The 57,225-nt window shown below is 39.4% G+C and carries 62 protein-coding genes and 1 pseudogene (1 of these 63 only partly in view); 25 read left to right on the top strand and 38 right to left on the bottom strand.

Annotated elements, in window-relative coordinates:
* Positions 1-1,008 carry the 3' portion of a DEAD/DEAH box helicase gene (locus L2735_RS14180; RefSeq protein ID WP_248985337.1) on the top strand. 426 nt of this gene lie to the left of the window's left edge, so only the last 1,008 of its 1,434 coding nucleotides appear in the window; the start codon falls outside the window, past its left edge; it ends in the stop codon at positions 1,006-1,008.
* A gap of 138 nt (positions 1,009-1,146) precedes the next feature.
* Here the strand turns inward: L2735_RS14180 and L2735_RS14175 are convergent, their stop codons facing one another.
* The 3 genes from L2735_RS14175 to L2735_RS14165 form a co-directional block, all read right to left on the bottom strand.
* Positions 1,147-1,569, bottom strand: coding sequence for a VOC family protein (locus tag L2735_RS14175; RefSeq protein WP_248985336.1), 423 nt, complete (start codon positions 1,567-1,569; stop codon positions 1,147-1,149).
* Positions 1,570-1,701: 132 nt separating this feature from the next.
* Positions 1,702-2,118: a VOC family protein gene (locus L2735_RS14170; RefSeq protein ID WP_248985335.1), complete on the bottom strand. Its 417-nt coding sequence runs from the start codon at positions 2,116-2,118 to the stop codon at positions 1,702-1,704.
* Between the two features lie 10 nt (positions 2,119-2,128).
* Positions 2,129-2,344, bottom strand: coding sequence for a hypothetical protein (locus L2735_RS14165; RefSeq protein WP_248985334.1), 216 nt, complete (start codon positions 2,342-2,344; stop codon positions 2,129-2,131).
* Positions 2,345-2,551: 207 nt separating this feature from the next.
* Here L2735_RS14165 and soxR point away from each other — a divergent pair, with 207 nt between their 5' ends.
* On the top strand, positions 2,552-3,004 hold the full coding sequence (gene soxR, locus L2735_RS14160; RefSeq protein WP_248985333.1) for a redox-sensitive transcriptional activator SoxR: 453 nt from the start codon (positions 2,552-2,554) through the stop codon (positions 3,002-3,004).
* Between the two features lie 257 nt (positions 3,005-3,261).
* Here soxR and L2735_RS14155 read toward each other — a convergent pair whose 3' ends face one another.
* The 8 genes from L2735_RS14155 to L2735_RS14120 form a co-directional block, all read right to left on the bottom strand.
* Positions 3,262-3,723 (bottom strand): Hsp20 family protein, encoded by a 462-nt coding sequence (locus tag L2735_RS14155; RefSeq protein ID WP_248985332.1) that lies wholly within the window; start codon positions 3,721-3,723, stop codon positions 3,262-3,264.
* Between the two features lie 302 nt (positions 3,724-4,025).
* Entirely contained in the window at positions 4,026-5,729 is a 1,704-nt protein-coding gene (ushA, locus tag L2735_RS14150) for a bifunctional UDP-sugar hydrolase/5'-nucleotidase UshA (protein ID WP_248985331.1), read from the bottom strand.
* Positions 5,730-6,078: 349 nt separating this feature from the next.
* Positions 6,079-6,759 (bottom strand): alpha/beta hydrolase, encoded by a 681-nt coding sequence (locus L2735_RS14145; protein ID WP_248985330.1) that lies wholly within the window; start codon positions 6,757-6,759, stop codon positions 6,079-6,081.
* Between the two features lie 152 nt (positions 6,760-6,911).
* A complete protein-coding gene (locus L2735_RS20120; RefSeq protein WP_248985329.1) occupies positions 6,912-8,138 on the bottom strand; it encodes a 5'-nucleotidase C-terminal domain-containing protein in 1,227 nt (408 codons plus the stop codon).
* Positions 8,139-8,176: 38 nt separating this feature from the next.
* Positions 8,177-8,344 (bottom strand): helix-turn-helix domain-containing protein, encoded by a 168-nt coding sequence (locus L2735_RS14135; RefSeq protein ID WP_248985328.1) that lies wholly within the window; start codon positions 8,342-8,344, stop codon positions 8,177-8,179.
* Positions 8,345-8,404: 60 nt separating this feature from the next.
* Positions 8,405-8,851 (bottom strand): hypothetical protein, encoded by a 447-nt coding sequence (locus L2735_RS14130; RefSeq protein WP_248985327.1) that lies wholly within the window; start codon positions 8,849-8,851, stop codon positions 8,405-8,407.
* A gap of 46 nt (positions 8,852-8,897) precedes the next feature.
* Positions 8,898-9,359, bottom strand: coding sequence for a hypothetical protein (locus tag L2735_RS14125; protein ID WP_248985326.1), 462 nt, complete (start codon positions 9,357-9,359; stop codon positions 8,898-8,900).
* A 49-nt stretch (positions 9,360-9,408) separates the two neighbouring features.
* Entirely contained in the window at positions 9,409-9,954 is a 546-nt protein-coding gene (locus L2735_RS14120; RefSeq protein WP_248985325.1) for a hypothetical protein, read from the bottom strand.
* 1,103 nt (positions 9,955-11,057) lie between these two features.
* Between L2735_RS14120 and L2735_RS14115 the strand changes: the two genes are divergently transcribed.
* From L2735_RS14115 to L2735_RS14105, 3 genes are all read left to right on the top strand, one after another.
* Entirely contained in the window at positions 11,058-11,234 is a 177-nt protein-coding gene (locus L2735_RS14115; RefSeq protein WP_248985324.1) for a hypothetical protein, read from the top strand.
* Between the two features lie 331 nt (positions 11,235-11,565).
* A complete protein-coding gene (locus tag L2735_RS14110) occupies positions 11,566-13,128 on the top strand; it encodes a hypothetical protein (protein ID WP_248985323.1) in 1,563 nt (520 codons plus the stop codon).
* A complete protein-coding gene (locus L2735_RS14105; RefSeq protein WP_248985322.1) occupies positions 13,121-15,361 on the top strand; it encodes a hypothetical protein in 2,241 nt (746 codons plus the stop codon). The genes L2735_RS14110 and L2735_RS14105 overlap by 8 nt, the downstream gene beginning before the upstream one ends.
* Before the next feature lie 54 nt (positions 15,362-15,415).
* Here the strand turns inward: L2735_RS14105 and L2735_RS14100 are convergent, their stop codons facing one another.
* The gene (locus tag L2735_RS14100; RefSeq protein ID WP_248985321.1) at positions 15,416-15,946 is read right to left on the bottom strand and encodes a hypothetical protein; all 531 of its coding nucleotides are present in this window, start codon (positions 15,944-15,946) and stop codon (positions 15,416-15,418) included.
* Between the two features lie 100 nt (positions 15,947-16,046).
* Here L2735_RS14100 and L2735_RS14095 point away from each other — a divergent pair, with 100 nt between their 5' ends.
* Positions 16,047-16,448, top strand: coding sequence for a hypothetical protein (locus L2735_RS14095; RefSeq protein ID WP_248985320.1), 402 nt, complete (start codon positions 16,047-16,049; stop codon positions 16,446-16,448).
* A 124-nt stretch (positions 16,449-16,572) separates the two neighbouring features.
* Here L2735_RS14095 and L2735_RS14090 read toward each other — a convergent pair whose 3' ends face one another.
* The 5 genes from L2735_RS14090 to L2735_RS14070 all read right to left on the bottom strand — a co-directional run bounded on the left by L2735_RS14090 (position 16,573) and on the right by L2735_RS14070 (position 18,170).
* Positions 16,573-16,785 carry a hypothetical protein gene (locus tag L2735_RS14090; RefSeq protein WP_248985319.1) on the bottom strand — a complete coding sequence of 71 codons (213 nt, stop codon included), beginning with the start codon at positions 16,783-16,785 and terminating at the stop codon, positions 16,573-16,575.
* On the bottom strand, positions 16,763-16,981 hold the full coding sequence (locus L2735_RS14085; protein ID WP_248985318.1) for a hypothetical protein: 219 nt from the start codon (positions 16,979-16,981) through the stop codon (positions 16,763-16,765). Before L2735_RS14085 ends, L2735_RS14090 begins: the two co-directional genes overlap by 23 nt.
* A 9-nt stretch (positions 16,982-16,990) precedes the next feature.
* Positions 16,991-17,398, bottom strand: a complete 408-nt coding sequence (locus L2735_RS14080) for a hypothetical protein (RefSeq protein WP_248985317.1) — start codon at positions 17,396-17,398, stop codon at positions 16,991-16,993.
* 50 nt (positions 17,399-17,448) lie between these two features.
* Positions 17,449-17,790 (bottom strand): hypothetical protein, encoded by a 342-nt coding sequence (locus L2735_RS14075; protein ID WP_248985316.1) that lies wholly within the window; start codon positions 17,788-17,790, stop codon positions 17,449-17,451.
* A gap of 128 nt (positions 17,791-17,918) precedes the next feature.
* Positions 17,919-18,170 (bottom strand): hypothetical protein, encoded by a 252-nt coding sequence (locus L2735_RS14070; protein ID WP_248985315.1) that lies wholly within the window; start codon positions 18,168-18,170, stop codon positions 17,919-17,921.
* A 1,143-nt stretch (positions 18,171-19,313) separates the two neighbouring features.
* Between L2735_RS14070 and L2735_RS14065 the strand changes: the two genes are divergently transcribed.
* The 4 genes from L2735_RS14065 to L2735_RS14050 all read left to right on the top strand — a co-directional run bounded on the left by L2735_RS14065 (position 19,314) and on the right by L2735_RS14050 (position 21,534).
* Positions 19,314-19,502 (top strand): BRO family protein, encoded by a 189-nt coding sequence (locus L2735_RS14065; RefSeq protein WP_248985314.1) that lies wholly within the window; start codon positions 19,314-19,316, stop codon positions 19,500-19,502.
* Between the two features lie 475 nt (positions 19,503-19,977).
* Positions 19,978-20,160, top strand: a complete 183-nt coding sequence (locus tag L2735_RS14060) for a hypothetical protein (RefSeq protein WP_248985313.1) — start codon at positions 19,978-19,980, stop codon at positions 20,158-20,160.
* 387 nt (positions 20,161-20,547) lie between these two features.
* Positions 20,548-21,261, top strand: coding sequence for a hypothetical protein (locus L2735_RS14055; RefSeq protein WP_248985312.1), 714 nt, complete (start codon positions 20,548-20,550; stop codon positions 21,259-21,261).
* Positions 21,262-21,270: 9 nt separating this feature from the next.
* A complete protein-coding gene (locus L2735_RS14050; RefSeq protein WP_248985311.1) occupies positions 21,271-21,534 on the top strand; it encodes a hypothetical protein in 264 nt (87 codons plus the stop codon).
* Between the two features lie 370 nt (positions 21,535-21,904).
* On the opposite strand, the gene L2735_RS14045 is transcribed toward L2735_RS14050, so the two are convergent.
* The 3 genes and pseudogenes from L2735_RS14045 to L2735_RS14035 form a co-directional block, all read right to left on the bottom strand.
* Positions 21,905-22,522 carry a hypothetical protein gene (locus L2735_RS14045; protein ID WP_248985310.1) on the bottom strand — a complete coding sequence of 206 codons (618 nt, stop codon included), beginning with the start codon at positions 22,520-22,522 and terminating at the stop codon, positions 21,905-21,907.
* A gap of 251 nt (positions 22,523-22,773) precedes the next feature.
* A complete protein-coding gene (locus tag L2735_RS14040) occupies positions 22,774-24,372 on the bottom strand; it encodes a recombinase family protein (RefSeq protein ID WP_248985309.1) in 1,599 nt (532 codons plus the stop codon).
* A gap of 70 nt (positions 24,373-24,442) precedes the next feature.
* A pseudogene (locus tag L2735_RS14035) lies at positions 24,443-25,000 on the bottom strand (metallophosphoesterase); the annotation flags it as partial.
* A 481-nt stretch (positions 25,001-25,481) separates the two neighbouring features.
* Between L2735_RS14035 and L2735_RS14030 the strand changes: the two are divergent.
* Positions 25,482-26,486 carry a glutathione S-transferase family protein gene (locus L2735_RS14030; protein WP_248985308.1) on the top strand — a complete coding sequence of 335 codons (1,005 nt, stop codon included), beginning with the start codon at positions 25,482-25,484 and terminating at the stop codon, positions 26,484-26,486.
* 50 nt (positions 26,487-26,536) lie between these two features.
* Here the strand turns inward: L2735_RS14030 and L2735_RS14025 are convergent, their stop codons facing one another.
* The 3 genes from L2735_RS14025 to L2735_RS14015 form a co-directional block, all read right to left on the bottom strand.
* Positions 26,537-26,764, bottom strand: coding sequence for a DUF3389 family protein (locus L2735_RS14025; protein WP_248985307.1), 228 nt, complete (start codon positions 26,762-26,764; stop codon positions 26,537-26,539).
* A gap of 98 nt (positions 26,765-26,862) precedes the next feature.
* Positions 26,863-27,345, bottom strand: coding sequence for an FKBP-type peptidyl-prolyl cis-trans isomerase (locus L2735_RS14020; RefSeq protein WP_248985306.1), 483 nt, complete (start codon positions 27,343-27,345; stop codon positions 26,863-26,865).
* 120 nt (positions 27,346-27,465) lie between these two features.
* Positions 27,466-28,680 carry a lytic murein transglycosylase gene (locus L2735_RS14015; RefSeq protein ID WP_248985305.1) on the bottom strand — a complete coding sequence of 405 codons (1,215 nt, stop codon included), beginning with the start codon at positions 28,678-28,680 and terminating at the stop codon, positions 27,466-27,468.
* Between the two features lie 218 nt (positions 28,681-28,898).
* Between L2735_RS14015 and L2735_RS14010 the strand changes: the two genes are divergently transcribed.
* Together L2735_RS14010 and L2735_RS14005 are read left to right on the top strand one after the other, a co-directional pair.
* Positions 28,899-29,258, top strand: coding sequence for a DUF2750 domain-containing protein (locus L2735_RS14010; protein ID WP_248985304.1), 360 nt, complete (start codon positions 28,899-28,901; stop codon positions 29,256-29,258).
* Positions 29,259-29,550: 292 nt separating this feature from the next.
* Positions 29,551-30,192, top strand: a complete 642-nt coding sequence (locus L2735_RS14005; RefSeq protein ID WP_248985303.1) for a hypothetical protein — start codon at positions 29,551-29,553, stop codon at positions 30,190-30,192.
* A 114-nt stretch (positions 30,193-30,306) separates the two neighbouring features.
* On the opposite strand, the gene L2735_RS14000 is transcribed toward L2735_RS14005, so the two are convergent.
* Positions 30,307-31,251: a chemotaxis protein CheV gene (locus L2735_RS14000; protein WP_248985302.1), complete on the bottom strand. Its 945-nt coding sequence runs from the start codon at positions 31,249-31,251 to the stop codon at positions 30,307-30,309.
* A gap of 247 nt (positions 31,252-31,498) precedes the next feature.
* On the opposite strand from L2735_RS14000, the gene L2735_RS13995 reads away from it, so the two are divergent.
* From L2735_RS13995 to L2735_RS13975, 5 genes are all read left to right on the top strand, one after another.
* Positions 31,499-32,035: a lipocalin family protein gene (locus tag L2735_RS13995; RefSeq protein WP_283104649.1), complete on the top strand. Its 537-nt coding sequence runs from the start codon at positions 31,499-31,501 to the stop codon at positions 32,033-32,035.
* A gap of 102 nt (positions 32,036-32,137) precedes the next feature.
* Complete coding sequence (locus L2735_RS13990) at positions 32,138-32,686, top strand: LON peptidase substrate-binding domain-containing protein (protein WP_248985301.1); 549 nt, start codon at positions 32,138-32,140, stop codon at positions 32,684-32,686.
* A 630-nt stretch (positions 32,687-33,316) separates the two neighbouring features.
* Positions 33,317-33,895, top strand: a complete 579-nt coding sequence (locus L2735_RS13985; protein WP_428848316.1) for a sigma-70 family RNA polymerase sigma factor — start codon at positions 33,317-33,319, stop codon at positions 33,893-33,895.
* Positions 33,888-34,589: a ChrR family anti-sigma-E factor gene (locus L2735_RS13980; RefSeq protein WP_248985299.1), complete on the top strand. Its 702-nt coding sequence runs from the start codon at positions 33,888-33,890 to the stop codon at positions 34,587-34,589. Before L2735_RS13985 ends, L2735_RS13980 begins: the two co-directional genes overlap by 8 nt.
* 517 nt (positions 34,590-35,106) lie before the next feature.
* A complete protein-coding gene (locus L2735_RS13975; protein WP_102527949.1) occupies positions 35,107-35,280 on the top strand; it encodes a hypothetical protein in 174 nt (57 codons plus the stop codon).
* 300 nt (positions 35,281-35,580) lie between these two features.
* Here the strand turns inward: L2735_RS13975 and L2735_RS13970 are convergent, their stop codons facing one another.
* A complete protein-coding gene (locus tag L2735_RS13970) occupies positions 35,581-36,654 on the bottom strand; it encodes a 1-aminocyclopropane-1-carboxylate deaminase/D-cysteine desulfhydrase (RefSeq protein WP_248985298.1) in 1,074 nt (357 codons plus the stop codon).
* A gap of 277 nt (positions 36,655-36,931) precedes the next feature.
* On the opposite strand from L2735_RS13970, the gene L2735_RS13965 reads away from it, so the two are divergent.
* Positions 36,932-37,345 carry a YccF domain-containing protein gene (locus L2735_RS13965; RefSeq protein ID WP_248985297.1) on the top strand — a complete coding sequence of 138 codons (414 nt, stop codon included), beginning with the start codon at positions 36,932-36,934 and terminating at the stop codon, positions 37,343-37,345.
* A 248-nt stretch (positions 37,346-37,593) separates the two neighbouring features.
* Here the strand turns inward: L2735_RS13965 and L2735_RS13960 are convergent, their stop codons facing one another.
* Positions 37,594-38,052 carry an EVE domain-containing protein gene (locus tag L2735_RS13960; RefSeq protein ID WP_248985296.1) on the bottom strand — a complete coding sequence of 153 codons (459 nt, stop codon included), beginning with the start codon at positions 38,050-38,052 and terminating at the stop codon, positions 37,594-37,596.
* 1 nt (position 38,053) lies between these two features.
* Positions 38,054-38,965, bottom strand: a complete 912-nt coding sequence (locus L2735_RS13955) for a LysR family transcriptional regulator (RefSeq protein WP_248985295.1) — start codon at positions 38,963-38,965, stop codon at positions 38,054-38,056.
* Between the two features lie 237 nt (positions 38,966-39,202).
* Between L2735_RS13955 and L2735_RS13950 the strand changes: the two genes are divergently transcribed.
* Both L2735_RS13950 and hppD read left to right on the top strand, forming a co-directional pair.
* Positions 39,203-40,363, top strand: coding sequence for a homogentisate 1,2-dioxygenase (locus L2735_RS13950; protein WP_248985294.1), 1,161 nt, complete (start codon positions 39,203-39,205; stop codon positions 40,361-40,363).
* Between the two features lie 82 nt (positions 40,364-40,445).
* Positions 40,446-41,486, top strand: coding sequence for a 4-hydroxyphenylpyruvate dioxygenase (gene hppD, locus L2735_RS13945; protein ID WP_248985293.1), 1,041 nt, complete (start codon positions 40,446-40,448; stop codon positions 41,484-41,486).
* 113 nt (positions 41,487-41,599) lie between these two features.
* Here the strand turns inward: hppD and L2735_RS13940 are convergent, their stop codons facing one another.
* From L2735_RS13940 to speE, 11 genes are all read right to left on the bottom strand, one after another.
* Positions 41,600-42,295, bottom strand: a complete 696-nt coding sequence (locus tag L2735_RS13940; protein ID WP_248985292.1) for an RluA family pseudouridine synthase — start codon at positions 42,293-42,295, stop codon at positions 41,600-41,602.
* A gap of 512 nt (positions 42,296-42,807) precedes the next feature.
* Positions 42,808-44,265, bottom strand: coding sequence for an oligosaccharide flippase family protein (locus L2735_RS13935; RefSeq protein ID WP_248985291.1), 1,458 nt, complete (start codon positions 44,263-44,265; stop codon positions 42,808-42,810).
* 315 nt (positions 44,266-44,580) lie between these two features.
* The gene (locus L2735_RS13930) at positions 44,581-45,459 is read right to left on the bottom strand and encodes a putative ATP-dependent zinc protease (protein WP_248985290.1); all 879 of its coding nucleotides are present in this window, start codon (positions 45,457-45,459) and stop codon (positions 44,581-44,583) included.
* Positions 45,460-45,505: 46 nt separating this feature from the next.
* A complete protein-coding gene (locus tag L2735_RS13925; protein ID WP_248985289.1) occupies positions 45,506-45,856 on the bottom strand; it encodes a DUF3802 family protein in 351 nt (116 codons plus the stop codon).
* A 76-nt stretch (positions 45,857-45,932) separates the two neighbouring features.
* Positions 45,933-46,523 carry a YceI family protein gene (locus L2735_RS13920; RefSeq protein ID WP_248985288.1) on the bottom strand — a complete coding sequence of 197 codons (591 nt, stop codon included), beginning with the start codon at positions 46,521-46,523 and terminating at the stop codon, positions 45,933-45,935.
* A gap of 91 nt (positions 46,524-46,614) precedes the next feature.
* The gene (locus L2735_RS13915) at positions 46,615-47,064 is read right to left on the bottom strand and encodes a YaiI/YqxD family protein (protein WP_248985287.1); all 450 of its coding nucleotides are present in this window, start codon (positions 47,062-47,064) and stop codon (positions 46,615-46,617) included.
* A gap of 192 nt (positions 47,065-47,256) precedes the next feature.
* Positions 47,257-47,895: a pyridoxamine 5'-phosphate oxidase gene (pdxH, locus tag L2735_RS13910; RefSeq protein ID WP_248985286.1), complete on the bottom strand. Its 639-nt coding sequence runs from the start codon at positions 47,893-47,895 to the stop codon at positions 47,257-47,259.
* 181 nt (positions 47,896-48,076) lie between these two features.
* Positions 48,077-49,009, bottom strand: a complete 933-nt coding sequence (gene speB / locus L2735_RS13905; RefSeq protein WP_248985285.1) for an agmatinase — start codon at positions 49,007-49,009, stop codon at positions 48,077-48,079.
* Between the two features lie 29 nt (positions 49,010-49,038).
* Positions 49,039-49,968 (bottom strand): S-adenosylmethionine decarboxylase proenzyme, encoded by a 930-nt coding sequence (locus tag L2735_RS13900; protein ID WP_248985284.1) that lies wholly within the window; start codon positions 49,966-49,968, stop codon positions 49,039-49,041.
* Between the two features lie 53 nt (positions 49,969-50,021).
* The gene (gene speA / locus L2735_RS13895) at positions 50,022-51,935 is read right to left on the bottom strand and encodes a biosynthetic arginine decarboxylase (protein WP_248985283.1); all 1,914 of its coding nucleotides are present in this window, start codon (positions 51,933-51,935) and stop codon (positions 50,022-50,024) included.
* Positions 51,936-51,949: 14 nt separating this feature from the next.
* On the bottom strand, positions 51,950-52,840 hold the full coding sequence (gene speE, locus L2735_RS13890; RefSeq protein ID WP_248985282.1) for a polyamine aminopropyltransferase: 891 nt from the start codon (positions 52,838-52,840) through the stop codon (positions 51,950-51,952).
* A 571-nt stretch (positions 52,841-53,411) separates the two neighbouring features.
* On the opposite strand from speE, the gene L2735_RS13885 reads away from it, so the two are divergent.
* From L2735_RS13885 to L2735_RS13870, 4 genes are all read left to right on the top strand, one after another.
* The gene (locus L2735_RS13885) at positions 53,412-54,245 is read left to right on the top strand and encodes a CvfB family protein (protein WP_248985281.1); all 834 of its coding nucleotides are present in this window, start codon (positions 53,412-53,414) and stop codon (positions 54,243-54,245) included.
* Positions 54,246-54,323: 78 nt separating this feature from the next.
* Positions 54,324-54,992: a YceH family protein gene (locus L2735_RS13880; protein WP_248985280.1), complete on the top strand. Its 669-nt coding sequence runs from the start codon at positions 54,324-54,326 to the stop codon at positions 54,990-54,992.
* A 109-nt stretch (positions 54,993-55,101) separates the two neighbouring features.
* Positions 55,102-55,935 (top strand): ABC transporter permease, encoded by an 834-nt coding sequence (locus L2735_RS13875; protein WP_248985279.1) that lies wholly within the window; start codon positions 55,102-55,104, stop codon positions 55,933-55,935.
* A complete protein-coding gene (locus L2735_RS13870; RefSeq protein WP_248985278.1) occupies positions 55,932-56,834 on the top strand; it encodes an ABC transporter ATP-binding protein in 903 nt (300 codons plus the stop codon). The genes L2735_RS13875 and L2735_RS13870 overlap by 4 nt, the downstream gene beginning before the upstream one ends.
* The last annotated feature ends 391 nt before the right edge of the window (positions 56,835-57,225 follow it).

Genomic DNA, 57,225 nt, shown 5'->3' with positions numbered 1-57,225 from the left:
GTTCATTTTGATGAGCTTGAAGTGTTAGTCCTTGATGAAGCTGACCGTATGCTTGATATGGGCTTTATCGAAGACATTAACCGTATTATCGAGCTATTGCCTGATGAACGTCAGAACATGCTATTTTCTGCGACGCTTTCAAATCAAGTACGTGCATTAGCTAAAACAGCGATGCAAAAACCGGTACAAATCTCAGTTATCGCTGATGCCGACGCTGCGCCCAAAATTGATCAATGGCTAGTCACTGCAGATAAAGATAAAAAATCTGCATTACTGAGTCACTTGATACAAGAAAACGATTGGAAGCAAGCGTTAATATTCATTGAAACAAAGCATGGTGCAGCTAAGCTTGTCACTCAGTTAGAAAAACGCGGCATTATTGCAGAGTCATTTCACAGTGGTCGAAGTCAGCCGATACGCGAGCAAATTTTGGCCGACTTTAAAGCTGGCAAAATTACCTACTTAATTGCCACTGGAGTCGCTGCTCGTGGTATCGATATTGATGATTTACCGTTAGTTATCAACTACGATCTGCCTTTCCCAGCCGATGATTATGTACACCGTATTGGTCGTACAGGTCGCGCTGGCGCGCAAGGTACTGCAGTTTCATTAGTGTCTAAAGATGACTTTAAAAACCTTTGCGCTATCGAGCGCCGTTTAGGTCATATTATTGAGCGTAAAGAAATAGAAGGCTTTAGCCCAAGAAAAGAAGTGCCGATTTCGATTTTAGACTTTGTGCCTAAAAACCCTAAAACGCCGAAACCTAAAACTGACCAAGACCAGCCTAAGATGTCACGAGGTAAGTCAGATAAACCCAAGAATAACCACTACAACAAAAATAAAGCACGTAAATTTAATCAAGAAGAAGCAAGTGGTAACTCGCGCTCAGCTTACCCTGCCAAAGATAAAAATAGCGCTTCTGAAGGACAGCGACCACAGCGTTCAACTGATGCTAAACCTGAAGCAGTACCTAATGGCAGCGGCAGCGTAAACCCTTGGAAGCAATGATTTCATTGAGGTTTATTTAATCGTTATTGATTAAAACTTTATTATTTCGAAATATACCAGCCCACTGTGATGATAAATTCAGTGGGCTTTTTAATGGGTAAAGCTCAAAGGTAACGACTTAAGTAAATCACCAATCAGTTAAAGAGCCGCTTTAATATCGACTCGCCACGGCGGGTTTAGTCGATTTTCGCCCGCCCAATACAATTTAATTTTGTTTCCAGACGGATCAAATAGAATCGCTTCTCGCCATAGATAGGACTCATCCACCGGAAGTTGGCTAAACTTTATCCCTTTGCCGACTAGCTTATTTACCCACTCATCTAACGCTCGATGCTCAAAATAAATGACGCTGGTATTAATATTTTCTACAATGTCATCAAAATTAGCGCTTGATTGGTTTAATGATAGCGAGAAGCTAGCCTCTCCTTCAGGGCATGCAAATCGCGCATAATGATTGCCGCTATTTACGGTACTCACAATTTGAGTGAAGCCTAAGCTAAGGTAAAAATCGCAAGCCTTAGTCATGTCACTCACCGTCAATGTCACTTGATTTAATCGCATTTCCTCTCCTTAATTCCCTTTGTTTCATCAGCGTTATTTTCATGCCTTATTTTTATTTACATGCTTTGGCTTCTACTTCAATCTTGAATGAACTAACTTGAATGTACTAGCTTGAAAGAAAAGTTAAATAGGTTAAGCATAGTGATTTCGGTCACTGGGAATATCAGTTAAGTATTCGACAAACTCTACTTCGTAACCATTTGGGTCGATGTAATAAACACTATTGTAATTAGCATCTTTACCGCCAAGGATATCAATTTCAAAACCTGCCGACGTTAACCTTTCAATTAGGCTTTCTAAATTGGTGACCACATATGCAAAATGAGCCAAGCCCAAATCGTATCCTTCAATCGGACGTATTTTGCCTTTTCCATTATCATTAAAGGATAGGTAATTATATTCATCACCGAAATGGATCCATTTACGCAGTACCCCATGCCACTCACCTTCGCCTCCACCTCTTACTTTCCAATGCGGGAATGCGGCTTGGTAAAACGCTAACGTAGTGTCTAGATCGTTTACGACTAAATTTAAGTGTTCTAAGCGCATAATATTGTCCTTATTTTGTATTCATCGTTTGGCAAAACAGTAATTGGCTCTTAGCAATTACATCGTCAATCGCTTTTTGGGTATCTTCATTCGTCATCAGTTTTTGCTTGATTCTCTCGCTTACTGAACCTGTCAGTTTTAATTGCTTACTTATGTGATTGTTTAAGTGATTGCTATTGCTCGCATTCTTGTTAACGCTAGTGGAATAAGTCATCGCTTTACTCATATCTGCCTCCTGCAAATGGCCATTAATTGCCTGAATAACTGTTAATTAAGTGGATTCCTGTCAATTTAGTGAATGGTTATATAAGATGAAGTCACTATAAAACCTCAACCTAAGTTGAGGTAAAGTACTTTTTATAAAAATATTAATTAATTTTTAATGTGCCAATCATTTGGAGTCGCAGCGGCTTAAAAAAGGAAAGGAAGTCATATGTTAAATGAAGCAGATTTAACTGTCGGTCAAGTTGCCAAACGTTGCGGTATCAAGGTTTCTAGCCTGCACTTTTACGAGACTAAAGGTTTGATTAGCAGTTTACGCAATCAAGGAAATCAACGTCGATATCGCCGTGATGTGATCAGACGTATCTCAGTAATTAAAGCGGCGCAGAAAATGGGCGTCAGTTTACAAGAAATAAAACACGCCTTGAGCTTTTTACCCAATGAAAGAACACCAACAAAGGAAGATTGGGCTAAATTATCTCAAGCGTGGCACGATAAACTGACTCAGCGGATTAATTATTTAACCGAACTACGCGATTCACTCAATGGTTGTATAGGGTGTGGGTGCCTTTCAATGAAGACTTGCCCAATTTATAACCCTGAAGATGAGCTTGGTATTGATGCTGTTGGCTCAGTAATATTAGATAAAGCCCTATCAGACTAACAAAGTGATGATTGAAGTGTGAAGTTTGAAGTTTGAAGTTTGAAAATCGAAGAGTCGCGAAACTAAAAAGCCCAACAAGGAAATTGATTCTCGTTGGGCAAAATAATCAGGGGAGATGTGAAACCTGTGCTATTGATGCGCATGATGAGTGCATAGGAAAATCAAATAACACAGTCAAACTAATGTCTTGCAAGGTTTTGCCATCTCTCACCATCAACAACCTCTAATGACAATGAGTAAGAGATAGCGTCGAAAGGTTAGCTTTCGATGGTATTGTTTACGTTAGCACTATTGATTTGAATCTTACGTGCTTTCATTGCTTCAGGAATTTCACGAACTAATTCAATATTTAATAGGCCATTTTCTAAGTCTGCTCCCACAACATTTACGTGATCAGCTAACTGGAAAGTTCGTTCGAATCCGCGTTCAGCAATACCTTGATGTAAGTATTTACGTTCATCGTTTACTGCAGCGACTTTACTGCCTTTGACGAGTAACTTGTCACCTTCGCTAGTGATATCAAGCTCATCCATGGTGAAACCTGCAACAGCCATTGTGATGCGATAACGATTTTCGCCAAGTAATTCGATGTTATAAGGAGGGTATCCTGTATTACCATTTTGTACTGCGGCGTGCTCAGCCATTTTTGCTAAGCGATCAAAACCAATCGCACTACGGTATAAAGGAGTTAAATCTGGAGTTAAGTTAAATTTGCGCATGTTCATATCCTTGTCTAAAGCAATATGTAAAAAATAATATGCCATTATTGGCGTTGGTCATTACCCTTGCGGCGTAATGTAAGTTAGACCCTCTATTGAGCGTGCCTAACTTATAACTAGATATGAGAACGATAATTTTATTTTCAAGTAAAAAGCGTAAATTAATTTGAATTATTTTAAGGGGTTTTTAATAAGCTATTGAAATTAATCAACTTAAATAATTATTTTTTCCCAAATAAAAAGGCAACCTTGCGATTGCCTTTCGTTTTTATCTGATTAAATTTGATAATTTCAAATCTAAATTAGTAGATACTGCAGCCCAAACTACTCTTAGATTGCTCAAACTTTAGCTCTCCGTTAGGCGCATAATCAGCAATATTAATTTGCTGTTTGTGTTTTATGTAGTCATACAACTCAATAGCATCAACATAGCCTGCTTCTAAAATATTAATCTTAGGATAGTTGTCACCACCAGCAGCACTAAAACTTGGAATAGAGAAAGTATATTGGGCATTAATATCAAAGGGTTGATTATTAATGCTGTGTATTTCAACATCTTGATCGCGGCACTTCACCGTCATATCAATCCCATAAAACTGTGCATATGCGCCACTGGTACGGGTATTTGTCGCCACTTTCGATAAATACTTAACTAATTTTTCACCTGACATTTCAGCTAAACCGATCGTATTTGAAAAAGGTTGCACTGTTAAAACATCACGATAAGCCACTTCACCAGCTTGAATAGATGCACGGACCCCACCTGAATTCATAATGCCGAAGTCGGCACGTACTTTCTCGCTGTGAACTTTAGCAATTAACCGACCTAGGTTAGTTTGCTGTGCACGTACCACTTTACGGTCACCTTGTAATAGGCCATCAACACGTCCAATAATCACGTCAAGCTCAGCACTGCCCTTTTCTTGATAAGGTAACAAAGCAGCCTCAACATCTGCATTTCGTTCTATCGGCTCACCTACTGGCCATGCTAACTTTTTACCAAAAGCCATTCGTTTCAAGTTAACTGGAATTAATTGATAATCAATTAAATACAGCTCGCCATTAATATACTCAAAATCAGCACGTCCTACATAACGTCCCCATTCGTGGGCCTGCATGATATAGGTACCATTTTGTTTATCTGGGCGGCAAGAATCACCCGGCTTAAAGTCCTTATCATATTCACTTTTACGACCGCTCATGCACACTGGATTTTGAGAATGGCCACCAATGATGGCATCTAAATCACCTTCATTCAAAGCTCTTGCCATCGTCACATCACCAGGCGCATTACTTCCAAACTCGCCATTTTGATAATGACCCATATGAGTTGCCGCAAATACCAGTTCAATACTGTCATCAGCGTTAAGCTCTGGTAATAGCTTTTTCATTTCATCAATGGGATTGGTAAATAACAAAGAATCAGTATGCAATGGGTTAGTCAATTTTGGGGTGTCATCCGTGGTTAAGCCCACGACTGCTATATTGATATTGCCTAACTTAAATACCTTGTAAGGGTCAAAGTATCTTTCATTAGTATCTTTTCGGTAGATATTAGCCGCAAGCATCGGAAAATTAGCTAACTCAGCCTGCTCATCTAAAACCGAGAGTGGATTATCGAACTCATGATTACCCACAGCCATTGCATCATAACCAATCATATTCATGCCAATAAAATCAGGTACTGCTTTTTGTAGATCTGACTCTGGTACACCTGTATTAATGTCACCACCTGACAATACCAAGGTATAACCACCTTGCTGCTCTACTTCTTTGCGAATGCCATCAATAACAGTAAAGCGAGCAGCCATACCCGCTTCACCCGCTTTGTTTTGCCAGAAACGACCATGATTGTCATTGGTATGCAGCACGGTAAATTTAGTGCAGTTATCGTCATCACAGGTTGGACGCTGTTCACAGCCACTGAGACTCATTAAGCTTACTGTCGCGACAACTAAACTTAAGCCCAGAGTTATCCGTGATTGCTTCGGAGTATTTCTTATCATTATTCTATCCGTATTCTATCCGTATTCTAACTGAGATCTGAGCCTCTACAATGTATCGCTCATATATTGGATTCACATAAATTGGCAAGGATCTTAACAAAATACCAGCAATATATGTCAATTTTTTGAAACCAAAGTCATAAATAACAATAGTTTACAGTTACATACTCAGGCTTGATTGTGCGGTAAGAAAAACAAGCAGGGTAAGCGGTTTAGCAAAGTAGAGGAAGAAATAAAGCTTAGCTTACAACGACTAAAAAACGCTCAAGCTAAGCTTATAATTATACGGCAATTATTTGAACTTAAATATAATGAAACTAGACAGCCAATTGTACTAACTGCCGAACAACTAGCGGGTTAATTTATTTGCTATCCATTGACCAATTTCATGTAATTGCTCTGGAATAACACTATGCGGCATTGGGTATGTTTTCCAGCTAGAGTTATAGCCTGCGGTAATTAACGCATCATAAGCCATTTTACCAGCAAATAATGGCACCACTTCGTCTTGCTCACCATGGTGTTGCAATATTGGAGTACTCGCATTAGCTGGGTGTAACTCCTCAGGTAAGCTTTCGCCTGCAGGTAAGTAACAAGATAACGCCATAATCCCTGCGAGTTTATGCTCAAAGCGTAATCCACTAAACAAGCTCATTACCCCGCCTTGGCTAAAGCCAGCCAATATAATGTTTTCAGCTGAAATACCTGCTGCTATCTGCTCATTGATCAGTGCTTTAACTGCTTGTTCAGAATCCAGAACCCCTTTGATATCCGCTCGGTCGTGAAGATCCATACTTTTGATGTCATACCAAGATCGCATGATATAACCACCGTTAATCGTCACAGCTTGCTCTGGTGCATGGGGGAAAATAAAACGAATAGAATGGTTTTGCGGTAAACCTAAAACAGGCACTACTGGCGCAAAACCTGCTCCTGAGTCTCCAAGACCATGAAGCCATATAACACAAGCTGTAGCTGAAGTGGTAGGTTCTATAGTGATACGTTCTAGTGCGGTTGTTGCAGACGGCATAGTTTAATCCTTTATTATTTCTTGCCGCTATCTTAACTGAAACAATTTAACTCGTTAACCCTTATATTTTGCAGGCATTTAAGCAATAAAAAAGGTAGCCTAAGCTACCTTTTGTTCAACCATTATCTAAACAATAGTTTTATTGTTATAGCTTATTCAGCACAACTTCCAACAAGAGTATTATTACGATAGAAGTTTAACTGTCCATCTACTGGCGCATAATCTTCAGCAGAGATTTCAGGATTAACCACAAAATACTCACGGAATACAGCAGCGTCAGTTAACTGAGTGTCAATGTAGTTAGGGTGTTGATTAATCACTGGGTAATCATCACCACCAGCAGCACTAAAGTGAATCATTGAGAAGGTGTAATTTTCATCTAAGTCAAATGCACGGCCGCCTAGGCTCGCGATATCTACAGTACCTGCATCACAATCAACATCCATGGCAACTTTATTTAATTGTGGATAACCGCCACCTGTCTTAACAGCGATATCAGCCAAATATGCTTCAACTTCGGTACCTGTCATCGTGACGTATGCAACAAAGTTTCCGAAAGGTTGAACTGTCAGTACGTCGCGGTAAGAAATGTCACCTTCAGCAATTGATGCGCGAACGCCACCTGAATTCATGACGCCAAAGTCAGCTGTAACATTGAAGTTTTGAGTCACAAACTCAGAATAAGCTGTAGTCAGTAAATTACCTAGGTTAGTTTGTTCTACACGAACAACTTCACGGTCTCCTTCTAACTTGCCATCAGTGTAAGAAATCACTACATCAAGTAGTTCTTGTCCACGCTCTTGGTAAGGCTTAAGCATGTCATAAACTGTTTGGTTCTTTTCGATCTCTTCAGTAATGAATACTAAATCGCCGTTATCATCTTCTTCTTTCAAGTTGATAGGGATTAAAGAGTAGTTCGCTAGTGTTAGCTCACCATCCATGTATTCAAAGTCAGCACGACCAACATACTTACCCCATTCATGAGCTTGCATGATGTAAGTACCATTTTGCTGATCTGGCTTACACTCTTCTCCAGGGTTAAAGTCAGCATAATCATCGCCTTCCATACAAACTGGATTTTGTGAATGACCACCAATAATTGCGTGTAACTGACCTTCTTCAACTGAACGCGCTAACATCACATCACCAGCGGCTTCAGTGCCATGGTTACCATCTGCGTAATGACCCATATGAGTCACAGCAAATACCATATCTACTTCTTCATTGGCTTCAATTTCAGCTAATACTTTCGGTAGTTCTTCTTGTGGGTCGGTAAACGCTAAGTTTTCAACATTCTCAGGGTTAACAATTTTTGGAGTTCCAAACGTATTAGATTGTTGAATGTGGATTAAATTAGGGGATATTTGGAAGTTATACACACAAAAAAACCCTCACTCATAAGAGCAAGGGCTATTATTTAATCAGATAGAAAGTCAGTCTTGATTTTATACACTCTACTTCTGTGTACTCCATACTTCTTAACTATTTCAGCAACAGACAATCCTTTTAATAAATCTCGGATAATATCAATCGTCTTAGCTGCTCCTTCAACATGGTCTAGGTAAATCTTTGTTGCTTCATCCATCTGGCTTAATCCTTAACTTCGCCTTATTCATTTATTACATATCAGAGACAAAAATAAGACTTAAACACAGAAATAAACATTCGAATCTTTTGTTAAAAACATGCTTAAAGAAATGTTAAGGTAAATATATTTAACCAATAATTCCTGTTCCTTAGGGTCAACCATCTGCACCGATGAGTAAATATCATAATCTTTATTTCTCTGCACTTTAGTAGATGTAAAAAATAGACCATCCTCTTTATTACGCTTCCTCACCTCTCCAGCACAACCTAGCTCACCAATAGCTCGAGTACCTGATTCTGCCAGACTTACCCCCCCCACCTTGTTGTTCAGTTCAGATTTTAACCAGTCAGGTAAGGTCAAGAATAATTTCATACCCTCGGTATAAAGTTTATATTGCTCACCAAATTCTGCAGATTCAATCTCTTTCTCCCATATCTTAAATTGCTCATTGTCAGCATTAACATGGAAGGCGAATGCCAGTAGGATGATAATTAAATGTTTCATAGTTCACTTTTCGGTTTAGGCGACTACTGCCGCCTATTTTAATGAATTATTTACAGGTGGTTCTTATACTGCCACCTACCACTTGGGAATTGCACACGGTTGCTGGTTGTGTGCGCTGCTTGTGGTCATCCATTAGTCCTTGAAGCGCATCACGTGTAGCCTGCTTATAGCGCTGCATGTCGCTCCACCCTTCCATAAATATAACAGCCGTTTCAGCACAGTATTCAAGAGTCAGTTCATCATCAATATACTGTTGCACATCTTCTTGAATGCTATCCATAAAATCCTTAGATTCTTGAGTAAATTCGTAATCCTCAGTGAGCCATCTGCGATACTCGCTAGACTTAAGGAATACATCCTCTGATGTAAACCCTCTAATATAGCACTGCTTAATTGTTGCGTCAGTGTACACATGAAGGCCTAATTCCTCCTGAGTCGATGGTGTATAAGTTGACTGACAACCTGTAGCTGTAAAGGCTAAAGCAAGGATGATTAATAAATGTTTCATGGTTTCTCTCTTTTATGAACAAGGGTGAAGCGTGCCACCCTATTTGGGCTTATTTAATTGTTACTGTTGCGTGCTTTATGGCTTCTTCATACTTGGCTTGATTCATTTCTATATCAGCGTATTTAAAGAAATCATCCCACTGCTCAGACCCTTCGGCATACCAAGTTGTGTATTCACTTAGTGGGTCGGTAACCGTTGCAGTTACACGGTCAGGCTCACTAATTAACCACTTTATTGAAACCACCACTTCCCACGAAGAGCTACCAGAGACATTGGTGGTGAACATTTGCTGAATTTCACCTGTTGACTTCGAATAGTTGTAACGATGCTGGTAACTATCTAAGTGAGTATATTCTGGTCTATCATCTGGATTGCTACTACTAATCACAAGCACCTTCCCTGCTGCTGCATGGTCGCCTGTGCTTACTTGGGCGTAATCAATTTCATTGCAGGTGTTTTCTGTGAACTCATAAGTGGTGCTAACGTTATCCACGGTTTCAGTTGCTTCGTTATTCCAAGAGCATCCGCTTTTGTCATCACCCCCTCCACATGCTGTAAGTAGTAATACCGATGCTGCTATAAATAATTTTCTCATTGATGCTGACTCTTTTATGAATTAAAGGGTGTAACGGTTAATAAATTATTAAGTTGGTTAAAGCTCAGTCTCTTTGTCTTTTGGTCGAGTATTTTCTTCAATCTGGATTAGGCAAGCACCCATTCAAATCTTTAAAGTAACTGTGACCCACAAACAGAAAGCTAGTAGCCCAAATGCTGCTATAACACCTATATTCAAGTTACTAACAGGTGCATGTAAATTTCAGCGCATTGTGCCTATTTGCATTTAAGCACTCTACAATTTATAGACATTAAAGTGAGTAACATGACCATGGTCACACGAGTCTAAGGACTTGTTAGTAAAGAGTTTGAAAGAGTTGCTCAATTCACTGCTGAATTGTTAACCATATATAGGTGGGGGGGGTACTTCGCTGCTCAGCGTCTATATGTATAAATAGTGAGGTGATACTTAGATTATGTATTTTTCCCTTAAGCAAAAATATTATAAAAAATTCTGCCTTTAGGTTTTGGATAGAAAAAAGCTCATACCCTTGCCAAAAAGGTATGAGCCTCAGAATAAGCCTAAGAAAGCGCCTCCTGCTAAATCCACCTAAAGTATTACCTAGTCACTGTTTTGGGGCAAGTGGTATGTAGGAGGTAGAGACAGGTTTTCATGCTTTTGAGGCTGGTTCATATGTAAGTATTGAATGAATTAGGACTTATCAGTATATAAGCAGAAGTATGGTTTTAGATGGTAGGCATTGTGTAGGTAGGGGGGCAAAAGTTGTTAGTGTGTAGTTTTTACCCAGAATACCCCAGAATATCCAAAACTACCTGAGATGACACCAAAATCACCAATTCTCTCTATAGGAAACTTGACTCATATAAGGGTAAAGATATCATAGCCCCTGTAATTGGTGCTCTGGCCGCACTTGTAAATAAAAGACCCTAGATACAGGTTTTCGTCGACCTTCAGCCTAGGGTTTTTTTATGCCTATAGTATGGCCTGATGAACAGGCATCATATATAGTTATTCTCAGATACACGGAGCATCCTTCAAGGCATTGAAGCGTTATGGTTCAGGTAATCTAGCCTACATTCTAGAAACTGTAGGTGATGGCAATAACATCAGAGGTAGTTGGATTGATTTGCACTCATGAAGATACCCAAGATGGAATACAGGTATTGTGTAGGTCGTTACAACCCTTAACGGGGCAATGGAACCATCCACACAATATGACAACACCAGAGCGTATTGATTACATCATGCAAAGATGCTCAATATTAACTGGCTCAGTCAGTATGACACTGCTGTTATAAAGCTATCTGGTTCAGGTATTTGCCTTGCAAGTAATTATCTAGCCATGGGTGTTCCTCCCCGCTAAGGAGGAGCATTCAGAAGCCTTTGGTGAAAGCCTATGCAATGGCCGAACCATGACAATAAAACCTCCTGTACGGGCTTAGATTTGCCCTCAGGAGTATCCACAATTAATGTAAGGTTATTACTCCCAAACCCTTTATTGATAAGGGTTATCAAGATACTATCACTTGGACATTACACGGTTCATCGGTGAAGTATCTCAGTGTAGCAATGCAATATTCTGGGTTCCTGAAATGTTATTAACGTTAATAACTAAGGAGCCTCAACGCTATGGCTAAATCCCCTATTACATGGCAAAACATAAATGCAGTGAACCATAATGCTGCTAACAATCTATTTGCCAACAGTGCCAATCAAGTTAATGAAGGTGTCGCATCTTTGCGGGCATTAGCTAACCAACAGGTTACTAATCAGCAACAGCAGCGAGCACAGACAGTTAATGATAATACTCAAGCTGCTATCGCTAACCTAAGACAGTACGCAAACCCTAACCAGATGAATCAGAACCTAGGCCAAGACTTAGCCCAATATGGTAATGATATTGATATGGCTCAGATTAATGAAGCTGCTAATGCTGCTCCTCAACGTATGATGCAAGAAGCTGAAGCTACTGAGTTCTTCAGACAACAAGACTTTATAGGCCAAGCAAAGACACAGTTATCAGACTTGAATGCAACCTTCACACCCGACATGACAGCTATGCAAAAGGTTGAGTCTTTAGAGAAGGCAATGATAGGTCAAACACCAGAAGTACAAGAACAACTACGCTTGCAGTATGCGAACCAACTACAAGTAGATGCAGGTTTAAAACCTCAGTTTAGTGAGCCAGAAACAGTAGAGTTAGGTGGTAGCAAAGTGATGCTACAGACTAATAATATTACTGGTCAAACTAAACAGATTGGTACAGCTACCGACCCAAGAATGAACATTGGTCAAGGTGGTGATGTGTTTGCTACTGACATCAAAGTTAAGGATGCAGACGGAAACATTAGCCAAGCATCTAAAGGTAAAGACGGTAGAGTTTATGACCGTAACGGTGAAGTAGTTGATATGACCAATAACACTGAGGTAGTTCCTGAAATCATGGACTATCACATGCAAGTGTTAAGTAATCCTCATGAATATACAGATGAACAGTTTACTGCTGCTCAAGAGTATATCGCAGAGGAATCAGTTAAAGAGAATAACCGTGGACAGTTTAGTGCTGACCAGTTTGTTACTCACGTTACTGACAAGAACAACTATGAAGCTGAGATTCAATACTTAGATGAAGGTTTAGAAATCATCTCATTGATGCAAGACCAGAATGCTTCTCGTATTGGTTCAGGTGTTAAGCAAAGCCTTAACGGTATCTTGGAGCCAATGGGAATGCAGTTAGGTGAGTCTGAACTTAATGACCTTTACGCTTTAAGTGAATCAAGAAAGCTTGAGATTGTTCGTAACATTGTTCGAGCATTCGCACCTGTATCTGATACCGCAATGAACCTAACCATTGAAGCATTAGAGGGTAAGTCTTTTGCTCAACAACTTATGGCAGTTAAGGCAACTAGAGATAGTATCGCCTCTGTTAGTAATGCCAACACCAAGACTGCTAAAGAGTTAGGTGTAGCTGAACAGTACCAAGGAACCACATACGACAATTGGACTAAGCCAGTTTACGAAAGTAAGCAAGAGATTGAGGCTAAGACCAATGCAGCTATTGGTAATCCTACTGAGATTATTCAAGCACCTAATGAAGCTATCCAAATGTTGATGAATGACCCTAGTCAGGAAATGCAGGACTACTTCATGAATACGTTCGGTTACTTACCTGAGGAGTTAACTAATGGCTAATCCATTTGAACAGTTTGTGAATGGTGGCAATCAACAACCTGCCACCACAAAACCACAAGATAGTAATCCATTTGCACAGTTTGTAACTCAAGAGGAGCCAAATACAACTGAGCCTATTAATGGCTTTATGGATGGTGCAAGACAGACAGCTAACTTCGTTGGTTCAGTAGCTGACAACGTTAGCTTACTTGGTTTTGCTAGGCGTAACTTTAATGAAAACCTGCCTGAATGGTTACAGCGTAGTGAAGAAGGTCAAGAGTATGACCAAGGCATTCGTGATTCATTACAGCAAGGTTTAACACTTGGCTTTAGTGATGAAATCAAAGGTGCTGCTAACGCTGGTGCTAAAGCCTTAATGGAATTTGAAGCGACCAACTTCAAAGAGAACTACGAGCAAGCTAGAGATGCTGAACGTTTAAGTATGCGTGAGTTTGCTGAGAAGTATCCTAATTCTGCTGTAGGTGCTGAGTTACTTGGTGGTTTAGCAGCTCCTGCTGCTGGTGCTAACTGGGTAGGCCAAGGCGCTAATGCTCTTAATCGTGCAGGTAGAACAGCTATGGTAGGTGGTGTTTATGGAGCTACTGAAGGTGCTGGTTCGAGTGAGGGTAAAACTGCTAGTGAAGTAGCTAGTGATGCTGCTGTAGGTGGTGGTATCGGTGCAGTCCTCTCCCCTGTTGTTGGTGGAGTTGCTGAAGGTGCAACAAGCTTGGCAAGTAGAGTGCCATGGTTCAGACGTATGCTAGAGGGTAGTCCTGAAGCGGATGCTCAAAACACCTTAACCAGATACCTAAATGAGGAAGTTAAAGCAGGTAGATTGAACGCTGACCAAGTAGCTGCTGATTTAGCTGAATTGTCTAGAGGTGGTAGAGGTGTTGATGCAACAGGTAATCCTCAAGCTGGTACTGGTTCATCTGTAATGCTTGCTGACGCTGATGCAATGCAAAGCCTGACAGCATCAATTAACCGTAATGCAGGTACGCCAAGAGTCGGAACTAGTGTTACTGGTGATAAAAACCCTACTGGAACGTTACTCGAAAGACAGGCAGCAAGACAGAACCAACAACAAGCAGATATCACGGAAGCTGTAAGCCCTACTGTTCAAGCTGGTGATGATTTAGGTGTTAGCCCTAATACTGCAACTAGAACGTTGAGCACTGGTGAAGTGTTAGATAGTGGTTCGGTCAACTTTGAACGCTTAAACCAGAATCAACGAGCAGAGTTAAACCAAGAAACAGCAAGCATGTACCAAGCTGCATACCAAACACCTGCTAGTGCTGTTCAATTACCTAAAGAGCTACAGCAGTCTAAGGCTATGAAAACTGCATTCAGTGAAGGTAGCCGTATTGCTAAGGAATTAGACCCTCAGGCTAGTAGATTTCAGATACTGGATGAAACAGCTAAGGCTTTATACCGTAATGGTAGTAGAGCATCTGGTTCAGAGCGTACAGCCATCATGAATCGTTGGGGTGAGCTAAACGATATCCTTACCAATGCCTCACCTGATTACCAAGACGCTAAAGCTATTCAATCTTGGTACAACGAAGGTGTATTGAAGCAAGCTGGTAAAGGTCGTGACTTCTTCGGATCCAATGAAGAACAAGCAGCTAACACGTTCCAAGCTATTAAAGATGGTAATTGGGACTTAGCCAGTGCTGGTATTGGCCAAGCTGCTAAAGAGCAGATTCAGAAGATAGCTAATAGCCCTCGAGATGCAAGAGAGGGAGCCACTAGACTTCTTACTGACCAACAGCTTAAGAATGTTGAAAAGGTATCTGACCTTTCACCACGCATGCAGACAGGCAACCTTAAGGAAATGCTCAACCTTGAGCAGCGACAAGAGAGAACCAGACGCTTAGCTGAGTTAACTACGGGCAAAACCATGGACGAAAGCCTTAAGAGTAGCCTTACCACTGTATTAGGTGGTGATGATTTGCTTGTAGGTACTGTTTTATCATCTGCCATGCACCCTACTGCTGCTGCATTACCTTGGATGATTAACCGTGGTATTGCATCAAGTAAGGCATCTGAGATTCAGCAAGAAACCTATCGTGAAATACAACGTATCTTGTATAGAGATATGACGGGTTCACCTCAGGAAGTTAAAGACTCAGTAGCCAAGATATTCTCTTTAGACTTTGAGAAAGTACCAGCAGACCACATCAGAGAGTTTGGTCACTTAATGGGACAAATGGCAGGTATCACCCTTGCAGGTGAAGCCGAACCAATACAATAACAGGCACTAAAAAGGGAACCATTGAGGTTCCCTTCTTTTTATCTATGGCTCAATCTATCGACCTGATAGGGCAAATCGAGAGGTAACATCAGTATTCATGCCATGAACTGTACCACCGAAGAACTCAGTCTCAGGGTAAACACGATTACCCAATTCATCAGTTACTTGTAAGGTGATAGTGTCACCCTTCTGACGTAATACCTTAGAGGCTAGGTTTAGTGCTCGGTCTAACCATAGTTGGTCTACATCATAACCTTCAAGCATTAACAGAACGTGCTCAGCAAATGTATGTACAGTCTGACGTTCAAACCCGTTGATACCTTTAACACGTTTATCAACCTCAATGTCTATAGAACTAAATGATAGGTCAATGCTGGTGGCTTTACTTGCATAGTTACCATTGTCGTACTTATCAAAACCAACATTAACATCATGAAGAAGGTTCTCAAGGAATGTTTGAACGTCTTGAGTATGACCATTCTCTAAGTGCCAATCCATATTAGCTAAGGTCTTGAGTGTTACTGTGGTTCTGCTTGATTTATCTTTAGCGATAACTGTATCTAATACTTCACCAATTGTTTTCATATCCAACCCCTTATAGTTTGTAGGGCTATTATTGTCTTTTGCTATGGCGTTGCAAATAACCCTACTGATATCATGGTTATTATTGTTATAGGGGGTGAAGATGGAAACAGGCGTAAACTTTAAGCACTTTGAGGCAGTGTTTAACCCTACTCAATTACTCGATGTGTTCGGAGAAGGTAACGTATTCACACTTTTGGATAAGTGCTTTGCTATTCAAGTGGTCAAAGGTGTTTATCAGTTTCACTTCTTCAAGCGAACCAAGCGTAAAAACTGGGAAGGTACAGACGATATAACAGATAACCTGATAGACATTGCGACCTATGAAGCTATGTGGATGCACTGCGATAGTTTAAATGAAGGTCATGCCATTGTTAGCCCTTTCATGGTAGTTGCACCACCACTAAACACCGTATATTCGACAACCTCCTCAAGCATTCCATTTCCTGTTGCACCCAAAAACTATGGCAAAGTTGATTACATCAGACCACCAATGGTCTGGTAAACCTGCAAATCGTGCATGCCGAATTGGCCTGCACCTGCTTGATTCTTCATGACTCCAAACTTGCGCGTACGATGAAATGCCAAGAGCGGTAAATCACCGCCCCTTCAGATAACAAAAAGGATGCCTAAGCATCCTCAAGATGAGCCAGTAACAGCTTAATAAGCTCATGGTCAGCAGGAAGCTTTTCAGTGCGAGGCTTAGGCTCCTCACCCTTCCTATGAGTTCTGACCCTGAGGTTGTATGGTTCCAGCATTTGGGCTAATGCAGCATTAAGCAACCTATCAGCAGTACCTAAAGAGATAGTTATGGTTTTCTTATGTTTGTACTTCTGGCTCATAAGCCTCAGCCCTCTTAAACGCTTCTGTAAGGGGAGAACTCCCATCAAGCAATTCAATGTATGCCCCAACAGCTAAACACCACAATTCATGTATGAGAGACTCTGGTACACCCAAATGAGCAGATACATCAGGAATGGTCATGCCGTGGATGGTCATTAAGTCTAATGCTTCTTTATGCTCATTTGATAAAGCCATAACCTACCCCTATCTGATTTGAATTAGTGTACTAATTGCTTTGTTCAGCGCCTTAACTCTCTCAGGAGAAAGGGAGCCATGAAGCTCTAAGTATCCGTGTATGGACTCAAGCGCTTTAGGTAGGTTATTTGATACATCAGGCTCATCAATAAACCTAAATGCCAAACCATAAGCTACAACAGTCAGGTTCTTGATATCGTCTACTGTGAGTGTTCGAGTGAGGTCAGTGGTCAGTTCATCTAACAAGGTATACCCTAACTCTCTTTGCTTAGAGCTCAAGGTCACTTCATCAATGATGGATTGTCTTTCAACGATGGTTTCAGTTAGATGCTGCTCAACAAAGGTATTAAGGTCTAACTCGGGGAATAAGTGAGTAAACATATTAGCTACTTCACTTGGGATATTAACTTGCTTCATGGTTTGTTTCCTTGAATTAAAGTGTGACTTCCTGCCTGATGGTTAGTTGTTTATGAGCTCTGTTTAACTAAAGCTTTAGCCTCGTCTGTTGCTAAGTAGCGTTGAATAGTAGCTGTACCTTTACCTGTTTGAACTGCAATCTTTGCATTGGTAAGCCCTTCCGCCTTCATCTTAATGGCATCTCCCTTCCAATCAGTTGGTGCTTGTAGTTGTGACTCAAGTTCTTGGATGCGTTTGTGTGCATCTGCAAGTTCAATCTGTAATTTGGCTGACTTCATAGTTTCTTCCACCTGACTCTTTAGTAAACGTAAAACAGTACTTACCTTCTTAGAGCGACATACCACATCAATATCTAATGCGCTTACCGAAGTATCCTTAAGTATTCTAAACATTGGCGAACTATCAATAAGGATGTTCAGTATGGTTCGTATCTGCTTTCTCTCGCTGTCGTATACATTTCGTTTGCAGACCGCTTTAGCCCATCCTCTACTTAGGTTGAGAGACTTAGCTAATCCCCACATTAAATCCATTGATGATAAATCGGGTCGGATAATCGCTGCTTCAAGTAACCCCTCCACTTATCCTCATCAAGAAACTTATTAATCTGCGCCTTGGTAACACGTCGCTTACGCACATCAGCAAGCATAGCGTTAGCTAATAATTCTTGTTGTGCCGTAGTCATAGTAAGAGATAGGTCTTTTTGCAATGCCGATATATCAATACTACCCTCTGCTTCGTTAACTCCATCGGGTAGTTTAAGGTGACTTAACATGCTTATCTCCTTGGTTGTAAGGTGCGGTGATAGTATCAATTATATCAATTGAGTCAATAGTTGTATCAAATGATTTACTCAAGGCTAAAAGTATCAAATGATACAAGTGATACATTGTAGTCAAATACCCCCGCAAGCCTTGCTGTGTAAGGCTTTCAGTGTTTTAGGCTCTTAAGGTAAGGGCGATTTAGTATGTAGGTAGGGGTCTATTAAAAGAGAATGCATATACACCCTCTTACCAACTTCATAGGGTTTTGAGTCAAAAAAGAGGTCGGTTATTTGATATTTAACTTTGGGGTGTCACTTTTGGCACCAGAGAAAAACATCTAACCCTTACACCTCAAGGGTTGTAGAGCATATTAGGAATTACTAAGGGTCATTTTCCCCTAATAAGAAACATATATATAGGGGAATTTGCAGAGGCTTTGCTTTTGTCTCACATTGGAGACAATTATTCGAAATAATCTCACATCGGAGACAGTGCAGCTTAATTGTCTCGGATAAGGGAACCACATAACCACACCCACCACACACCAGTACCACATTCGGGACGGGTGAAGGGTTCGAGCGCAGCGAAGCGAGCGCGGTTCCTAAACCCTCAATGCCGAATTGGTACGTCATACATCGTAGATATAAATCTATTTAAACCATCCTAAAACTCATTCTAAGCAATGATATTTAGTTGAAGGTTAAATGGTATTAATTGGTGATTATGGACGCTTACAACCACTCCCCTGCACTTCACTCAATCGAGGTCAGTCGCTCCGCTCCTTCACATTCGTTGAGCTTGCACAGCGTAGTGTTTGACGCTTGGAGGGAGGGAGAAGCGAGAGAGGTTTAAAGCTACCTGTAAGGCTTTTCAAGGGCTTTTAAGGTAAAAGCAGTGCAATGATAGCCATTTAGGGCTAAAACCCACTACAGAGGCTTGAGGAGGCTCTTAAGGTTATGTTATAAATCAGAAAAACTTACATTAGGGCTACATGCTATGAACCATCAGAAGCAACCCAAGGCTGAATCTTGTGATTACTACATGAATGCCTTCAAAATTACTTATCGTGCTGCTCAGAGACTTAGAGAAGGCTTACTTACCTCATCTAAAGTACATATCAGACGCAAATACTTGGATGAAGCGTTACAGTCTAGATGCGCTTAACCTTTGGCAACCTAACTGCAATCGACAAAGATGGGGGACCATGGTTTGTTGGTAAGGAAGTTGCTGAGAAGTTGGGTTACTCGAATGCCCGTGAAGCAGTCAGAACCCACTGTAAAAAGGCTAAAGATTTAGGGGCGGGATTCGCTCCCCTAAGCCATCAGGCCAAAATGGGATTTTAGAAAGGGTCAACCAAATTGGATACCCCTAAAGGAGTGCAGTAGCCAGACACTGCAAAAAAGGGGTTCCAGTAGGGAGCATGAAAAACGTACCCCTTAACCACAGCCCCGATTCAGGGTAATGCAAAAGGTAAAAAGCTGAAACCCGTCCAGTAGACGGGTCTGGTCAGAGGCAACGATTCGTTATCCCCAAATGGGATTACCCTTGACTCAACACTTAAGTGGTATATAGTCTACATAACACTTAAAACAATAGAGAAGAATCATGAGCAAAGGTTACGGTAAGACACAATTGGCAATCCTTGAGAACTTAAAGCATATCGGTATAGAGGATGGATACGATTCATCAATCGGCTACATTGCATATGACATAGGTATGAGTCAGCCTTCAGTAAGCAGGGCTATAAAGAGATTGGTGCAAGATGGTTTGGTCTTCACTGAGCGTAGATTAAGCGATAGCACTAATGGAATGAGTTACATGACCACATTCGTTATCCATGCCGACAATGTGGAACTACGTAACCAGTACATTAAGGATGAGGAAGATGCATCTGCGGCAACAAAGGCACGACAACGGCAGGCAGCACTACACAGAGGTGTTGATATCTCGGTTATTCAAAGTGAAGGCATAGCTGCGGTATTTGATAGGGCATTCAGTTAGGGCAGCAAAGGTTTGTGCTCACCTATGAGAGGGCAGATTTGCCCTCACCTCTGGAACCCCTGCACCATAAGGGTTTGAGGAATTACCGATTAGAATCCATGGTTCAATCGGAGATTTATATTAAACTTTCTTTCTCAGAAAAATCATGCACTTAACTAAAACCTACATGATACCTACAACTATCCTTCATCGCAGACCACTTGTACTATTCATCTCAATGGAGCGATAAGGGCGACTAACCTAGCTGTTAGTTAAGAGGCTTTATCCCATCCTTTACTTAACCTGAGCAGTATTAGCATTCAGGCCAATCAGTAATAAGCCGTTGGGCTTAACCTGTAACAAGGTTGATTGGTTCCTAATTGGATTAAGTACAGGAGAACCTTTCAAGTGAATATCCAAACACCAATACTTCAAGAACAAACAATGACCTCGTTGGACTTCCTCAACATCATCATTAACCCTGCTCGTTTGGCAGAAGGTGAAAATAAAGTTCGCAATAACGAGTTCATGAAGAAAGTAGTGGACGAGATAGACGATTTAGTGACGTACGAAAAAACCGTACGTGGAAATATTGTACTATTTGCCAACCTTACCCAAGACCAAATGATGTTAGTTGGTATGCGTGAATCGAAAGCTGTACGTAAGAAAGTACAGGCCAAGATTAAAGAGTTTGAGTACATCACATCACCATCAGCAATCCTTGGCTCGATGAACTCAGCTCAACTTGGTTTGCTTACTAGAGAAGTTCAGCAGCGTGAGATTACAGAGAAACAGTTAGAGCTTGAACGGAAAGAGAAGCAACGCATTCAATTAAGTTTACCTAACTTGGCTAATGACCTTCGTAAGCATGTAGTTAACCCTGATTCATCTTTTGCAGCTTTAGCGGTTGATGCTCCTAGCGATATTGGTAAACAGCTTGGTATCTCAAGAGTTAAGGTTATCACTGCTCTTGTTGATTGTGGTTTGATGGATTTTAACCACGATGTGCCAGATATTGTAAGTGTTTCTGGTTTAGGTCGTAACGACAAGAACGGCACAAGTCGATGGAGTCACCTTCTTATTTCATACCATCCATTCAGAAAGTCATTAGGTTTAATTTAGGGGTAAGCAATGCCATTTATACAAGTAGAATGCTCGAACCATGCCGAAGTTAGTAACGCTTTAGTCATGATGGACAAACAAGGTATGCAGTCAATTGATATGCTTAACTTCTCAAATCCTCATTTAGTAAATGAGTATGCTGAAATGTTAGCAACAAGAATTATGACTTCTTTTAATGAAGGTTCGGCTATTGTCGAAGTCATCAACAAAGAAGAACGAGTTAGCACTCTTTGTGCTCCAGTGGAGTTATATAAAAGATTGTTAGACGTTTAGAAACTAAAAAGCCTTACCCGATTAAGGTAAGGCCACAAACAAGTTAGATAAGTTAGAGCAAAAAGACTTTAACAGATGCTACAAAAAGATTAAACGCTAGGCTTAACTGTAGCAGAACACTTTTGGACAAAAATGAGTTACGACATCCTGAAAGCTTCCATATTTCAAAAAACCTAAGCTATAAAAGTACGAGTATTACCTACGAACAATTTAGAAGTTTATGTAATTCACTTCACTACTGCCGCCAAAGGGAATCGGCACAGTGCACACCTTAAAAGCGTAAGTTCTTACGCCGATATTTTCTATATAAAGGTATCACTCGGGCTTGTTCAACACTTGGGATAAGGACGCGGCTGCGCGCGGCCTATCCTTATTCGTTAGGTTCTTTTTCAATTTGCTTTGCAACACCTTTAGCTTTGAATACTATTTGATTTTGTTCGTTAACTGTAGGCGTAAACCAAACGATTACATCGCCAAACTCTCCCGTTGCATGGGCTGTTAATGTAGGGCTACCTAATCCATCTATTAAATAATCTACCGAACTCACATCCAGCTTACCAATCAAGCCATTAACACGAATTTGGTTCTCATTAATTTCATCAGACGAGATGCTTTTAGTCAAATATCTTGTTAATTGCTCAGGTTGATTAAGTACTGCATTTGGGTTTGACACTTCGGCACTAACAATAGCCAATTGTTCACTATTTTCATTGGAAATGGATGTGTAGTCAGGGCCATTTGGTGTTTGAGTTATTGAAGGGCTAACACTGTAACCAATGAAAGCCCAAAGAACAGCTGTGGACATAGCTACAGAGCCACTTCCCCGTGAAGTAACCTTAAAGCTCCCCCATTCGATTAGCTGTTTGTCTTTAGGGTCCGTGTCATCATTTTTGTATACTTGAAATCCCCAATATGCGACAACTAACCCAATAAAGAAACAAACTAACATTCCTATTCCGTTAAAAACTATAACCCCTAAACCTTCCATTACTCTCTCCTTAGAGCCTAGCAGTTTATTCAATAGCAGCACGATAACTTTCCAAGCTGCTCAATCCATGCAGAAAAGATATCACTGTTAAGTGATTGTTGTAAATCTAATATGTTTTTCAAATACTTTAGCGATATTCAAAATACAACCATAGAAAGAATGCGTCTTTGCTTATGAGGTCTGCGCAGCACTTAACCAAAATGACAGTTAAGGTCGAAAACTGCATTGTGAAGCGTCCGATTAGGTATAAGCTAATACGGCTTAACCATTTTATCTAATAGGTGTACTAAATGGTTAAGCTTTTCATCTTCATTTGGTGTTGCCAAGTAATGACCATCTGCATTAACCGCAATTACCCTTACAGTGCCATTTCGTAACAACACCTTCAGGCTGAAATCTTTAGTGCCTTTGAACTTCAACACTTCCATTCTCTCAACAGTATTCTGTATTAGAGTTCTCAACTTCAATCTATCTTCATGGTGATAGTCTTGCGTAACTTCTTCTTGTTGCTGGCTCCACTCATTTAGAATTTCATCATCATCTGGAATAGCAGAACCAATGAGGTGAGATTTAAGTTCAGCCTCTTTATCTTCAATCTGAGTTTCTAATTTGGTCATGGCTCCAAATAGTGACTTAGGCAACTCCCCTGCTTCTGCTGCCTCAACATACTCATTTAAACGCTGTTTAAGAGCCTCTAATTCGTTAGCAATACAATCAGATTTATCTGGCTCCAAGTCCTTGCTATGAGCTTGTTTGAGGGCATCTTGAACCAGTATGAATAGGTGCTTGTCTAGTATTCGGGCATCACATGAAAAACCTGTACAAGTTTTAAGTGTCAATTGGGCTTGGCAACTGTATGACATTTTATCTCTGGTATGGTCGTAAGTAACCCTTGTAGGTGAGCCACAGTGAGCACAGAAGGCAACACCTATACCAGAAGCCAATGAGACTACTTTTTTACCTACCCTTTTTTTATGTCGCAACTGTTTTACATGTTGCATCTGTAGCCATGTATTTTTATCAATTGGTGCAGGATAGTAGTCTGGCGTTTCTGTGCCATTGAGAGAAAGTGCCCCATACAGGCTTATGTGCTTATGAAACCTAGCAGCAGAGGCATAGCCCCAATTAGGCTTACCTTTTGGCTCAGGGTGATTCTCATTAAGCCAATCTAAAAGTGCTGTAGTGCCATAACCATCTAATAGTAGCTGGCTCATTTGTTGTACGACTTTAAAATAATAATCATGAGGGCGCACATATCCACTGGACGCATCTAACCAAAAAGGTAAGCGTCCAACACCAATCCATCGTTTATACCCGTCTGCATCGGTATCAGTGCTTTCAAGCTTACCTTGATATGCTTTCGTCGTTCTAACTGACTTCTTTTTAGATTCTTCATTTGCTACCTGAAAGGCAATGAGTGACATAATCAAATTAACGAATAGATTAGGGTCACCTTTCTCATATAAACGTCCATCAATGGCCGTGTATACCTTCACATGAGCAGTAATGATATTAAGCAGTAATGATGCTGCTTCATCTACTTCAGCCCTTGAAAGCCTATCTAGAGCGAATACAACAATGATAGAGCCTTTGGCAATAGAGCCATTATCAATAAGGGATAGAATCTTGCCTAGGTCATTCTGTAAGTGTTTACCATGATATGCAGACTTACCGATATCGCTAAATGAACGAGTATCTAAAGGCATATCATAGGTAACACTGAGCGTATTTAGTAACTCGTGGTTATTCTGTTGGCTTAAGCCTGTACCTTGAGACTGTTTAGCACTACTGATACGGGAATAATTAATGATAGTTGGTAGGTTTGGTAAACTTTGATCTTCTTTGTTCATATTTATTGTCGTAAATATACATTAGGTGTAAAGAACAGGCATATTAAACATAAACAAGGTTTCTTTCTAGTACTTTTGGTGTATCTACAGTAGTAAAACCAATAATAGCAACTTTTAGACCGTTAATTTCGAATACGCGGTATGGTTCAAAGTAGCGTTCTTCAGCGTTTTTGTCGTAGATGTTAGCAGCAAGCATTGGGAAGTTAGCTAGCGTTGCTTGCATATCTAACGTGCTTAATGGGTTATCAAACTCATGGTTACCTACAGCCATTGCATCATAGCCAAGTAAGTTCATCCCAACAAAATCAGGGATAGCTTCTTGCATGTCAGATTCAGGTACACCTGTGTTAATATCACCGCCTGATAAAAGAATCGTTTCGTTACCACGGCCCTCTACTTCAGCGCGAATTTGGTCAATAACCGTTTTACGTGCAGCCATGCCATATTCACCGTCGCCGTTTTCCCAGAAACGACCGTGGTTATCATTGGTATGAATAACGGTAAAGCTAGTACAAGCATCACCAGCAGCTTCACATGCAGTTTGATCGTTATCATCGTCACTGCTACAACCAGACAATGCTGCGATCACAGCCGTTGCCACTAATCCTTTGTATAAAGTGTTTTTCATTATCTAACCCCTAATCAAAATATTTTTATAGTTACGAGCTACCCAGCTCTGCGTTGAATGGTAGCAAACACTGGACTATTTATATGGCATTTTAATTACAGAATGTGATATTTAACCCAACAATAACAATAAGTTGCCATTACAATTACATTCACAACAAAGACAATGATTATTCGGTTTTCAATTAGCATACACCTTAACTAAAACAATCAATTAATATGCTAGTTAAGCTTTTATTTACTCATCATTTTAATCAAAACAGCTAACTAAATTGATTGTCTGTTTATACAAACATCCACAGTTGCCTTTTACATTTAGAGCTGAGTCACGATTTGACATTTTTACTGCATGATGTAGTTCAAATTTATTCAGCCTACAAACCTTTCAAATTAATCGAATGAAAGAGACTAATTTATGAGGTTTTATTCGATTTAACGCTAATTTATGATTGTTTTTTAGCATTCATCGGTAGAGGGTTTATATGGGATTATTACAGAATGGTCAGTGGGTTGATCAATGGTATGCCACCAAAGAAAGCGGCGGTAAATTTCAGCGAGAAGATGCCCAATTAAGAAATTGGATCACCGAGGATGGTCGTGCAGGCCCTACTGGTTTAGCCGGTTTCAAAGCAGAATCTGGTCGTTATCATTTGTATGTTTCATTAGCCTGCCCTTGGGCACATCGCACGTTAATTTTCCGAGAGTTAAAACAGTTAACCGAGCACATTAGTGTCACAGTTGTTGAACCTCATATGCTATCAAATGGTTGGGAGTTTAAAGGACCTAATCAGTCAGGTAGCGCAGTAGCTATTGATGGTGCACAAGTCGATCCGTTATTTGCTAAAGACTTTATGTATCAGATATATCAACAGGCTAAGCCTGACTATAACGGACGAGTGACGGTGCCAGTATTATGGGATAAACAGCAAAATACTATAGTGAGCAATGAGTCCTCTGAAATCATCAGAATGTTTAACTCAGCGTTTAATCACATCACCGGTAATACAGAGAATTACTATCCGTTAGATCTTCGAACAGAAATAGATAAATTGAACGAACTTATTTATCCCAACATCAACAACGGGGTTTATCGCTCAGGTTTTGCCACCACGCAACAAGCCTATGAAGAAGCTGTTGTGCCATTATTTGATACGCTAGATACTTTAGAAGCTTTATTGGCTAACAAGAGATACTTGCTAGGCAGCCAAATCACTGAAGCTGATTGGCGCTTATTTACAACGCTTATTCGTTTTGACTGCGTGTATGTGGGACATTTTAAAACTAACTTACGCACGATTGAATCTTATCCAAACCTGTCGGGGTATTTACGCGACTTGTATCAGCAACCGGGTATCGCAGCAACGGTTAATTTTGAACATATTAAGCAGCATTACTATTTTAGCCACCAGCAAATTAATCCCACACAAGTGGTCCCAGCTGGCCCTATCATTGATTATATGCGCCCGCATAACCGAGGTAGTTTATAAGTCGTTAATAAGAGGCTCTAATTTAATGACTGATAGCACCAGAATGAACATTATTCTGGTGCTATGCCCATAACCTCAATCACTTCATAAAACTGCTGGTTATTATCGAGTTGAATACTCCAGCGCACCGCCCCCGCATCTGCAATAAGTAATAATCTGTCAGCAATACACTTCATATCATCAACCATTGCGGTTAATACAATATTATTCACATTTAAACGGCATTGTACTTCAAATGGGGTGACCACTAATTTGCCTTGTGAATATTCAATAATCATTAATACATTCCAGCCTAAAAATATAAAATCCCAAGTGAATTAATCACTTGGGATTATCATTGTTACATCAGTGTAAGTTAGCTTAACGCTTTGCCAAATTAGTGCTGATGACCACCTTCACCATGTGAGTGACCGTGAGCAATCTCTTCATCAGTCGCTTCACGAACATCAACAACTTCAATATCAAATGTTAGTTCGCGTCCAGATAAAGGATGGTTAGTATCGATAGTTGCCATGAACTTACCGACTTTAACCACAGTGACTTGGCGCTGTCCCTGTTCTGTATTAACGATCGCTGGCATTCCCGCTTTCCACACTTTCGCACCTTGTAAATGCTTAACAGAAACACGTTGCTCAGCAGCTTCCATACGCTCGCCATATGTATCAGCGGCAGGAGGCGTTACACTGAATTTTGCACCAGTTTCTTTACCTGTAATAGCATCTTCAATACCTGGCATCATGTTGTCATGGCCGTGCAAATAAGCGATAGGCGATCCGCCCTCGTTAGTTTCAATCACTTCACCTTTCTCATCGCGAAGCGTGTAGTTGAAACGTACAACCATATTATCTTGAGCTGTCATCGAATGTCCTTAATTTACTTCGATTTCAATAATTGCCGCAGCTTAACAAATCGTCTAACGAGCTGCTAGCAAAAAGCCGAGTTAAAATCGGCTTGAATCTATATTTACAAAAACTAGTGGTTAATTACTGAGGTTCATTCCTAATGCAGTAAAGGTTTTTTCATCAGGGAACCCATCAGCTACTAGATTTTTACTACGCTGAAAAGCTTGCACACCCGCTATTGAGTTTCTGCCTAATACTCCGTCAGGTTTACCAACATCAAAACCTAACTCATTAAGCTTAGCTTGCATCACTTTAATATCACTGCGGTTAAACATCCCATGCTCTGGCGCACTGACATGAAGCGGCGCAGCGCCATTAATTCTATCAGCCAAGTGCCCTACAGCAATGGCATAAAACTCTGAGCGGTTCCAACGCATGATCACATCAAAATTGTCGTAACCTAAAAATGCAGGCCCAGTATGACCCGAAGGAACATATAACGATGCTTCCATATCAGGGGTTGATAAAGGTTTACCGCTTGTTTGGGTGATATTCATCTCTGCCCACTGCGTTAATGGTTGTGGATGCTTACGGCCCAGATATTGGTAGTCATAATCTGCAGGTAAACTGACTTCTCGTCCCCAACGCTCATTTGCCTTCCAACCTAACTGTTGTAAAAAGTTCGCCGCTGAAGTTAAAGCATCTGCGGTGCTGTTCCATAAATCGACTTTGCCATCACCGTCACCATCAACAGCATATTTAGCATAATTAGTCGGCATAAATTGAGTATGCCCCATAGCTCCGGCCCAAGAGCCCACCATTGTGGCATCATCGAACTGATACTTTTCTTTCAGTTTTAATGCCTGCATTAACTCATTAGTAAAATAGTTACTACGGCGAGGATCGCACGCTAATGTGGCTAAAGAGTTGAGCACAGACATCTTGCCTTTATAGCCGCCAAAGTTAGTTTCCAGTCCCCAGAACGAAATAATATATTGACCAGGAACACCATACTCTTTGGTTAATTTATTTAATAACTCACGGTTTTCAGCAAGTAAGCGACGACCTTCTTTCACACGCCAATCGGTAACACGTTTATTAAAGTAATTACCAAAGGTCTGACTAAATTCAGGTTGTTGATTATCGAGTTCAATCACTCGGGGAATAAATTTAAGGTTAGCAACACTGGTATTGATCGTTTGTTCAGACAAACCTTCACTGCGAGCTTTGACTTTAAGCTTATCAACACATTGAGAAAAGTCGTCAGGCGCTGCAATCGATTGAAGACTAACAAAGCAACTAGAAACTAATAACGCTGACTTAATAAACGGGGAAAATTTAAAACGCACCATAAATGAATACTTCTACAAATAATGACTGTCCACATCGTGACTGATAGCGATTCAGGAAACAAGAGCCTTTAAGTCTTAAATATTGAAAATATGTGTTTATCTGGTTAATTTCAGTTCATGTTTGCATTGATATTGTCACATTAGCTTAATAGTGTTTTGTATTGATTAGAGTTACCGTATAATCGTCACGTTAATTGAATTCATCAAAGAGACTAATCATGATTGAACAAACCCCAGCTGTTGCAAGCTTTATTGAGAACGTTAAAGAACATCAAGTCCTTTGGGGCTTAGCGGATGAAACAGGCGAAGGTTGGGTTGTATGTGACTCTTCTGAATTTGAACAAACAGATGTCATGCCTTTATGGTCAACTGAAGCTGCGGCTTCAAGCCATTGCACTGAAGAATGGGCTGAGTACAAAGCGGTTAAAATTAGCCTAAATGAATTTTTAGAGTACTGGGTTGGCGATTTAAATGACGACGGCGTACTCGTTGGTTTAGATTGGATTGCTGATGAAGAATGCATCGAAGTCGACCCAATTGTATTAGCTAAAGAATTAGTTGATGTAGAAGCTGAGTAATCACTTCTTATTCAATTGTTATAGCAAGTAACGGCTATACATTAAGCTGCTAAGAGACGTAAATAATACGAAACTCGGGCAGCTTTTTTATTGAATGACTATTTAATACCAATCAGCATAAGAATGTGATCATTCTTACTGGTTAAAATCGCTTATAACTTCGTTAGAAATTTTGTAGGTAGAGCAACTAGCTAGCTGTAATTCCAGCCTTGTTCTAAGCGATTTTCTCTACGCAATATCTGATCACTTATTTATCCAGATTGGTATAACCTGAATTTTGCATAGGCTTGTTGTGAATAATCTACCTCCTTTAGTCGATATCCCTTTTGACCTTCGCCATCAATGTTGGTTTTGTGCAGAACCGTCAAATGACGTTTTTAGCTATTATGCGAAACCAAGTACGCCGCATCCTTCTTTGACTTTGCCAGCCTGCACTGAATGTGCAAGGTTAGCTAAAAAGAACCAGCTCACCTCAATATGGGATTGCCGCGATGCTGTAAAAGATGAACTGATGCGGATTTATCACAAAGATTTAGCTATCGGTATTAACTGGACCGAACAAGAGCTAGCAGAGTCAGGCTTTGATTGCAGAATTCTGTCAGGCTTTAAAGAAAGTGCGTGGATGATGTACAACATTGCTAAAGGCCGGATTAATGCTAAAGGGTGGCCGTTGGTACTAAATGCAGTGGACATAGAACAAGGCTATAGTGCTCAGTTTGAATTCGATGGCTTAACCTTTAACTCGCTCACCAAAGCCATTAATCACTATTGCGACACCTTAATGCTTAACAAACACTTGTTATGTGAGCTTTTGAATATTGTCGGTAAAGAGAAGTTTGCCTACGCGGTAAGACTTTGCAGAATGAATATCGGTATCACCCGAGAACATCAAAAGCTTTTATTACAGCAAGTACAGGAAGAGTTTGAGCAATAAAAAGCGGTATAAAAAAGGCTAATAACTCAGTTATTAGCCTTTAGTTTTAAATTGAGGCAGATGGATTGAAGCTTAGTTATATGAGTTATGACTCCGTGACTCATTACTCATTACTCATGAATCTAAAAGAGTCTTTAATCTTTTTTGTACTACACCCACTAATAAGTCTGGTTGAAACTTAGAAATAAATTCATCACAGCCCACCTTTTCAACCATAGCGTGGTTAAAACTGCCACTCAATGACGTATTCAGCGTAATATACAAAGAAGACATACGGCTATCCGCTCTAATCTCAGAAGTTAACTTATAACCGTCCATTTCAGGCATTTCAGCATCGGTTATCATCATAAGCAGTTCAGATGTCACGTCTTTACCGTCATCCGCTAAACGTTGTAATAATTGTAATGCCTGTAATCCATCAGAGGCTTCAATAATTTCAATCCCTAACTGGCTTAGGGTATCTCTAACTTGTTTTCTTGCCGTTGAGGAGTCATCAACAATCAGCACTTTCTTACCCGGCATATGTTGAGCTAACTGCTCATCAAGTACCCCTTCAGATAAGCTAATGTCGTAATCAATAATCTCTGCCAGTACTTTCTCGACATCAATGATCGACACTAAACGCTCAACATCATTATCCAGCAACTTAGTGATAGCCGTTAGGTAATTATTGGCACCTGCTGACTTTGGCGGAGGCATGATATCGCTCCAAGTCATATTAACAATGTGCTCGACTTTACCAACAAGAAAACCTTGTACACTGCGGTTATATTCAGTAATGATTAAATTACAATCCTCAGATACAGGCATTGGGCTAAAACCGATTGCACCACGCAAGTTAATCACCGGAATCGACATTCCACGAATATTGGCGACACCGCTGATATTGTTATTACTGCCAGGTAACGCACTTAAAGGAGGTAACTTAACCACTTCTTTGACTTTAAAAACATTAATCGCAAATAATTGAGTCGCACTTATTTTGAACAGTAGTAATTCCAACCGGTTCTCACCCACTAGTTGGGTGCGTTGATCTACAGTATCAAGAACTTTCTTCATTGTTATGTCTCAGTTAACTCAACATCGATTTCTATAAATTATAAATGATTCAAACAAAAAAACTGCTGACTTTATCTTAATAAAGCTACTTGATGTCAAAACAATCGTTTTTTAGTATAAATTAACAACAATCATCATTTTATTAAGATCTTATCGGCACGAAACCCCGTATCATTAGCTATTAATCAATAAGCCATATTTAAGGCTTTGAATCATCAGGTAAACATCCCTATTAAAAGGAAATAAGATGCGTACAAAAACAGTAAAAATAATCGCTTCTGCTTTATTACTTTTATCTACCAGTGCCTGCACTATGTTAGACACCAAAGTTGCTGTTGTAGAAGACTTTAAGCTCGATAACTACCTAGGCACTTGGCATGAAATAGCACGATTAGACCATTCTTTTGAACGCGGTTTAACCCAAGTTACAGCTACCTATTCATTAGAAGGCGACAAAGTAGTGGTAATTAATAAAGGTTTTTCGGAAGAAAAGTCAGCTTGGCAGCAAGCTGAGGGTAAAGCCTACTTTATTGAATCAGATAATATCGCCCGTTTGAAAGTTTCTTTTTTTGGCCCGTTTTATGGCGCATATCAAGTTCATGATTTAATCACAGATGCACAAGGTGAATATGTCGCGTCATTGGTCATTGGCCCAAATAATGAATATGCCTGGATTTTAGCGCGAGATAAGGCAATTTCTGCCGATGTTAAACAAGGTTTTATCAATAAAATGATAAAACTAGGCATCGAAGAGCAAGACTTAATATGGGTAAAACAAAACTAAATGATTATTAGTGATCATAGCCAAGTTCAATCTCGTATACATACTTGATTTAACAATAAACCTTGGCTCGATATTCGAGCCAATCATCATATAGGTGCTGTTATGATTTTACCCTTGTTTCCATTATCCATTTGTTTATTGCCACAGGGTTTTACCCAACTCAGAATATTTGAGCCTCGCTATAAACGCTTAGTCACTGAGTCATTAAAATCTGGCGAAGGTTTTGGTTTATGCATGCTTAACAGCCAAAATGAACTCATGCCTATTGGTACTTGGGTACATATTATCGACTTTGAAATGCTAGAAGATGGTTTACTCGGTATTAGTATTGAAGGACAGCATCGATTTAAAGTGAATAGTTTCGAAGTTGAACCTGACGGTTTGAAGCGCGGCGATGTGAGCATTATTCCAGACTGGCCAAGCCGTGACTTAGTCGACAATCAGCAATACTTGAGTGAATCATTACTGCAAATTTTAGAGCAATACCCGACTCATTTATCTCATTATAATAAGCAAGACTTTGATAACATTTCATGGGTTTGTCAGCGTTGGTTAGAAATCATGCCTATTACAGCTGAAGAAAAATACCAATGTATCAATAGTCACAACCACGAAATGACCCAAGAATTGATTTCAAGCATCATTAAGTAATGGTGCTTAAGTCCTCATTCATTCTCAAAGATTACTATATATCGCTTTTACCTCAGTTTAGTTTTACATACAGGCATCACCTATACCCAAACAACCTGGAGATGCTCGATTTCAGCAAGAATTTACACGCGTTTAGGCAAGGCATTGATTGCGGGTAATGGTTATTCCCTTTTCAAAATCAATAACGCAGCATAAACGCGTGTAAAAATTGCCCTCAGGGAGTTTCACCGTGTTCCCACTACGTTGTTGCGCTAATTTATAAGGTACCTACATTACCGCATTAACGCGCCTAGTATTGAAAACACGGTGAAGCTCTGAAACACGTATCTTCAAGTTGTTTGGGTATATAAACAGGTAACGAAAAAAATAAAAAAATTGTGATCTTTTCTACTTAACGCCCGTATTAAGGCATAAGTGACTCGTTTGAGTTTATCGATATAGATGCAAGTCCTAACAGATTTGTCCACTACATCGAATAACCAAATACCTAAGTCTTTGTCGAAGCTTTCTTTTTGAGACTTCTTTTGAAAATGCGAGTGAAAATAAATGGAAAATTTTCAATCACAATCTGTTCAAAATCGTTATGATAAAAGCATGTTATCTAAAAATACTAAAGTAATAGATACGGCTATGAAATCAGACGATACCGATAAAAACGAAGCACAATACCTTGCCCAACTTATGGAGCAAGTGGCAAACCAGCGCAGTAAAGCCGCATTTGCTAAATTATTTGCTCATTTCTCACCTAAAATCCGAGCATTTGGGGTTCAACGTCTAAGCCAACAAGGTTTAGCGATGGACTTAGTTCAAGAGACCATGACCCGAGTTTGGACAAAAGCCCATTTATATAATGCCGACAAAGCAGCAGTGAGTACTTGGGTGTTTACAGTGATGAGAAACCAATGTTTTGACATGCTACGTAAAGTGCAAAACAACCGCGAAGATGCGTTCGGTGATGATATATGGCCATTGTTTGAGTCTGATGAAAGTGATGAAACCGATAATGACTTCAAGCTTTCTGCTACGTTACTTAAACATGTTGATGATTTGCCGCCACTTCAAAAACAGGTAGTTCAAGGTATATATATGCAAGAACTTACCCAGCAAGAACTTGCTGATAAGTTAAAAGTGCCAATTGGTACCGTTAAATCTAGATTAAGACTCGGCTTAGAAAAGTTAAAAGGCTTCATGGAGAAACATTATGATTAAGTATCACCCCAATCAGGACTTGTTAACACTCCATGCGAAAGGTGAATTGCCCTTATCTTTATCAATCGCAGTTTCTGCGCACTGTGAGCTTTGCCCAGAATGTGCTGAAAAAGTCGCTGCTCTGACTATAGCGTCATCTGAAGAAAGCTTCTCACTTGCTCAATTATCTACGGATAATGGCAATATGGACGAGGTTTTAGATACTGATTTAGAAGCACTTTTAGCTGACATGATGTCAGATGACACTCTTGAATCAGCAGCGATTAATCTACTACCAGCCGAAGACACAGCCCCAACACGTGCTGTTACAAACATCAAAGGACAAGATTACACATTACCATGGGCTTTTAGACAGCAAATTAATAATCAATGGCAAGGTATAGGTAAAGTCAGTCGCCTACGATTAGAGACGGGTGAAGCTAAAGCCAGAGCCAGCTTATTACACATCGCTGAAAATGGTGAAATACCGCAACATAGCCACAAAGGTGAAGAGCTAACCTTGTTACTGGCTGGTGAGTTTAGTGATGAATACAACACTTATACCGCAGGCGATTTTATGGTGCTTAATAGTGAACATGAACATAGCCCTAAAACGATTGAAGGTTGCTTGTGCTACACAGTCGTTGATGCTCCACTTTATTTTACAAAAGGCATAAGTAAATTACTTAACCCTATTGGTGAATTGATTTATTAACGGATAGTTTTTAAAAATATGACAGAGCAATAGACAGTTGTACACCCAGCGTTAATTGTAACTATTGCTCTTGTTTTACACTTTTAGATGAATAAGCAATCAAAAAAATACTGATTAGTTCACCTTTTAGCCTGAAACTGTTTTATTTTAAAAAAAATGTATTGCTATATAAAAAATATACGCATATCATCCTGTATGTTATTAAGTTAACTTGTATTTATTTGTTTACCCTTCTGTTAGTCATAACCGCAACTGTAAACCCACACTACAAGTCATTCTGCTAAGTTCTACATTGTCATTAGTTTGTCATATGCCTATGTTCAACTATTCATAGCAAGTATGTTGGCGATTAAAAAATTAATCTAATAAGCCTACTTGCAAGTGTAATAAGCGCAATTAACTTAAGCACACAACTAAACCAACACACAAAGAAACTTATGCAACACAACTGCTTAAGGATATTTATTGTTATTACTTACTCACCATAAGGTGAAATTTTAAACAAGGAGTGTGGCATATGTCATACAACATTAATGGTCATGAAATTACAGTTAATTTTCCTGTAAATTCAATATCATCAAACAAAAACTCAATAGCTTTTACTGACAGCCAAGGTAAAACTAAAACAACTTTTTCAAAGCGCACAGAAGCGTTAAAATTTATGAAATGGTTGATTACGGCTAACAAGTAACACTTTCTATAACGCTTGCGTTATTCATTTGCTCAGTTACTCAATAAACATCGCTTCTCGGTATTCCATCTCACACTTACCGGACGTTTATTAGAACTGAGCAATATGAAAAGAAACCTCATCATTGCAACTTCTCATACTTCTCTAATATCACCTCAATTAAACAGCCCTTTTAAGCAACTTACTGTTTGTACTAACCCTTTAGAGCATTTATAGAGTTACACTTCTGTTGCCTTTCAAGGTATCGTCTATGATCCACAAATAAAAGTTACGCACAGATAAATTACCCACACAGATAATTTAATCCGTACCCTCTAAACCAAATTTACGTTGATACCTGGCTAACATGCTTGGGTTACCTAACACGCCGCCTTGATGCACGTATAACACTGGCGAGGATTTATCGACTTCAGGCAGTGATGTGGATGAGTTTAGAAAATGTTCAAGCATAATAAATCCCACAGGATCGTATAATAGTTCAAACTCAATGCCGCTTTGACAGACACGTTGCCACATTTGATAACACTGGCGCTCTAGCTTGCCAAAATGAAATTTTTTGCCGTTTGATACTATGTGAGGGTGATATTCTTTCTTATTAGTCAGCTGGTTAAATTGTAGCTTTAAGTAATCATCTCCACCGACACAGCTGCAGGTTAATACCTTTACACTTGGACAATGTTCATCTTTGTGCATTTCGCTCTTTTGCACAAAAAAACGCTGTAAAAATAATGCTGTTGTACCGGTTCCCGATGGTAAGAACACGTTTAAACCAATGTAGTTGTTCTCGATTGCCCAATCTAGAATTTGTTGACCAAGTTCTTCAATACCTTCAGATGCATATTCACAGCGCCCTCCTTCTGGTATATACAATTCATTAGATAAGGCTGTTTTTGATAAATGAGTAACATACTCCTCAACACTTAGCTTATCGGCATTATTATCTTTACTAGGCTTATCTGTACTGGTATTTGTACTTTCACTACCAGTACATTCAGTAATAGAGCTCTCAGCTTGCGAATTTAACTGAGGTGATTTATCTACATCAGTAGGCATTTCGATAATGTTAGCGCCATTATTAAGCGCTGCGAGATAATTTCCTTGGGGGTTTTGTTTCAAATAACTGGCAATATGATCAACATAATAGTCAAGTTGCCAACCACGCATTTTTGCTAAGGCTGCTAGCGAATGCAGAGAATTAGCCTGTGCAGAACCATAGCCAATCACTTTGGTAATATGTGAAAAGTCATTACCTAGAAAGTATTGAAACTTCCGCGCCTTATTACCGCTAAAATCAGGGTGAATAAGATCGTCACGTTTTATGAAAATTTCACGGTTTGCGAATGTCATTGATTCAACAGGCGTTACAGCAAACATCGATGTCACTTAATAAGTTATTGAAGAACTGAAAACCATTTTACCTAAAATGTGGTTAAAATCGCTATATCAAGTTAATTTCCAAATTGAACATTAGCCATTATGCGAGCTGGGCACAAAAAACTAATATTTTTTAAATTCAATTAAAACAATACCTAATAACTGAAAACAGCCTAAAAATTTCCATAATTTAAAATTTGGCATATTTCTCGCTTATTCATAGATAAGTTAACTATTTCAGTTAATAACCTATTCATATGTTACTAAGGGATTATCAATGTCAGTGTTGAGATTAATATTTAATATTGCGTGGTTCATAATGGGCGGCTTTATCATGGGACTCGCATGGTGGTTTGCAGGATTATTATGTTTTATCAGCATAGTAGGCATCCCATTTGGCCGAGCTTGTTTCGTGATTGGTGAAATGGCTTTTTGGCCATTCGGACAAGAAAATGTTAATCGTAAGCATTTATCGGGGATTGAAGACTTTGGTACTGGCCCGTTAGGAATGGTAGGTAATGTTATTTGGTTTTTATTCTGTGGGATATGGCTCGCAATTGGCCACCTAACTCATGCGCTAGCGTGTTTTGTTACTATTATCGGTATCCCTTTTGCAATTCAGCATGTAAAACTGGCTCTATTAAGCCTTACGCCGATTGGTCAGACGATTATTACCAAAGAAAGCTATTAAGCAGGATGACAAACATAAGTCGAATCAACGGATGTTTTCACCTTATGTAAAACGTAAAAGGAACTCAACTGGGTTCCTTTTTATTAACTGACCTTTTTATTAACTGACCTTTTTATTAACTGACAGTGCTTACTACCTATCTCTATACTCACTATTTCTTTACTGCCAGTTTCTTTATTGCCAATCCCTGTATTTCTGATGCCTTTAATGCTAATGGCTTTATTGCTAATGCCTTAATTGAGGAATATTTACTCAAGCTCTAGTATGTATTCAAATTCTCTTTCGGTCACAGGTTGAACGCTCAGTCTCGCGCCCTTACTGACTAACACCATATCAGCTAAATTGGGGTCGGACTTTAATTCAGATAAAGTAATGACTCGAGAAAGTTTAGCTTTAAATGTTAAATTTACCGCGACCCAACGTGGGTTATCTCTAGACGATTTTGCATCAAAATACGCTGAGGTGGGATCAAAAGCACTTTCATCAACAAAAGGAGTTGATGTCACTGTAGCTAAGCCAACAATACCAGGGACTTTGCAGCTTGAGTGATAAAACAAAACAGTATCACCTTGCTTAACTTTATCGCGCAGAAAATTACGTGCTTGATAGTTTCTTATTCCATCCCAAGGCTCAGTTTGATTATCGCATGCTGCTAAATCATCAATACTGAATGCGTCAGGTTCAGACTTCATTAACCAATAAGACATATTAGGCTCCATGTAACAGGCGCTTTTCATCGAATAAAGCGAATTCTTCTAAAATTAAGTCAGTAAACAATTGCCCTGCACGGCCTAGAGGTCTCTCGAGGGTCGACACTAATTGCGGGGTAAAACGAAAACGATGCCCGCCAGCAAAATCAACAATCGCTAATTCATTCTTATCTAGTTCTTCAGCAATTAAAAACTCAGGCATCCAGCCAAAGCCTAATCCTTTTAATAACGCATTCTTCTTCATAATAAACCCTGATAGATAAAATACTTTATCACCGCCAAACTGTAACTCATCTCGTTGCTTGGTCGGAGCTGAATCTTCAATGGTTAATTCTACGTGCTGCTGCAGCTCTGATAAACTTACAGATTTGGCCGCAGCTAAGGAGTGCAGTTTTGAACACACCAGTAAACTGGTCACAGTCGGCAATTGTTTGGCTGAAAAGTATGGCGCTGCAATATAATCTTTAACCAACATTAAGTCGGCTTTATCTCGTTCAAAGCGATGTTGTACACCACCTAAAAACTCCATATTGAGTTGGACTTTGGTAGGCACATCATTTTCTGACATACGCTTTAGCGCATTCATAATTGGCTCCATCGGCAGAGCACCGTCAATCACGAGTTCAAGTTTTGGCTCCCAACCTTCACTAAATCGACTGGCTAAATGTTCAATATTCGATAAATGCTGCAGTAATCGTTGGCCTTCTGCCAAAATCACTTTGCCTTCGGGGGTTAACTCAGCGCGGTATTGATCTCGATTAAATAATTGTATCCCTAAATGCTGTTCAAGCTTTTTGACTTGATAACTAACCGCTGATTGCGCCTTATGTAATCTTTCAGAAGCCTTTGAAAAACTTCCCTCTTCAACAAGCACTTGCAGTACATTAAATGCTTCAACATCAATTTTCATACTTCCCTCTGCCTCAAAGCCTGTTCAATTGCTGTGACACTCTTGTAAACTTTTTAATACCATCTAAAAAATTGATTGAGTTACGTGATTTATTATTCTTTTTTTTGCTCATCTTAGCAACTAAATTGATAACTAGATCACAAAGTGTTTGGTTTTAGTGCGCTAGAAAACACCAATAATAATAGCGTTATGCACGGCCAAACCGTATTCAATGAGTTAACTGGGTGAGGAGTTACTATGCCTTCTTATGTTCAGCAAGGTCAGATACCTGCTAAACGTCATATCGCTTTTAAGAAAGAATCAGGCGAGCTTTATCGTGAAGAACTATTTTCGACTCATGGCTTTTCAAATATTTACTCAAACAAATATCACCATAATATGCCAACAAAGGCACTAGCTGTAGCTCCTTATGCTGTTGACCACGGTGATGCTTGGCAAGACTCGTTGATACAAAACTATAAATTAGATTCACGCCAAGCGGATTGTGAAGGCAACTTTTTTAGTGCGCGCAATAAGATTTTCTTTAACAGCGATGTGGCGATGTACACAGCCAAAGTCACTGAAGGTACCGCTGAGTTTTACCGTAATGCCTATGCAGATGAAATCGTGTTTGTTCATCAAGGCGAAGGGAAATTACTCAGTGAATATGGCGAGCTTGAAGTTAAGCAGTGGGACTATTTAGTTATCCCCCGCGGTACGACTTATCAGCTTAAATTCAGTGATTACAATAATGTGCGTTTGTTTGTCATTGAATCATTTTCAATGGTTGAAGTGCCTAAGCATTTTAGAAATGAATATGGCCAAATGCTTGAGTCTGCGCCCTATTGTGAGCGTGACTTTAGAACACCTACATTAACAGAAGCCATCGTTGAACAAGGCGAGTTCCCGTTAGTGAGTAAATTTGGTGATAAATACCAAGTGACAACACTTGAATGGCATCCGTTTGATCTTGTTGGCTGGGATGGTTGTGTTTACCCATGGGCATTTAACATCACCGAGTACGCTCCTAAAGTCGGAAAAATTCATTTACCGCCTTCTGATCATATCGTATTCACAGCTAACAACTTTGTTGTATGTAACTTTGTGCCACGTTTATACGACTTCCACCCAGAATCGATTCCAGCGCCTTATTACCATAACAACATCGATAGCGATGAAGTCTTATATTACGTTGATGGCGACTTTATGAGTCGCACAGGGATTGAAGCTGGCTATATGACCCTTCATCAAAAAGGGGTACCACACGGCCCACAACCTGGGAAAACTGAAGCGTCTATCGGTAAAACTGAAACCTATGAATATGCCGTAATGGTCGATACCTTTGCGCCACTTAATCTCACTTCTCATGTTAAAAGTTGCATGAGTGATGATTACAACCGTTCTTGGATTGAATCATAACAATAAGATTTGATGCATCAATACGTATTTAAAACGTCACCAGAGAGTGACGCTCAGAGCAAATAAAATTAAGGAAAACACAATGGCGAGCGAAACAAATCCACTTGGTCTTTTAGGCATCGAATTTACAGAATTTGCCAGCCCAGACACTGATTTTATGCATCAAGTGTTTATTGACTTTGGTTTTTCTATGCTTAAAAAAGCAAAAGCGAACGATATTGTTTACTACAAACAAAATGATATTAATTTTTTACTGAACAAATCTAAGCAAGGTTTTTCAGCTGATTTTGCTAAATCACATGGTCCAGCTATTTGCTCAATGGGCTGGCGTGTTGAAGATGCAGAGTTTGCCTTTAACGAAGCGGTTGCTCGTGGTGCAAAACCTGCTGATGATACAGCAAAAGATATGGCCTACCCTGCAATTTACGGAATTGGCGACAGTTTAATTTACTTCATCGATGTATTTGGCGAAGTGCAAAATATTTACATTAATGACTTTGAAGATCTAGCAGAGCCAATGATTGTTAAAGAGAAAGGCTTTATGGAAGTCGACCACTTAACTAACAATGTCTATAAAGGCACTATGGAAAAGTGGGCTAACTTCTATAAAGACATTTTTGCTTTTACAGAGGTACGTTACTTTGATATCAGCGGCGCTCAAACTGCGTTAGTTTCTTATGCACTTCGTTCACCAGACGGCAGCTTCTGTATTCCAATCAATGAAGGTAAAGGCAATAATAACAACCAAATTGATGAGTACTTAGGTGAATACAATGGCCCAGGTGTCCAACATTTAGCTTTCAGAAGCCGTGACATTGTGGGCTCATTGGATGCGATGGAAGGCACAGCGATTAAGACACTGGATATCATCCCTGAATACTACGACACGATTTTTGATAAATTGCCACAAGTGACTGAAGATCGTGACCGCATTAAGCATCACCAAATCTTAGTTGATGGTGACGATGATGGTTATCTATTACAAATTTTCACTAAAAACCTATTTGGTCCAATCTTCATTGAAATTATTCAGCGCAAGAATAACTTAGGATTCGGTGAAGGTAACTTTAAAGCGTTATTTGAATCAATCGAGCGCGATCAAATGAAGCGTGGTGTTTTGTAAAAAACACTCTCTTCTTTAGATAAAGATAAAGCCCGTTGCAACCATATGCAGCGGGCTTTCTGTTTTGGTATCAGGAACATGAAATTGGCGGGATTTTAAACGGCCAACAGCAATTAAAATGGTAGTTCACAATTAATCTCAAACGACTCAAGCGAAACAGGATGAATGAAGCGCAAATAACTTGCATGCAATAACAATCTAGGTGCTAAGTCTTGAGAAACTTGATTACAATATAAATCACACCCTAAAATTGGATGACCGATATGTTGACTGTGAATTCTTAATTGATGGGTACGGCCCATTATCGGTTTAAACCTGACTTTAGTGACCGGAACCAAATCGCCCTTATCAGCACTGACTTGCCATTGGCCACGCTCAATCACCTCGAACTCTGATAAAGCAACTTTACCCGTTTCGTTACAGATTTTCATGTAAGGAAAATTATCAGTATCTTTGGCAATTGCTGCATTTATTACAGCGGAAGCTTCTAATTCTTTTGAAACGTGGCCATATAAAGTCGCATGATAATTCTTGATAATCGTTTTATCTTGAAACTGTTTAGTTAACAAACCATTTATCGATTTATTCAGCGCCACCAGCATTATGCCTGATGTGCCAAAATCTAACCGATGAACTAACGTTGCACTTGGAAAGTCTTGCACTAACCTGAAATGAACAGAGTCTTTATTTAAAGGGTTTTTACCCGATAAACTTAATAAGCCACTCGGTTTATTGATCAAAAGGAGGTGTTCATCCTGGTAAAGGATTGAAATCTGTTCGTCACAAGGTGGGGCTATAAATTCGGTCATTACAATCTTAGGTGTATAGTGAGGCAAGAATGGTAATAAAAAGGTAGCCATTAAGCTACAATTCAAACTCAATCCAATGCCCTTTAATCTAATAAGCTAACAGTTTATCCCGAATTCAACTCCGAAGTGCGACACATTAACTTCCCAGCTTTCATCTTCACCTATAGTCAATCAAAGTACGAAAGCTTAAGTTGCCTGTTTAAATAAAAATATTCATTAGAAGGCTGTCGATCATCAAAGCTATCCAATCACCTGAGGCCGCAGCTATGCCAATATTACTAGCAGCAGAAACACCATGGCTTCTTACACCATGGTTCTCGTGATGGATAACAATAACATTTATCAGTAGAGCCATCATTGACTATCACTTTTTCTTTTGGAGTTTAATCCTTTTAATTAATTCAACAACTTACTTTACAAATGGCTCACCGTTGAGACAAAGGATTACTGCACTACTGACCATTAAAACTTCCCAAATCCATTTATCTAAAGTATCTAATAATCCATTTTCTCTATTGTTTTTTAGGTTTAAATTTATAACCTAAGAACATCAATATCATCACTATCATTTGAAGAGAGATGAATAGCATTATTTCCAGATCATGACTCAACCCAAAGCTCATTGAAATTAGATAACATAAGGCTAAAATGAAGCAAACGATAATTGCTCCAGAAAAAATCGATGTGGAAAAAGAAAGGATAGAATATTTAAATAAGCGACATACCAATACAGGTTGAATCACACCACGGATTAATGATAGCGAAATTAATAATGCCCATGCAGCTCCAAGAACGCCATAAAGATTAACCAACACTAACATTAATATAAGTGTCGTTACTGTTTCCATAACAGATAATTTAGCACATTTCCCATATTCACCTTTCGCAATGAGTAATGAATTAACAGGCCCCTGCATGTTTGCAATTGCATAACCTACAGCCATTATCTTTAGCACACTCCAAACCTTATCAGGAACCTCTCCCAGCCAAACCTGTAGAAACAGCTCCCCTACTACTAGGAGGTTAATATATATCAAGGCTGATAAAGCAGAAGCGCACAAAATACTAATGTAAAACTGTCTTTCAAAAGTAGAGGTATCACTAGAAACTTTACTAAAATAAGGCGTTAATACGGAGTTTAAGGTGATAGAAATCTCTACGTAGATTTCCATTAATCTTCCTGAAATCCTTAGTGGCGCGGAAGATGCTGAATTTATCATAAAACCAACAAATAAAATGGAAGAGTTATTTCTAAAATAATCATTCAGCCGCATAGGTAAAAACATCACGCCAGAACTCATAATTTTTTTGATTTGCTGTCGGTTAATTGAACTTGTAGTGAACTCGCTCTTCAAGCCCGAAGATAAAGACCAATAAAGTTTTAATAATAATTCTATGATAGAAATCGAAACAAATACTAAAGCAATGCCGAGAACACCTAGCTCATACTTTATAGAAAAAAGAAGAAAAACCAGCCGTAAAATATTACAGGATGCTTTAATGACATTATTCTGAAAAAACTTGAACTTAGCATTTAAGTAACCCTGCAATGTACCTGATATTAAATTGAGTGAATAGGAAATAGAGAGAAGTGAAAAAATCAAAAATACTGACTCAGATGTATTAAAACTCATCCCACCTGAATAGGCATCCCAAATATAACAGACAGATATAGCGACCAAAAAAAATAAAAAAGCCATTAATGTTATTAACATCATGACATTAGATACAATAATTTTTCGCTCGCCTTCGTATTCTTCTTTTTTAGAGACATGACGCCCAATAATTGAGCCCATTCCAAATTCAAGCAAATTTACTTGAGCTACAAAAGCAATGAGGATAGCCCATAAACCGAAGTCCGATTCTCCTAAAAAAGACAGTAATGCTCTTACAACAAATAGACCAACGAAAACTTGTATAAATACATTAACAATATTAAAAGCAACACCAGATAACAATTTACCGAACACTATAATATCCCTATTAGTAACGATTCAATGCTTAAAAACAGCCAAACCATTATAATTAACCCTCAAAAACAGCACGCAAGATTAAATCACCTAATATCGCCCGACTGCAGGTTTAAATGACTATTGGGTTATTAAATAAGCAAGTTTTCAAACCCATGATTGATCATACAGTTAATTAGTTACAATTACACAACAAAACACTAAGGCAACGGTTCAAAATTGATAATTGCAAAGTGCAGAGCTTGTTAAATCGGCATAAAAAAAGCCACTATGGATAGCGGCTTTGTATTATGTGGACTTACTAGCTGCGAAAAATCACATATTCACATCAACAATATAATGACCTTGTAGCCAGTTTCTGCCAATAAGCAGTTTATAAGTCATTTTGCTGCGATCTCGCAAGTTAACATCAACTTTAAACTCTTCTCCAGGCTCCCCTATGGTTAATGTCACCATATAACGGATTTCACTTCCCTGAGCATTGCGGATGAGTGATGTGTTATGTATGCGTGCTGTAACATCAACAGTTTCACCTTTTTCATTCATTGTTGTGAAAGTGACATCTTTACCAACATTATTTTCCATGTTGTCTTTGTCTTCATCTTTGATCCTTAAATTGACTGCATGCAATGAGTTTTCGACTGCGCCAGTATCAATTCGAGTATCAAAAATTAAACCTGATTCGACAATGCTTATCCCAGCGGTAGGGCCGATAAACTTTTTCTCTGATACATCAACAACATATTTACCTTTAAGCCAGTTACGACCAATCAGTAGTTTGTAATCCATCGTCGTTCTATTTTTCAAATTCACCTTCACTGTACGGGTACTGTCTCCGTAGGTGATTGGAAGCTTAACAGCGTAACGGGTTTCTGTGCCCTGGGAATTACTGACTGTTGAAGTACCTACAATTTCTGCAGTTACCTTTTCTTGGTCGCCTTTTTCATTAAAAGTATTAAAAGACACATTTTTTCCAATGTTATCTTTCATTTTCTTAGCACTGCCGCCTTCTACTTCAATATCTAAGGCATGAAGAGATGAATTTACAGCTCCTGTATCCATTCTTGCCTCAAATACGATGCCATTTTTACTCACTGACATCATTTCAGTTTGGCCGAGTACTTCTTTATCTGCGGCAAAACTCGCAAATGAAATACAACTCAATAAGGTGGCAGTAACGATTGTTTTGAACATGCAAAAATCCTACAAATAAGATGAATTGGTAAAGTTATAATGAAGTTTATCTAAGAATGTGTTCGATTTCTTTATCAAACAGATTTTTGATTAGCCCTGAAAACTCAGTAATAAAGACGCTTTGATCTGGAGTTGCGTTGTGACTGGCTACACTTGCTAGAATTTCTTCTAAATCATAAACGATAGCATCAATCTCTCGAATCACCTTATTGCGTTGTGCAAATGAAAGTTTAGGATTCTGACCACAAACCATAATGATTTGCGCTGATAATTGATCTTCAAATAATTCCATTACGGTTTGGCTGTTAATACTGGTATCTTCAGAGGCTTCAAATAGGCCTAAGTGTTCAGTTAAATATTGAATTAAATGAATGTAGCCATCTTTATCAGTGACCATTATGTCCCCTATTAATGTGGCTTTTGAATGACAAAAGCCACAGTGTATTCTTTATGGATGTGCTTAAACACGCTGATTATTGCGACAACGTCAGTACAAAAGACACTGGCACCGCTAAACTGATACTACTTAACCCAGCGATTTCACGGAGTTTATTAATGCCTTCAACTAAATTAAAGTCACTTGCTTGGATGATAACCGGTGACATACTGCTGACGACCATTTTTTTATCCGATAACTTCGCCACTAGCACATCAAAAGTTTTTTGACGGCTTTTTCCATGTAATTCAATGGTGCCATCAATTTGCGTCACTAACGTTGATCCTACGCTTAAATCAGCCAACAATTTTGGATTAACAACTGCCGATAGCGTTAACTCGGGATATTTAGCCACTTCAAACAGCATGGTTTGCATCCGTTCATCACGAATTTCAATTCCAGTGTCGACACTATCTAAATCAATCAATAAATTAAACGCGCCCTCAGGCGTTAAACTACCGCTAACTTTCTTAAAGTCATGTACTTCAGCAATATCTCCTTTTTTGACTGAAATAAAGCTGACCTTTGAATGCCCTTGTTTAATTTGCCAATCTGCGGCAAATGCAGCACAAGACAGCAAAGAAGTAGACAATAGCGCTATAGGTAGTGCTTTAAGCCATTTTTTCATCATTAATCCCTTTTGTGAATAAAAACAGTTAAATTATAGATTAAAATTTATTAACTCGACGGTATAAAGCCAGCTGAGTCATTTCTTCTAATTATAAGCGGCTTAGCCACTTATCAAGAGCCTTTGCAAATGCATGCTTATCAGCTTGAGAGAAGCTATTAGGTCCATTTGTATGCACTCCACTACTTCTTAGCTCTTCCATAAAGTCACGCATGGTTAAGCGTTGTTTTATATTATCAACGGTATAGATATCGCCACGAGGGTTAAACACCATAGCGCCTTTCTCGATGGCATCTGATGCTAACGGAATATCTCCCGTAATGACTAAATCGCCATCCTGTAATTGCTCGACAATATAATTATCTGCTTCATCAAAGCCCGAACTAACTCTTACGACCGAGATATTAGGTGACGCCGGTACTCGAATAAGTTGATTAGCCACCAAAATTAGCGGCACAGACTTTCTGTCAGCGGCTCTAAATAACATCTCTTTTACTGGATTAGGACATGCATCGGCATCGACCCAAATTGTTTTACTCATTAATATTTCTCAGTAAATTCTTTAAAACGAGCTACCGTCCAGACTAATCATGCCCAAGCAATAGGCCAGACTTTGGCTTCTATTTATAGCTCTGAACTTATAGCTTCGAAGTTATAGTTCCTAACTTATAGTTCCGAACTTTTAGCCCCGAACTTATAGCTCCGAACAATGGCTCTTATCTATGGCTCTTACTTACGGCGCCAATCTATCAATATCCCAACCCGTTGGGCTTTTTTGATAAATAAAACGGTCATGAAGTCTGCGCTCACCGCCTTGCCAAAATTCGATGCTTTCAGGCTTCACTCGATACCCGCCCCAGAATTTCGGTAAAGGCACCTCACCCTTAGCAAATTTATTCTTCATTTCATTAAACTTGCTTTCTAAAGCTTGGCGAGCACTGATTTTGCTGGACTGTTTAGATACCCATGCAGCAACTTGACTATCTTTCGGTCGACTCATGAAGTATTTAGTCACTTCCATTATTGATAATGGTTCAGCTTCACCTGTAATTGCCACCTGGCGTTCTAGTGGATGCCACGGAAATAATAAACTGGTTTTGGCATTCGACGCTAAATGAGTGGCTTTACGACTTTCTAAATTGGTAAAAAACACAAAACCATCATCATCAAATTTTTTCAGCAACACAATCCGTTGAAATGGCTGCCCGTCTTCATCAACAGTGGCGACACACATGGCTGTTGGATCGGTTAGCTCAGCCTGTTTTGCTTGTTCAATCCAATGGGTAAATAAATCCATCGGATTTTCAGGTAAATCATTGCGACGCAATCCACCTTGAGTATATTCACGGCGGATATCAGTTAAATCATTCATTTAGATACCTCTTTAATTACACTCATTATACTCTCTGTTGCTGATATATGATCATGAGATTGCTGATAATTACACGCATTCATTTAGATACCTCATTACAGATATTAAAAAACCAACGACATGCGTTGGCTTTTTATTCACTGAAACGGTTTGAGTAAGGCTTTTATGTTCAAGTACAAGTTTATGCTTTAACTAAACCCTTACCTTCAGCCCAAACGTGAAGCAATTCAAGGCCTAATGTCGCACCCGCTAATGCAGTGATATCAGCAGAGTCGTAAGCTGGTGCAACTTCAACCACATCCATACCGACTATGTTCATACCACGTAAGCCACGAATGATTTTCATCGCTTTATCACTGGTTAGGCCGCCGCATACTGGCGTACCTGTACCTGGTGCATAGGCTGGATCTAAACAATCAATATCAAACGTGACATATAGCGGCATATCACCCACACGTTGTTTAATTTGCTCAACAATTTGGTCAGCAGTTAAGTCATTGGCCGTTGCTGCATCAATTACTTTAAATGCATGTTCTGCAGTATTATATTCAGTGCGAATTCCCACCTGAATTGAGCTCTCAGGTGCAATTAAACCTTCGTTTGGCGCATGGAAAAACATAGTGCCGTGATCGTACTTGCTCCCCTGACTATAAGTGTCAGTATGAGCGTCAAAATGAAGTAAGGCCATTTTGCCGTACTTTTTATAATGTGCACGCAATAAAGGTAAAGTGACAAAATGATCGCCACCAAAACTTAATAACGCTTTATCACTATCAAGAATGCGTGTAGCAAAACCTTCTAAACGTGTCGTAAAGTCTTCTTGGTCACCACAATCAAACACTAAATCGCCAGCATCAACAATATTGATGGTTTCACTAATCGAAAAGTCCCACGGCCAGCGTGTTTCTTCCCAAGCAAGGTTGACTGAAGCGCGGCGAATCGCATCAGGCCCCATACGACCACCTGAGCGACCTGTTGTTGCCATATCAAATGGCAAACCAATCACAACCACATCAGCATCTGTTTCAGTGGGTTTAAAGTTTAATGGCTGGCGTAAGTAACCAAACGCATTTGAATACAATGAATAATCTGCTTTTTCAGCAAAAGTGCTCATAAAATCTCCGTAAAGGCTAGTGCCAATAACTACAAATATTCTGGTATCAGTACTTCATGACAAAGTTGCTGATAGTGACTGAAGTTAACATCGTATCCTTGCTCTATTGCAAGCGAGCAGCTCCCCAAACATAAATGCGCTGGGAATCCTTCAGTGTTTTTAGGTGAATTAAAGCCAATCACATCCCAACTACCTGGGTTAAGGCTACTCAGTAACCTTGCATATATATCAACTGGATGATTGGCCAAGTTCACGTTAGTCTCTAAGCTCACATAAGAACTCTTTTCTTGCGGGGTAATATGAATCGTAAAATACTCTTGCCCCTTGATCCCATTTATCGAATAGCCAAACGGTTCAAACAGAAAATCGTCGACGACAAAATCAGGAAATAATGCTGATAATTGTAATAAATCGCGGATCCCTTGGGCCGATTGATTAACCCCACGTAAGTAGTCAGCAGCATCACCATTAATATGGTACATCAACAATTCATTGGTCACGTCAGTTGTTGGCGCAGTAAAAGGCTTTTTAGTGCTAAACATATAATGATGGTGTGAATCTAAATGACCAATGCGATATGCATTACCTGTAATGGTTTGTCGAATTTTTTTCAAATCATCTTGGAAAGAGCTTGATTGCAGATGCGATAAATATTCGTTTTTACGCTGATAACTTGCAAATCCAATCGCTTCCTCACCGACATGTTCAATGAACGACATAACAGCATCTGCAAGTGTGGTTGTGCCACAAGTGAGCATGACAAAACGGTCATCCCACACAAATAAACTTGATTCACTTAATAAATAGGCATCACAATATTCATTGCTGACCGACGATAAGATTTCAGCGTTTGCACAAGCGACAATTTCAGCCCAAAAAGGCTTGCCAAAACTACGTAATTTTTGAGATGAGTCAGCTAAAATGACTTCAATCTTTTTTTCAGAACCTTCAAAAAACATATTTCAAAACCTAAAAACGCAGAGTCAGCTAGCTGACTCTGCTGACACACTTTTTACGAAAAATCTTCTAAATAGGTGTAACCCTTTAGACCTAACTGTAACTCTTCCAATATCGAGGTTCTTTCATCTTCAGCAATATGCTGATTGACTAACTCTTCATAGGTGCGCATAAATGCCACAGCATCCAAGTTTACATAGCGAAGAACATCAGCCACAGTATCACCTGCTAACACCGACTCAATATTCGGGATACCATGTTCTTCAACGCGAACCACAGCTGAGTTAGTATCACCAAATAAATTATGCATATCCCCCAAGATTTCTTGGTAAGCCCCCACCATGAAAAAGCCGATTAAATATGGGCTTTCAGGAGTCCATGCAGGTACAGGAAGCGTGGTTTCAATCCCTTGGCCATCAACATATTGATCAACAATACCATCAGAGTCACAGGTAATATCCAGCATAACTGCACGTCTTTCCGGTGGCTTATCTAAGCCACTTAATGGCAGCACAGGGAACACTTGATCGATTCCCCACGCATCTGGAATTGATTGAAACAATGAGAAATTAACAAAGAATTTATCTGCCAGCTTTTCATTTAACTCATCAATAATCGGTCGATGAAATCGATTGTTGTTACTTAATAAACTCTTTAATGCATGACACACTCGTAAATTAGTTTGTTCTGCCCATGCACGCTGCATCAAGGTCAACTGCCCTACCGAGAACAAGGAGTGCGCTTCAGCAATGTCACTTTGAGTATCATGGTAAATCTCAATAATCGCACGATTATCTGGACGTTCACTCATATCCGTCCATGATTCCCACATGTTATGTAATAGCTGTGGTGCGTTTTCTTCTGGAGGTTGAATATCTTCAGGCTTGTATGACTCAGTGCCTATCACATCGGTAATTAATACTGCATGATGCGCCGTTAAATGGCGACCAGACTCTGAAATAATCCGTGGCATTGGCTGTTCATATTCATTACAAATATCACTTAGCACGCTGACAATGTTATTGGCATATTCAGTTAAGCCATAGTTCATTGAGTTATTACTTTGGCTACGAGTACCATCGTAATCAACCGCTAAGCCGCCGCCGACATCGAAAGTGTCGATCAGCGCCCCTAACTCACGTAATTCACAATAAAAACGCCCTGCTTCACTCACACCTTGGCGAATATCACGGATATTGGCGATTTGCGATCCTAAATGGAAATGAATTAATTGCAGCGAACTCATCATATCGAGTTGCTTGAGTTCATTAAGCACTTTTAACACTTGCGCGGCAGATAAGCCAAATTTTGATTTTTCACCGCCACTTGCTTGCCACTTACCCTTGCCTTGGAAAGCCAGTCGGGTTCGAAGACCTAATCTAGGAGTGACCCCTAACTTTTTAGACTCTTGTAGAATTAGATTCAACTCAGAAATCTTTTCTATAACGATATACACTTTATGACCCAGTTTTTCACCAATCAAAGCTAAGCGCACATATTCTTTATCTTTGTAGCCATTACACACAATGACTGAACTGGCTTTTTGTGCCATAGCAAGTACAGCCATTAACTCTGGCTTACTACCTGCTTCTAGCCCTAGTTGAGGGACTTCTTTTGACTTCTGACTTGCCAGAATTTCTTCAACGACCGTTTGTTGTTGGTTAACTTTAATTGGATACACCAACAAGTAATCGTTCTGATATTCATACTTTTGAATCGCCTCATTAAACGCATCACATAGGTTTTCAACCCTACGGTGTAAAATCTGCGGGAAACGGACTAGCACTGGTAAGGCGACACCCGCTTTGACCATATCTTTAGCAAGTTCATTTAAACCAATTGTACAATCTGGCTTACTTGGATCAGGGGTAACGGTGACTTCACCTGTATCATCAATACCAAAATATTGTTGACTCCAATGGGTCACGTTATAGCTAGAACGTGCGTTTTCGATAGACCAATCTTTCATATTCTTCATTCCGTCTATTTAGTAGAACATGCAGTCACGCATTGAGCGTTTTTAACTGCACTTTCAACAAATGCGGGCAATGCAAAGCTTGCCATGTGTAAAGCTGGTGTGTAGTAACGAGTGCTAATATTAGCCTGTTCAAAACGTTGCTTTAATGTCGTTAAATCATGTTCTCGAGCAGATACATCATTGGTGGCCCAAGCAAATGCCATGGTGCCACCAATGTAAGTCGGCACAGCTGCATTATAAAACCAACAATCTTTCACGTATGGGCTCATACGTCTTACCGTGTCTTGAAGCTCTTCAGGTTGCATAAATGCCACCCCGTTTTGAGCAACAAAAATGCCATTGTCCGTTAGACAGCGTGTACAGTTTTCGTAAAACGCTGAACTAAACAACACTTCTCCAGGTCCAACAGGATCAGTACAGTCTGAAATAATCACATCAAACTGCTGCTGACAATGTTCAATAAAATGCATTCCATCATCAATCACCAAATTCACTCTTGCATCTTCAAATGCACCTTGTGAGTGTTGTGGGAAATAGGTTTTACACATTTCAACTACATTAGCATCGATTTCAACCATAGTAACCTGCTCTATAGATTGATGTTTTAATACCTGCCTTAACATACCACCGTCGCCACCACCTATGATAAGGACTTTCTTAGCCTTACCATGTGCAAGGATAGGTACATGGGTCATCATTTCATGATAAACAAATTCATCTTTTTCAGTTGTTTGAATAGCACCATTTAATGCCATTACACGGCCGAAATTGGCATTTTCAAAAATACTTAAATGCCACTGAGCTGTTTTTTGTTCAAACAGCACTTGTTCAACTTCAAAATACTGACCATAGCCAGCATGTAATGTTTCATAATAAATATTTGATTTGTTTAGCATGCTAAGAGTCCAACGCAGGCATAAATACAATAACCTTTACAGCGTAGATATAAGTTTAAAAGAGTGAATCATTAAGAGTTTATTGCAGTTTACATCTCAGCACACTATTAATGCCAAGGGCTTATCTACAAGTTTCAATCAATGCTTCCATAATATGTTTTCACCAGGGACATAACAGTCGTTTTACGCTGCTTATCAAGGCAAATCGTTTGCACATTTACCACGCTGAGCCAACCCAAGTTGATAGCTCTATGTACAAATAAAAAAGCGGCGCAATTAAACCCTGCAAACCATTATAATGCAAGGATGAATCAACAATTTAAGTATAAATTTAATTCATTATTTTTGCACATCGACTTTGTTATGTTTTTTTTGTTAAAAACCAGACGGTTCACCGTCTAAAAATACGCGCAAGTACTGCATATTATTAACCTAGTATTGTTTATTACCACTTTCAGCTTGAGTTTATGACCTCAATTCAGAAACACCTATATAAGCACAGTTACAAGTAACGTTATTGAGTATATAATTACCCTGTTTTCTCCTTATCTTTAGTTAAATAGAGCCGCAAATGATACAAATCGGAAAGAATTACTCCCTAGAAGTCGTTAAACAAGTCAGTTTTGGCATTTATGTGAATGCACAAGAATTAGGTCAAGTACTATTACCTAATAAGTTCGTCCCTAAAAACTGCCAAGTTGGCGATATGGTTGATGTCTTTCTTTATCTTGATTCTGAAGATATTGTTATTGCGACTACCCAAAAGCCTTATGCTCAAGTTGGCGAGTTTGCTTATCTTAAAGCTATCGCAACCGGTCCATTTGGTGCGTTCTTAGATTGGGGGTTAGATAAAGATTTATTACTGCCGTTTGGCGAGCAGCATAGAAGTATCGAAGAAGGTAAATCTTACTTAGTCTATGTTCATGCTAACCATGTTGATGAGCGTATTATGGCCTCATCTAAAGTCGACAAGTTTTTAGACAAAACACCAGCTGAATATGAAGCAGGTCAAGAAGTGGATTTAATCATTGGTGGTAGTACTGATTTAGGTTTTAAAGCCATTATTAACAACGCTCATTGGGGCGTGTTATTCCAAAATGAAGTATTTCAACGTTTAAGCTTCGGTCAATCAATCAAAGGCTTTATCAAACAAGTTCGAGAAGATGGCAAAGTTGATTTGATTTTACAAAAAGCAGATCAGAAAGGTTTAGATAAAAACGCAGAAACTATCATCAATAAGTTATATCGTGCTGGCGGATTTTTACCGTTAAATGACAAAACTGATTCTGCCATTATCTACGAGCAATTATCGATGAGTAAGAAAGCGTTCAAGCGCAGCATTGGTGGTTTGTTCAAAGGTGGACAGATCAGCATCGAAGATGATGGAATTAGATTGCTCAAATAAGCTACATACAAACTGAATTATTTGATAAAAAGCATGGTTCTGTTATAACAAACCATGCTTTTTTATTTGGAGTAATTTATGGAACTTAGCAAGCAAGAAGCCCGCGTTATCGGCTGTTTATTAGAAAAAGAAATTACTACCCCCGAGCAATACCCTCTCTCAATCAATTCTTTAACCATGGCCTGTAATCAAAAAAGCAGCCGTGAACCTGTCATGAGTTTATCTGAGCAAGAAACCCAAACCATTATCGATGATCTCACTAAAAAAAGACTGATCAGTGAACAGACTGGATTTGGCAGTCGCGTTGTCAAATACAAGCATCGTTTTTGTAATACTGAATTTAGTGATCTGCAGTTTTCCAGTGAGCAGCTTGCGGTCATTATTGTGCTGTTACTGCGCGGTCCGCAAACACCGGGAGAATTAAAGACCCGTTGTAATCGATTGCACGAATTTGATGGCCCACAAAAGGTCGAAGCAGCACTGCAATCTTTAGCATCACGCGATGAGCCGCTAGTGGTTCAATTACCTCGTGAAGCTAATCGTCGTGATAGTCGATACGCTCAGCTGTTTTCAGACAAACAATACTTAGAACAAGGAAGCACAGAATTTGAAGTCAGTGCCGCACCTGTAAGTAAGGCTGTAGGCGCTGAAGCTAACAGTGCCCTTCTTGAGCGAGTCAGCTGTTTAGAAAACCAAGTGAATGATTTAACTCAGCGCTTAGCTGAACTTGAACAATTACTGGATTAGCCAATAAAGTCACCATTAACACTGACTTAACAAAAATTAATCTTCTTCTGGTTCGCTATCAAGTATGATGGCGAACACATCATCGTTTTCTCAAGGATATTTATAGCTTATGGACTCATCTCCTCGGTCTTCATCACTTCGTCAGACCTGGCTTATTGCTAGTTATGAACTGACGAAGCGATTTACTAATACCAAAGGTATTGCGGCTTTAATCGCCTTCTCACTGCTGTGGGCGATAATTTTATTGTATCCAGTGCAAAGTGCGTCTGTGTATATGCTAGAACCAGGATTTAAAGAATTAGTTCAAGGTATTTATGGCCCTGATGCACTAAGTCAGCTATTTAGTTGGAAGGTGGCTGAGTTTGCTGTTTTTTGGTGTATCGCCCTTTATGTATTTCCTATGTTTAGTATTTTTATTACTGCTGACCAATTTAGTTCAGATAAACAACGTGGATCATTTAGGTTCCTGACTTTAAGAGTTAGCCGTGACAGTATTTTCTTTGGCCGTTTTCTAGGTCAAATGTTAATTCAATCATGTTTATTGCTGTTAACCATTATTGCCACAATATTAATGGTGATAACTCGTGATGCTAGCTTATTTAGCGATGCACTTTTTAGCGGCTTTACTGTATTTATCAACGTCTTTATTGCCTTATTACCTTATACAGCAGTAATGGCAGTATTGTCTTGGTACGCTAATAGTGCACGCCAAGCCAGCATTTACGCTGTGATTCTTTGGGCTGTTAGCGGCATATTAATCATGATAATTAATAGCCAAATACCTGCTATGTCATTTTTAAGCTGGGTATTACCTGGCTCGCAATTATCTCTAATGATAAACACTCAAGGATTAGGCTCATTAATCTATGCTCCTATCCCATTAATTCAAGCACTTGCTGTATTAATTGCAGGTCGTATTTATATGCAACGGAGTGCACTATGAAGCTCATTACGTGTGAAGGTGTCTCAAAACAATACGGCTCAAAAGCGGCCTTATCTAATATCAACCTATCTTTAGATACTGGTGCCCCTATTGCTCTTGTAGGCCCTAATGGTGCAGGTAAAACAACACTGTTTAGTTTGCTTTGTGGTTTTATCCATCCCAGTGCAGGCAATATAACAATTTTAGGTGAAAAGCCTGGCAGTCAACAATTACAAAACCTAGTCTCTGCGTTACCGCAAGATGCTGCGTTAGATCCAAACTTTACCATCGTGTCGCAGCTTACTTTTTTTGGAAAGCTGCAAGGCATGAATGGTAAACAAGCAAAACAAGAAGCACTTAGAGTATTAGAACTGGTTGATTTAACCGCTTCTGCACTAATGCTACCCAAAAGTTTGAGTCATGGCATGAGTAAGCGTGTTTCTATTGCTCAGGCCTTAATGGGGTCGCCTAAGTTAGTATTATTGGATGAACCAACAGCAGGTTTAGATCCTGCTAATGCCAAAAAAATACGCCAAATCGTGAAAGACTTATCTGCAACGACGACATTTGTTATTAGTTCGCATAATTTGGAAGAGTTAGAAAAGCTTTGCGATCAAGTTTTATACCTTGAGCAAGGGCAACTTCAACAATCAGTGTCGATGAAAGCTGATGCTGAAACAGCTTTTTTAACCTTAACGATGCAGCAAGCTGATATTGAGTTGTTAAGTGACAAAGTGAGAGGCATGCCCAATATAATCAACGTAAAAATCAATAACGATGAGCAAATTATTATTGAGCACCACTTTGATAGCAGTTTTAATTTAGAAATGTCGCTGCTGGGTCTCTTTAGCGAAAACGGCTGGCAATACAAGGCTATAATGAAAGGTCGGAGCTTAGAAGAAACCTTATTCTCAAGCTAAGGTTAAATTAGGCGTTACATTAAAGCTCAGTACTCGTACTGGGCTTTTTTATTTAGGTCAGTTTAATGTCGCTAACTCAGTCAAGTACACTCTCGCTTGAAAACATCATGTCCAGAGAAATCATGCTCATTAAGTAGTATTGCTCATTTTCAACCTGAAGAAACCGCTTCTCCATATCGGATAATATTAACCCTTACTGAATCTACTTAGCTCATACCTGAGCCAGATTTGAGCACATGCCGCGTTAAAGTTACTGCAGCACCCAAAATGAAAGGATGAATTATACCAATCCGCATTAGACTTTGCCCATATTAGCCCAGTCTCGTGTACATAAACTTTTTACCCTATCTTTGCACTGAATAAATATATTCCAAGCTTTACAACACTGCTC

Origin of the sequence: Shewanella olleyana (assembly GCF_023283825.1) — a bacterium.
Taxonomy (GTDB): Bacteria; Pseudomonadota; Gammaproteobacteria; order Enterobacterales; family Shewanellaceae; genus Shewanella; species Shewanella olleyana.
Note: the sequence above shows the minus strand (reverse complement) of the source record. Positions and strands in the feature narration are given on the sequence as shown.

What these genes read in the sequence shown, in the direction of transcription:
- L2735_RS14175 (WP_248985336.1), bottom strand. Translation starts at nt 1,569, where the DNA reads ATGCGATTAAATCAAGTGACATTGACGGTGAGTGACATGACTAAGGCT.
- L2735_RS14170 (WP_248985335.1), bottom strand. Translation starts at nt 2,118, where the DNA reads ATGCGCTTAGAACACTTAAATTTAGTCGTAAACGATCTAGACACTACG.
- L2735_RS14165 (WP_248985334.1), bottom strand. Translation starts at nt 2,344, where the DNA reads ATGAGTAAAGCGATGACTTATTCCACTAGCGTTAACAAGAATGCGAGC.
- soxR (WP_248985333.1), top strand. Translation starts at nt 2,552, where the DNA reads ATGTTAAATGAAGCAGATTTAACTGTCGGTCAAGTTGCCAAACGTTGC.
- L2735_RS14155 (WP_248985332.1), bottom strand. Translation starts at nt 3,723, where the DNA reads ATGCGCAAATTTAACTTAACTCCAGATTTAACTCCTTTATACCGTAGT.
- ushA (WP_248985331.1), bottom strand. Translation starts at nt 5,729, where the DNA reads ATGATAAGAAATACTCCGAAGCAATCACGGATAACTCTGGGCTTAAGT.
- L2735_RS14145 (WP_248985330.1), bottom strand. Translation starts at nt 6,759, where the DNA reads ATGCCGTCTGCAACAACCGCACTAGAACGTATCACTATAGAACCTACC.
- L2735_RS14135 (WP_248985328.1), bottom strand. Translation starts at nt 8,344, where the DNA reads ATGGATGAAGCAACAAAGATTTACCTAGACCATGTTGAAGGAGCAGCT.
- L2735_RS14130 (WP_248985327.1), bottom strand. Translation starts at nt 8,851, where the DNA reads ATGAAACATTTAATTATCATCCTACTGGCATTCGCCTTCCATGTTAAT.
- L2735_RS14125 (WP_248985326.1), bottom strand. Translation starts at nt 9,359, where the DNA reads ATGAAACATTTATTAATCATCCTTGCTTTAGCCTTTACAGCTACAGGT.
- L2735_RS14120 (WP_248985325.1), bottom strand. Translation starts at nt 9,954, where the DNA reads ATGAGAAAATTATTTATAGCAGCATCGGTATTACTACTTACAGCATGT.
- L2735_RS14110 (WP_248985323.1), top strand. Translation starts at nt 11,566, where the DNA reads ATGGCTAAATCCCCTATTACATGGCAAAACATAAATGCAGTGAACCAT.
- L2735_RS14105 (WP_248985322.1), top strand. Translation starts at nt 13,121, where the DNA reads ATGGCTAATCCATTTGAACAGTTTGTGAATGGTGGCAATCAACAACCT.
- L2735_RS14100 (WP_248985321.1), bottom strand. Translation starts at nt 15,946, where the DNA reads ATGAAAACAATTGGTGAAGTATTAGATACAGTTATCGCTAAAGATAAA.
- L2735_RS14095 (WP_248985320.1), top strand. Translation starts at nt 16,047, where the DNA reads ATGGAAACAGGCGTAAACTTTAAGCACTTTGAGGCAGTGTTTAACCCT.
- L2735_RS14090 (WP_248985319.1), bottom strand. Translation starts at nt 16,785, where the DNA reads ATGAGCCAGAAGTACAAACATAAGAAAACCATAACTATCTCTTTAGGT.
- L2735_RS14085 (WP_248985318.1), bottom strand. Translation starts at nt 16,981, where the DNA reads ATGGCTTTATCAAATGAGCATAAAGAAGCATTAGACTTAATGACCATC.
- L2735_RS14080 (WP_248985317.1), bottom strand. Translation starts at nt 17,398, where the DNA reads ATGAAGCAAGTTAATATCCCAAGTGAAGTAGCTAATATGTTTACTCAC.
- L2735_RS14075 (WP_248985316.1), bottom strand. Translation starts at nt 17,790, where the DNA reads ATGTTTAGAATACTTAAGGATACTTCGGTAAGCGCATTAGATATTGAT.
- L2735_RS14070 (WP_248985315.1), bottom strand. Translation starts at nt 18,170, where the DNA reads ATGTTAAGTCACCTTAAACTACCCGATGGAGTTAACGAAGCAGAGGGT.
- L2735_RS14065 (WP_248985314.1), top strand. Translation starts at nt 19,314, where the DNA reads ATGCGCTTAACCTTTGGCAACCTAACTGCAATCGACAAAGATGGGGGA.
- L2735_RS14060 (WP_248985313.1), top strand. Translation starts at nt 19,978, where the DNA reads ATGACCACATTCGTTATCCATGCCGACAATGTGGAACTACGTAACCAG.
- L2735_RS14050 (WP_248985311.1), top strand. Translation starts at nt 21,271, where the DNA reads ATGCCATTTATACAAGTAGAATGCTCGAACCATGCCGAAGTTAGTAAC.
- L2735_RS14045 (WP_248985310.1), bottom strand. Translation starts at nt 22,522, where the DNA reads ATGGAAGGTTTAGGGGTTATAGTTTTTAACGGAATAGGAATGTTAGTT.
- L2735_RS14040 (WP_248985309.1), bottom strand. Translation starts at nt 24,372, where the DNA reads ATGAACAAAGAAGATCAAAGTTTACCAAACCTACCAACTATCATTAAT.
- L2735_RS14030 (WP_248985308.1), top strand. Translation starts at nt 25,482, where the DNA reads ATGGGATTATTACAGAATGGTCAGTGGGTTGATCAATGGTATGCCACC.
- L2735_RS14025 (WP_248985307.1), bottom strand. Translation starts at nt 26,764, where the DNA reads ATGATTATTGAATATTCACAAGGCAAATTAGTGGTCACCCCATTTGAA.
- L2735_RS14020 (WP_248985306.1), bottom strand. Translation starts at nt 27,345, where the DNA reads ATGACAGCTCAAGATAATATGGTTGTACGTTTCAACTACACGCTTCGC.
- L2735_RS14015 (WP_248985305.1), bottom strand. Translation starts at nt 28,680, where the DNA reads ATGGTGCGTTTTAAATTTTCCCCGTTTATTAAGTCAGCGTTATTAGTT.
- L2735_RS14010 (WP_248985304.1), top strand. Translation starts at nt 28,899, where the DNA reads ATGATTGAACAAACCCCAGCTGTTGCAAGCTTTATTGAGAACGTTAAA.
- L2735_RS14000 (WP_248985302.1), bottom strand. Translation starts at nt 31,251, where the DNA reads ATGAAGAAAGTTCTTGATACTGTAGATCAACGCACCCAACTAGTGGGT.
- L2735_RS13995 (WP_283104649.1), top strand. Translation starts at nt 31,499, where the DNA reads ATGCGTACAAAAACAGTAAAAATAATCGCTTCTGCTTTATTACTTTTA.
- L2735_RS13990 (WP_248985301.1), top strand. Translation starts at nt 32,138, where the DNA reads ATGATTTTACCCTTGTTTCCATTATCCATTTGTTTATTGCCACAGGGT.
- L2735_RS13985 (WP_428848316.1), top strand. Translation starts at nt 33,317, where the DNA reads ATGAAATCAGACGATACCGATAAAAACGAAGCACAATACCTTGCCCAA.
- L2735_RS13980 (WP_248985299.1), top strand. Translation starts at nt 33,888, where the DNA reads ATGATTAAGTATCACCCCAATCAGGACTTGTTAACACTCCATGCGAAA.
- L2735_RS13975 (WP_102527949.1), top strand. Translation starts at nt 35,107, where the DNA reads ATGTCATACAACATTAATGGTCATGAAATTACAGTTAATTTTCCTGTA.
- L2735_RS13970 (WP_248985298.1), bottom strand. Translation starts at nt 36,654, where the DNA reads ATGTTTGCTGTAACGCCTGTTGAATCAATGACATTCGCAAACCGTGAA.
- L2735_RS13965 (WP_248985297.1), top strand. Translation starts at nt 36,932, where the DNA reads ATGTCAGTGTTGAGATTAATATTTAATATTGCGTGGTTCATAATGGGC.
- L2735_RS13960 (WP_248985296.1), bottom strand. Translation starts at nt 38,052, where the DNA reads ATGTCTTATTGGTTAATGAAGTCTGAACCTGACGCATTCAGTATTGAT.
- L2735_RS13955 (WP_248985295.1), bottom strand. Translation starts at nt 38,965, where the DNA reads ATGAAAATTGATGTTGAAGCATTTAATGTACTGCAAGTGCTTGTTGAA.
- L2735_RS13950 (WP_248985294.1), top strand. Translation starts at nt 39,203, where the DNA reads ATGCCTTCTTATGTTCAGCAAGGTCAGATACCTGCTAAACGTCATATC.
- hppD (WP_248985293.1), top strand. Translation starts at nt 40,446, where the DNA reads ATGGCGAGCGAAACAAATCCACTTGGTCTTTTAGGCATCGAATTTACA.
- L2735_RS13940 (WP_248985292.1), bottom strand. Translation starts at nt 42,295, where the DNA reads ATGACCGAATTTATAGCCCCACCTTGTGACGAACAGATTTCAATCCTT.
- L2735_RS13930 (WP_248985290.1), bottom strand. Translation starts at nt 45,459, where the DNA reads ATGTTCAAAACAATCGTTACTGCCACCTTATTGAGTTGTATTTCATTT.
- L2735_RS13925 (WP_248985289.1), bottom strand. Translation starts at nt 45,856, where the DNA reads ATGGTCACTGATAAAGATGGCTACATTCATTTAATTCAATATTTAACT.
- L2735_RS13920 (WP_248985288.1), bottom strand. Translation starts at nt 46,523, where the DNA reads ATGAAAAAATGGCTTAAAGCACTACCTATAGCGCTATTGTCTACTTCT.
- L2735_RS13915 (WP_248985287.1), bottom strand. Translation starts at nt 47,064, where the DNA reads ATGAGTAAAACAATTTGGGTCGATGCCGATGCATGTCCTAATCCAGTA.
- pdxH (WP_248985286.1), bottom strand. Translation starts at nt 47,895, where the DNA reads ATGAATGATTTAACTGATATCCGCCGTGAATATACTCAAGGTGGATTG.
- speB (WP_248985285.1), bottom strand. Translation starts at nt 49,009, where the DNA reads ATGAGCACTTTTGCTGAAAAAGCAGATTATTCATTGTATTCAAATGCG.
- L2735_RS13900 (WP_248985284.1), bottom strand. Translation starts at nt 49,968, where the DNA reads ATGTTTTTTGAAGGTTCTGAAAAAAAGATTGAAGTCATTTTAGCTGAC.
- speA (WP_248985283.1), bottom strand. Translation starts at nt 51,935, where the DNA reads ATGAAAGATTGGTCTATCGAAAACGCACGTTCTAGCTATAACGTGACC.
- speE (WP_248985282.1), bottom strand. Translation starts at nt 52,840, where the DNA reads ATGCTAAACAAATCAAATATTTATTATGAAACATTACATGCTGGCTAT.
- L2735_RS13885 (WP_248985281.1), top strand. Translation starts at nt 53,412, where the DNA reads ATGATACAAATCGGAAAGAATTACTCCCTAGAAGTCGTTAAACAAGTC.
- L2735_RS13880 (WP_248985280.1), top strand. Translation starts at nt 54,324, where the DNA reads ATGGAACTTAGCAAGCAAGAAGCCCGCGTTATCGGCTGTTTATTAGAA.
- L2735_RS13875 (WP_248985279.1), top strand. Translation starts at nt 55,102, where the DNA reads ATGGACTCATCTCCTCGGTCTTCATCACTTCGTCAGACCTGGCTTATT.
- L2735_RS13870 (WP_248985278.1), top strand. Translation starts at nt 55,932, where the DNA reads ATGAAGCTCATTACGTGTGAAGGTGTCTCAAAACAATACGGCTCAAAA.